Annotated in this window: 53 protein-coding genes, 1 pseudogene and 1 riboswitch (1 of these 55 only partly in view); of the genes and pseudogenes, 29 read left to right on the top strand and 25 right to left on the bottom strand. The window is 71.8% G+C overall.

The genetic code is table 11. The annotated features are described in order from the left end of the window. Positions 1-255, bottom strand: partial view of an ABC transporter ATP-binding protein gene (locus ACFWRO_RS22165; protein ID WP_384512787.1) — the 5' end (the start) only. The gene continues 1,581 nt to the left of window position 1, outside the view; 255 of the gene's 1,836 nt are visible here — the first part of the coding sequence; its start codon is at positions 253-255; its stop codon lies beyond the left edge, outside the window. A 94-nt stretch (positions 256-349) separates the two neighbouring features. Between ACFWRO_RS22165 and ACFWRO_RS22160 the strand changes: the two genes are divergently transcribed. The 3 genes from ACFWRO_RS22160 to ACFWRO_RS22150 all read left to right on the top strand — a co-directional run bounded on the left by ACFWRO_RS22160 (position 350) and on the right by ACFWRO_RS22150 (position 5,397). Then, positions 350-793 carry a MarR family winged helix-turn-helix transcriptional regulator gene (locus ACFWRO_RS22160; protein WP_384512786.1) on the top strand — a complete coding sequence of 148 codons (444 nt, stop codon included), beginning with the start codon at positions 350-352 and terminating at the stop codon, positions 791-793. Between the two features lie 37 nt (positions 794-830). After that, the gene (locus tag ACFWRO_RS22155) at positions 831-3,755 is read left to right on the top strand and encodes an FAD-binding and (Fe-S)-binding domain-containing protein (protein WP_384512785.1); all 2,925 of its coding nucleotides are present in this window, start codon (positions 831-833) and stop codon (positions 3,753-3,755) included. 214 nt (positions 3,756-3,969) lie between these two features. Further along, on the top strand, positions 3,970-5,397 hold the full coding sequence (locus ACFWRO_RS22150; RefSeq protein WP_384512784.1) for a Gfo/Idh/MocA family protein: 1,428 nt from the start codon (positions 3,970-3,972) through the stop codon (positions 5,395-5,397). A gap of 111 nt (positions 5,398-5,508) precedes the next feature. On the opposite strand, the gene ACFWRO_RS22145 is transcribed toward ACFWRO_RS22150, so the two are convergent. Continuing rightward, positions 5,509-6,675, bottom strand: coding sequence for a S1 family peptidase (locus ACFWRO_RS22145; protein ID WP_384512783.1), 1,167 nt, complete (start codon positions 6,673-6,675; stop codon positions 5,509-5,511). A 304-nt stretch (positions 6,676-6,979) separates the two neighbouring features. On the opposite strand from ACFWRO_RS22145, the gene ACFWRO_RS22140 reads away from it, so the two are divergent. Continuing rightward, entirely contained in the window at positions 6,980-8,809 is a 1,830-nt protein-coding gene (locus tag ACFWRO_RS22140) for an ABC transporter transmembrane domain-containing protein (RefSeq protein ID WP_384512782.1), read from the top strand. Beyond that, complete coding sequence (locus tag ACFWRO_RS22135; RefSeq protein ID WP_384512781.1) at positions 8,806-10,587, top strand: ABC transporter ATP-binding protein; 1,782 nt, start codon at positions 8,806-8,808, stop codon at positions 10,585-10,587. The genes ACFWRO_RS22140 and ACFWRO_RS22135 overlap by 4 nt, the downstream gene beginning before the upstream one ends. Before the next feature lie 74 nt (positions 10,588-10,661). On the opposite strand, the gene ACFWRO_RS22130 is transcribed toward ACFWRO_RS22135, so the two are convergent. Further along, positions 10,662-11,453: a metal-dependent hydrolase gene (locus tag ACFWRO_RS22130; protein WP_315890593.1), complete on the bottom strand. Its 792-nt coding sequence runs from the start codon at positions 11,451-11,453 to the stop codon at positions 10,662-10,664. 71 nt (positions 11,454-11,524) lie between these two features. Here ACFWRO_RS22130 and ACFWRO_RS22125 point away from each other — a divergent pair, with 71 nt between their 5' ends. Together ACFWRO_RS22125 and ACFWRO_RS22120 are read left to right on the top strand one after the other, a co-directional pair. Then, positions 11,525-14,098, top strand: coding sequence for a DEAD/DEAH box helicase (locus tag ACFWRO_RS22125; protein ID WP_384512780.1), 2,574 nt, complete (start codon positions 11,525-11,527; stop codon positions 14,096-14,098). A gap of 13 nt (positions 14,099-14,111) precedes the next feature. Continuing rightward, positions 14,112-14,975 carry an acyl-CoA thioesterase gene (locus ACFWRO_RS22120; RefSeq protein ID WP_384512779.1) on the top strand — a complete coding sequence of 288 codons (864 nt, stop codon included), beginning with the start codon at positions 14,112-14,114 and terminating at the stop codon, positions 14,973-14,975. A 42-nt stretch (positions 14,976-15,017) separates the two neighbouring features. On the opposite strand, the gene ACFWRO_RS22115 is transcribed toward ACFWRO_RS22120, so the two are convergent. Continuing rightward, complete coding sequence (locus ACFWRO_RS22115) at positions 15,018-15,479, bottom strand: hypothetical protein (RefSeq protein WP_384512778.1); 462 nt, start codon at positions 15,477-15,479, stop codon at positions 15,018-15,020. 12 nt (positions 15,480-15,491) lie between these two features. Further along, complete coding sequence (locus ACFWRO_RS22110) at positions 15,492-18,293, bottom strand: phosphotransferase (protein ID WP_384512777.1); 2,802 nt, start codon at positions 18,291-18,293, stop codon at positions 15,492-15,494. 311 nt (positions 18,294-18,604) lie between these two features. Here ACFWRO_RS22110 and ACFWRO_RS22105 point away from each other — a divergent pair, with 311 nt between their 5' ends. Then, complete coding sequence (locus ACFWRO_RS22105; RefSeq protein WP_384512776.1) at positions 18,605-19,090, top strand: glutathione peroxidase; 486 nt, start codon at positions 18,605-18,607, stop codon at positions 19,088-19,090. Continuing rightward, positions 19,090-19,899, top strand: coding sequence for a putative protein N(5)-glutamine methyltransferase (locus ACFWRO_RS22100; protein WP_384512775.1), 810 nt, complete (start codon positions 19,090-19,092; stop codon positions 19,897-19,899). Before ACFWRO_RS22105 ends, ACFWRO_RS22100 begins: the two co-directional genes overlap by 1 nt. Before the next feature lie 3 nt (positions 19,900-19,902). Here the strand turns inward: ACFWRO_RS22100 and ACFWRO_RS22095 are convergent, their stop codons facing one another. Beyond that, positions 19,903-21,282, bottom strand: coding sequence for a cytochrome P450 (locus tag ACFWRO_RS22095; protein WP_384512774.1), 1,380 nt, complete (start codon positions 21,280-21,282; stop codon positions 19,903-19,905). An 84-nt stretch (positions 21,283-21,366) separates the two neighbouring features. Between ACFWRO_RS22095 and ACFWRO_RS22090 the strand changes: the two genes are divergently transcribed. Beyond that, complete coding sequence (locus ACFWRO_RS22090) at positions 21,367-21,834, top strand: VOC family protein (protein WP_384512773.1); 468 nt, start codon at positions 21,367-21,369, stop codon at positions 21,832-21,834. Between the two features lie 74 nt (positions 21,835-21,908). On the opposite strand, the gene ACFWRO_RS22085 is transcribed toward ACFWRO_RS22090, so the two are convergent. Beyond that, entirely contained in the window at positions 21,909-22,268 is a 360-nt protein-coding gene (locus tag ACFWRO_RS22085; RefSeq protein WP_384512772.1) for a hypothetical protein, read from the bottom strand. A gap of 96 nt (positions 22,269-22,364) precedes the next feature. Then, on the bottom strand, positions 22,365-23,594 hold the full coding sequence (locus ACFWRO_RS22080) for an acyl-CoA dehydrogenase family protein (protein ID WP_384512771.1): 1,230 nt from the start codon (positions 23,592-23,594) through the stop codon (positions 22,365-22,367). Between the two features lie 163 nt (positions 23,595-23,757). Between ACFWRO_RS22080 and ACFWRO_RS22075 the strand changes: the two genes are divergently transcribed. Next, on the top strand, positions 23,758-24,405 hold the full coding sequence (locus ACFWRO_RS22075; RefSeq protein WP_384512770.1) for a TetR family transcriptional regulator: 648 nt from the start codon (positions 23,758-23,760) through the stop codon (positions 24,403-24,405). A gap of 35 nt (positions 24,406-24,440) precedes the next feature. Here the strand turns inward: ACFWRO_RS22075 and def are convergent, their stop codons facing one another. Next, positions 24,441-25,004: a peptide deformylase gene (gene def / locus ACFWRO_RS22070; RefSeq protein WP_384512769.1), complete on the bottom strand. Its 564-nt coding sequence runs from the start codon at positions 25,002-25,004 to the stop codon at positions 24,441-24,443. A 126-nt stretch (positions 25,005-25,130) separates the two neighbouring features. Here def and ACFWRO_RS22065 point away from each other — a divergent pair, with 126 nt between their 5' ends. The 5 genes from ACFWRO_RS22065 to ACFWRO_RS22045 all read left to right on the top strand — a co-directional run bounded on the left by ACFWRO_RS22065 (position 25,131) and on the right by ACFWRO_RS22045 (position 29,704). Continuing rightward, positions 25,131-26,378, top strand: coding sequence for a MurT ligase domain-containing protein (locus ACFWRO_RS22065; protein WP_362009896.1), 1,248 nt, complete (start codon positions 25,131-25,133; stop codon positions 26,376-26,378). Between the two features lie 19 nt (positions 26,379-26,397). Beyond that, on the top strand, positions 26,398-27,126 hold the full coding sequence (locus tag ACFWRO_RS22060; RefSeq protein ID WP_384512768.1) for a type 1 glutamine amidotransferase: 729 nt from the start codon (positions 26,398-26,400) through the stop codon (positions 27,124-27,126). A 176-nt stretch (positions 27,127-27,302) separates the two neighbouring features. Then, positions 27,303-28,328: a 6-phosphofructokinase gene (locus tag ACFWRO_RS22055; protein WP_384512767.1), complete on the top strand. Its 1,026-nt coding sequence runs from the start codon at positions 27,303-27,305 to the stop codon at positions 28,326-28,328. 115 nt (positions 28,329-28,443) lie between these two features. After that, positions 28,444-29,394: a cytochrome c oxidase assembly protein gene (locus tag ACFWRO_RS22050; protein ID WP_384512766.1), complete on the top strand. Its 951-nt coding sequence runs from the start codon at positions 28,444-28,446 to the stop codon at positions 29,392-29,394. 100 nt (positions 29,395-29,494) lie between these two features. After that, a complete protein-coding gene (locus ACFWRO_RS22045) occupies positions 29,495-29,704 on the top strand; it encodes a hypothetical protein (RefSeq protein WP_384512764.1) in 210 nt (69 codons plus the stop codon). Here the strand turns inward: ACFWRO_RS22045 and ACFWRO_RS22040 are convergent. Next, positions 29,701-30,732, bottom strand: a complete 1,032-nt coding sequence (locus ACFWRO_RS22040; protein ID WP_384512762.1) for a DUF3048 domain-containing protein — start codon at positions 30,730-30,732, stop codon at positions 29,701-29,703. The two genes, ACFWRO_RS22045 and ACFWRO_RS22040, sit on opposite strands and share 4 nt — an antisense overlap. Positions 30,733-30,818: 86 nt before the next feature. Here ACFWRO_RS22040 and ACFWRO_RS22035 point away from each other — a divergent pair, with 86 nt between their 5' ends. Next, positions 30,819-31,550, top strand: coding sequence for a lysophospholipid acyltransferase family protein (locus ACFWRO_RS22035; protein ID WP_384512760.1), 732 nt, complete (start codon positions 30,819-30,821; stop codon positions 31,548-31,550). Positions 31,551-31,614: 64 nt separating this feature from the next. Then, a complete protein-coding gene (locus tag ACFWRO_RS22030; protein ID WP_384512758.1) occupies positions 31,615-32,649 on the top strand; it encodes an NAD-dependent epimerase/dehydratase family protein in 1,035 nt (344 codons plus the stop codon). 66 nt (positions 32,650-32,715) lie between these two features. Here ACFWRO_RS22030 and ACFWRO_RS22025 read toward each other — a convergent pair whose 3' ends face one another. From ACFWRO_RS22025 to ACFWRO_RS21990, 8 genes and pseudogenes are all read right to left on the bottom strand, one after another. Then, positions 32,716-34,293 (bottom strand): alpha/beta hydrolase, encoded by a 1,578-nt coding sequence (locus tag ACFWRO_RS22025; protein ID WP_384512756.1) that lies wholly within the window; start codon positions 34,291-34,293, stop codon positions 32,716-32,718. Between the two features lie 132 nt (positions 34,294-34,425). Continuing rightward, on the bottom strand, positions 34,426-35,169 hold the full coding sequence (locus ACFWRO_RS22020; RefSeq protein WP_384512754.1) for an urease accessory protein UreD: 744 nt from the start codon (positions 35,167-35,169) through the stop codon (positions 34,426-34,428). Further along, a complete protein-coding gene (gene ureG, locus ACFWRO_RS22015) occupies positions 35,166-35,843 on the bottom strand; it encodes an urease accessory protein UreG (protein WP_384512752.1) in 678 nt (225 codons plus the stop codon). Before ureG ends, ACFWRO_RS22020 begins: the two co-directional genes overlap by 4 nt. Before the next feature lie 69 nt (positions 35,844-35,912). Continuing rightward, entirely contained in the window at positions 35,913-36,611 is a 699-nt protein-coding gene (locus tag ACFWRO_RS22010) for an urease accessory protein UreF (RefSeq protein ID WP_384512750.1), read from the bottom strand. Continuing rightward, positions 36,611-38,332, bottom strand: coding sequence for an urease subunit alpha (locus tag ACFWRO_RS22005; RefSeq protein ID WP_384512748.1), 1,722 nt, complete (start codon positions 38,330-38,332; stop codon positions 36,611-36,613). The genes ACFWRO_RS22010 and ACFWRO_RS22005 overlap by 1 nt, the downstream gene beginning before the upstream one ends. Positions 38,333-38,417: 85 nt before the next feature. Next, positions 38,418-38,726 (bottom strand): annotated as a pseudogene (locus ACFWRO_RS22000) (urease subunit beta); the annotation flags it as partial. Between the two features lie 16 nt (positions 38,727-38,742). Further along, positions 38,743-39,045, bottom strand: coding sequence for an urease subunit gamma (locus ACFWRO_RS21995; RefSeq protein ID WP_362009859.1), 303 nt, complete (start codon positions 39,043-39,045; stop codon positions 38,743-38,745). A gap of 137 nt (positions 39,046-39,182) precedes the next feature. Further along, complete coding sequence (locus ACFWRO_RS21990; RefSeq protein WP_384512746.1) at positions 39,183-39,803, bottom strand: TetR/AcrR family transcriptional regulator; 621 nt, start codon at positions 39,801-39,803, stop codon at positions 39,183-39,185. Positions 39,804-39,944: 141 nt separating this feature from the next. Between ACFWRO_RS21990 and ACFWRO_RS21985 the strand changes: the two genes are divergently transcribed. Then, positions 39,945-40,937 carry an ABC transporter permease gene (locus ACFWRO_RS21985; protein WP_384512744.1) on the top strand — a complete coding sequence of 331 codons (993 nt, stop codon included), beginning with the start codon at positions 39,945-39,947 and terminating at the stop codon, positions 40,935-40,937. Between the two features lie 101 nt (positions 40,938-41,038). Here ACFWRO_RS21985 and ACFWRO_RS21980 read toward each other — a convergent pair whose 3' ends face one another. Beyond that, complete coding sequence (locus ACFWRO_RS21980; RefSeq protein WP_384512742.1) at positions 41,039-41,314, bottom strand: type II toxin-antitoxin system prevent-host-death family antitoxin; 276 nt, start codon at positions 41,312-41,314, stop codon at positions 41,039-41,041. Between the two features lie 55 nt (positions 41,315-41,369). Between ACFWRO_RS21980 and ACFWRO_RS21975 the strand changes: the two genes are divergently transcribed. The 3 genes from ACFWRO_RS21975 (at position 41,370) to ACFWRO_RS21965 (ending at position 43,298) form a co-directional block, all read left to right on the top strand. Continuing rightward, positions 41,370-41,993: an ATP-dependent Clp protease proteolytic subunit gene (locus ACFWRO_RS21975; RefSeq protein ID WP_384512740.1), complete on the top strand. Its 624-nt coding sequence runs from the start codon at positions 41,370-41,372 to the stop codon at positions 41,991-41,993. A gap of 7 nt (positions 41,994-42,000) precedes the next feature. Then, entirely contained in the window at positions 42,001-42,306 is a 306-nt protein-coding gene (locus ACFWRO_RS21970) for a hypothetical protein (RefSeq protein WP_362009845.1), read from the top strand. Between the two features lie 314 nt (positions 42,307-42,620). After that, a riboswitch (cyclic di-AMP (ydaO/yuaA leader) is annotated at positions 42,621-42,818 on the top strand. Between the two features lie 3 nt (positions 42,819-42,821). Beyond that, positions 42,822-43,298 (top strand): C40 family peptidase, encoded by a 477-nt coding sequence (locus ACFWRO_RS21965; protein ID WP_384512737.1) that lies wholly within the window; start codon positions 42,822-42,824, stop codon positions 43,296-43,298. 64 nt (positions 43,299-43,362) lie between these two features. Here ACFWRO_RS21965 and ACFWRO_RS21960 read toward each other — a convergent pair whose 3' ends face one another. Then, positions 43,363-43,995, bottom strand: coding sequence for a LysE family translocator (locus ACFWRO_RS21960; RefSeq protein ID WP_384512735.1), 633 nt, complete (start codon positions 43,993-43,995; stop codon positions 43,363-43,365). 72 nt (positions 43,996-44,067) lie between these two features. On the opposite strand from ACFWRO_RS21960, the gene ACFWRO_RS21955 reads away from it, so the two are divergent. Further along, positions 44,068-44,973, top strand: coding sequence for a LysR family transcriptional regulator (locus tag ACFWRO_RS21955; protein ID WP_384512733.1), 906 nt, complete (start codon positions 44,068-44,070; stop codon positions 44,971-44,973). On the opposite strand, the gene ACFWRO_RS21950 is transcribed toward ACFWRO_RS21955, so the two are convergent. Together ACFWRO_RS21950 and ACFWRO_RS21945 are read right to left on the bottom strand one after the other, a co-directional pair. Continuing rightward, on the bottom strand, positions 44,970-45,428 hold the full coding sequence (locus ACFWRO_RS21950; protein WP_384512731.1) for an ATP-binding protein: 459 nt from the start codon (positions 45,426-45,428) through the stop codon (positions 44,970-44,972). The genes ACFWRO_RS21955 and ACFWRO_RS21950 overlap by 4 nt on opposite strands. A 159-nt stretch (positions 45,429-45,587) precedes the next feature. Then, positions 45,588-46,772, bottom strand: coding sequence for an 8-amino-7-oxononanoate synthase (locus ACFWRO_RS21945; RefSeq protein ID WP_384512729.1), 1,185 nt, complete (start codon positions 46,770-46,772; stop codon positions 45,588-45,590). A gap of 144 nt (positions 46,773-46,916) precedes the next feature. On the opposite strand from ACFWRO_RS21945, the gene bioB reads away from it, so the two are divergent. Genes bioB through ACFWRO_RS21920 form a run of 5 tightly spaced genes read left to right on the top strand, consistent with a single transcriptional unit; the run spans position 46,917 to position 51,316 of the window. Beyond that, positions 46,917-48,182, top strand: a complete 1,266-nt coding sequence (bioB, locus tag ACFWRO_RS21940; protein ID WP_384512727.1) for a biotin synthase BioB — start codon at positions 46,917-46,919, stop codon at positions 48,180-48,182. Then, positions 48,175-49,455, top strand: a complete 1,281-nt coding sequence (locus ACFWRO_RS21935; protein ID WP_384512725.1) for an adenosylmethionine--8-amino-7-oxononanoate transaminase — start codon at positions 48,175-48,177, stop codon at positions 49,453-49,455. Before bioB ends, ACFWRO_RS21935 begins: the two co-directional genes overlap by 8 nt. Before the next feature lie 58 nt (positions 49,456-49,513). After that, the gene (bioD, locus tag ACFWRO_RS21930; protein WP_384512723.1) at positions 49,514-50,212 is read left to right on the top strand and encodes a dethiobiotin synthase; all 699 of its coding nucleotides are present in this window, start codon (positions 49,514-49,516) and stop codon (positions 50,210-50,212) included. A 41-nt stretch (positions 50,213-50,253) separates the two neighbouring features. Continuing rightward, positions 50,254-50,598, top strand: a complete 345-nt coding sequence (locus ACFWRO_RS21925) for a VOC family protein (RefSeq protein ID WP_384512721.1) — start codon at positions 50,254-50,256, stop codon at positions 50,596-50,598. A 52-nt stretch (positions 50,599-50,650) separates the two neighbouring features. Next, positions 50,651-51,316: a class I SAM-dependent methyltransferase gene (locus ACFWRO_RS21920; RefSeq protein WP_384512719.1), complete on the top strand. Its 666-nt coding sequence runs from the start codon at positions 50,651-50,653 to the stop codon at positions 51,314-51,316. Positions 51,317-51,331: 15 nt separating this feature from the next. On the opposite strand, the gene ACFWRO_RS21915 is transcribed toward ACFWRO_RS21920, so the two are convergent. From ACFWRO_RS21915 to ACFWRO_RS21905, 3 genes are read right to left on the bottom strand one after another with little or no spacing between them, the layout of a single operon-like run. Then, the gene (locus ACFWRO_RS21915; RefSeq protein WP_384512717.1) at positions 51,332-51,703 is read right to left on the bottom strand and encodes a fic family toxin-antitoxin system, toxin component; all 372 of its coding nucleotides are present in this window, start codon (positions 51,701-51,703) and stop codon (positions 51,332-51,334) included. After that, a complete protein-coding gene (locus ACFWRO_RS21910; protein WP_362009811.1) occupies positions 51,700-51,927 on the bottom strand; it encodes an antitoxin in 228 nt (75 codons plus the stop codon). Before ACFWRO_RS21910 ends, ACFWRO_RS21915 begins: the two co-directional genes overlap by 4 nt. 53 nt (positions 51,928-51,980) lie before the next feature. Then, on the bottom strand, positions 51,981-52,391 hold the full coding sequence (locus ACFWRO_RS21905; RefSeq protein ID WP_384512715.1) for a Fur family transcriptional regulator: 411 nt from the start codon (positions 52,389-52,391) through the stop codon (positions 51,981-51,983). A 236-nt stretch (positions 52,392-52,627) separates the two neighbouring features. Between ACFWRO_RS21905 and katG the strand changes: the two genes are divergently transcribed. Continuing rightward, on the top strand, positions 52,628-54,850 hold the full coding sequence (katG, locus tag ACFWRO_RS21900) for a catalase/peroxidase HPI (protein ID WP_384512713.1): 2,223 nt from the start codon (positions 52,628-52,630) through the stop codon (positions 54,848-54,850). Positions 54,851-54,978: the final 128 nt, after the last annotated feature.

Here is a 54,978-nt window from a genome sequence, read left to right as displayed (position 1 = left end):
GGCGATCATGCCGAGGGCGAGCAGACTGAGCAGCCCGGTGCGGCCCTGCGGGATCGCGACGTCGAGGATCTCCTTGAGCAGGAACGGCGAGGCCACCGACACCAGGGACGAGGCGCCGACGAGCAGGCCGACGACCGCGAGCCTGCCGCGGTAGGGACGGAAGAGCCGCAGGATGCGCCGCGTCTGGGCGGGCTCCTTCGGCTGCGCGGGATCGCGTGGGGGAGGTGTCCATTCGGACTCTTCGTGGTGACGCATGGGCTCCTACGAGGGTGTGAGAGGTCAGAACGATCAGAGCATAGCTCACTGTTACCTATACTCACAATGAACCAGGTCCTGATATTGTTCCCCCATGAACAGCCCCGACGCCGACGGCCTCCTCGCCGAGCAGCTCCTCCGCCTCACCCGCCGGCTGCAGCGCAGCCAGAAGCGGCTGCTCGAGCCGGTCGGCATCACCCCCGCCCAGTCCCGGCTGCTGCGCACGGTCGCGCACTACGAGCAGCCGCCCCGGATGGCCGATCTCGCCGCGCGCCTGGAGGTGGTCCCCCGGGCCGTCACCAGCCTCGTGGACGGTCTGGAGGCCGCGGGGCGGGTCCGCCGCGTGGCCGATCCGACGAACCGACGGGTCATCAGGATCGAGCTGACGGACACCGGTCGGGAGACGCTGCGCGCGTTGCGCAGCGCGCGTCGCGCGGCCGCAGAGGACATCCTTGCTCCATTGACCGTCGACCAGCGCGAGGTGCTCGGAGGTCTGCTGTCCGCTCTGGTCGACCACGTGCCGGAGCGCCGCTGCTGACCGCTCGGGTGCCGGGAGCGCCGAGGGGATCCGTGACATGCCACTGCTGGAGCCGAACCCGCAGGCCCTGCGCCCCGGTACGGAGCGCAGGCCTGCCCCCGACCGGGTCCCCGACCTCCAGTCCCGGGGCACCCCGCGCCGACTGCGGGAGGAGCTGGAAGCGCTCCTCGGCCCCGAGAAGGTCCTCTCGAAGATCTCCGACCTCGTGCGGTACGCCTCCGACGCCAGCCCCTACCGCTTCGTGCCGCAGGTCGTGGTGGTCGCGGAGGACATCGACGACATCTCCGCCATCCTGTCGTACGCCCACGGCAAGGGTCGCGAGGTGGTCTTCCGGGCGGCCGGGACCAGTCTGAACGGGCAGGCGCAGGGCGAGGACATCCTCGTCGACGTGCGCCGGCACTGGGTCGGCGTCGAGGTCCTCGACGGCGGCGTCCGCGCCCGGATCCGCCCCGGCACCACCGTCGTCCGGGTCAACGCGGCCCTCGCCCGGCACGGCCGGGTCCTCGGCCCCGACCCGGCGAGCGCCGTCGCCTGCACGATCGGCGGGGTCGTCGCCAACAACGCCTCGGGCATGACGGCGGGGACGACCAGGAACTCGTACCGTACGGTCTCCTCCCTCACCGTCGTGCTGCCGAGCGGCACCGTCGTGGACACCGGCGACCCGGCCGCCGACGAGGAGCTCGCCCGCGCCGAGCCCCGCCTCTGCGCGGGACTGATGGAGCTGAGGGCCGAGATCGAGGCGGACGCGGAGCTGGTGGACCGGATCCGCGCCAAGTACGCCATCAAGAACACGAACGGCTACCGCCTGGACGCCTTCCTGGACGGCGCGACGCCGGTGGAGATCCTGCGCGGGCTCATGGTCGGCTCGGAGGGCACGTTCGGCTTCATCTCCGAGGTCGTCTTCGACACGCTCCCGCTGGACCGCCGGGTCTCCACGGCGCTGCTCTTCTTCCCCTCGCTGACCGCCGCTGCCGCCGCCGTGCCGCGCTTCAACGAGGCCGGGGCGATCGCGGTCGAGCTGATGGACGGCAACACCCTGCGGGCCTCGGTCAGCGTCGCCGGAGTGCCCGCCGACTGGGCGGAGCTGCCCAAGGAGACGACGGCGCTCCTGGTGGAGTTCCGCGCCCCGGACACCGCCGCGCAGGAGGCGTACGAGCGGGCGGCCACCGCCGTCCTCGCGGAGCTCGAACTGGTCGCGCCCGTCGCCTCGGTGGACAACGCGTTCACCCGCGACCCCGGCAGGATCGGCGGGTACTGGAAGGCCCGCAAGGCGTTCGTGACGGCGGTGGGCGGCTCGCGCCCCTCCGGTACGACGCTGATCACGGAGGACTTCGCCGTGCCGCCGGCCCGGCTCGCCGAGGCCTGCGCCGACCTCCTGGAGCTGCAGTCCCGGCACGGCTTCGACGCGGCCGTGGCCGGTCACGCGGCCCACGGCAACCTGCACTTCCTGCTGGCCTTCGACGCCGGCGATCCGGCGGACGTGGAGCGGTACGCCGCGTTCATGGACGAGTTCTGCAAACTGACGGTGGAGCGGTTCGACGGCTCGCTCAAGGCCGAGCACGCGACCGGCCGCAACATCGCCCCGTTCCTGGAGCTGGAGTGGGGGCCGAGGGCGACGGAGCTGATGTGGCGGATCAAGGAGGTCGTCGACCCCGGCGGGGTGCTCGCCCCTCGGATCGTCCTCGACCGCGACCCGCAGGCCCATCTCCGGGGCCTGAAGACGATCCCGAGGATCGAGGCGATCGCCGACCCGTGCATCGAGTGCGGCTTCTGCGAACCGACGTGTCCCAGCCATGATCTGACGACGACTCCGCGGCAGCGCATCGTGCTGCGCCGGGAGGTGATGCGCCAGGGCGACGGCTCCGCCGTGGAGGCGAGTCTCCTGGAGGCGTACGGCTACGACGCCGTGGACACCTGCGCGGGCGACTCCACCTGCAAGCTGGCCTGCCCGGTCGGGATCGACACCGGGGCGCTGATGAAGGAGTTCCGCCACCAGCGGCACTCGACGCGCGAGGAGCGGATCGCGGCGCTGGCGGCCAGGAACTTCCGGGCCGTGGAGGCCTCTGCGCGGCTCGCGGTCGCGGCGGCCGACCGGATCGGCGACCGGATCCTGGGAGCGGCGACCGGCCTGGCGCGCAAGGTGGTCCGGCCCGATCTCGTACCGGAGTGGCTGCCGGAGATCCCGGGCGCGGCCGGCCGCCGGCTCCCCCGGACGCACCGCCCGGCGGCCGTCGCCGTGTACTACCCGGCCTGTGTGAACCGGATCTTCGGTGGCCCGGAGGGGCGGCGTGGCCCGTCGCTGCCGGAGGCGGTGGTGGCGCTCTCCGGCCGGGCGGGCCGGCCCGTGTGGATCCCGGACGACGTGGCCGGTACGTGCTGCGCGACGATCTGGCACTCCAAGGGGTACGAGCGGGGCAACGAGGTGATGGCCAACCGGATCGTGGAGGCGGCCTGGGGCTGGACGGCGGGCGGGCGGCTGCCGCTGGTGGTCGACGCTTCCTCGTGCACGCTCGGCATCGCCCATGAGGTGGTGCCGTATCTCACGGACGACAACCGGGAGTTGCACGCGGCGCTGACCGTCGTCGACTCCCTGGTGTGGGCGGCGGACGAACTGCTGCCCCGGCTCGACGTGCGCCGCACGGTGGAGTCTGCGGTGGTCCACCCGACCTGCTCGATGCGGCACCTGGGGGACGAGGAGCAGCTGACGGCGCTGGCGCGGGCGTGCGCCGAGGAGGTCGTCGTACCGGCCGACGCGGGCTGCTGCGCCTTCGCGGGCGACCGGGGCATGCTGCATCCGGAGCTGACGGCCTCGGCGACCGCCCGTGAGGCGGCCGAGGTGACGGCGCGTCCGTTCGAGCTCCATCTGTCGGCGAACCGGATGTGCGAGATCGGTATGGACCGGGCGACGGGCCGGATCTACCAGTCGGCCCTGCTCGCGCTCGAGCGCGCGACGCGTCCCTGACGGTCCGTCACCCTTTTGGCGACGGATGACGAGGGCCCTTACCCCATGTGGGTGACGGGCCCTTGTCGTCCGCGTGGTCCGGCGACGCGGAATGAAAGAGTCCAACCACCCGTCGTATGAGTCCAATCCGCGCCCTTGCGCACCACCAGTCCCTGCGGCCAGGGTCCTGAGCGGGATTCATGAGCCAGCCGTGCACACAGCTACTGGAGGTTCCATGAACGACAACGCACCGCAGCCGCCGAGCCGCCGCTCCGTTCTGCGGACCACGGCCGGGGTCGCGGGAGCGGGCATCGGCCTCGGCGCCCTGGGCACCGGAAGCGCCGAGGCCGCCACGCCGGAGGCGGCCGCGGCCGCCGAGCAGCTCGCCGGACAGACCGCAGGGGCGCCCCGCCGCAGAGGCGCCACCATGGCGAACGTCCCCTTCACCAAGCGCTCCACGGTCCGGGTCGGGATCGTCGGCCTCGGCAACCGGGGCGGCAGCATGATCGACCTCTTCCTGATCCTCCCCGGGGTGCGGGTGGTCGCGGTCTGCGACCCGGTCCGCGACAAGACGGAGCGCGCCGCCGCCAAGGTCGTCGCCGCCGGACAGCCGTCCCCGGCCGTGTACACCAACGGCGAGGACGACTACGAGAACCTCTGCAAGCGCACGGACGTCGACTTCGTCTATGTGGCGACGCCGTGGGAGCTCCACTTCGAGATGGCGAAGACGGCGATGCTGAACGGCAAGCACGTCGGCGTCGAGTGTCCGGTCGCGATGACGCTCAAGGACCTGTGGGAGCTGGTCGACCTCTCCGAGCAGACCCGCCGCCACTGCATGCAGCTGGAGAACTGCTGCTACGGCCGCAACGAGATGCGTGTCCTGCGGATGGCGCACGCGGGCAAGTTCGGCAAGCTGCTGCACGGGGCGGGGGCGTACAACCACGACCTGCGCGAGCTGATGTTCTCGCCGACGTACTACGAGGGGCCGTGGCGCCGCCTCTGGCACACCCGGCTGCGCGGCGACCTCTACCCGAACCACGGCTTCGGTCCGGTCGCCAACTACATGGACGTCAACCGGGGCGACCGGGTGGTCAGCATCAGCAGCTTCGGCACCCCGGCGCTCGGGCTCGCCGAGTACCGGGCGAAGCACATGCCGGCGGGCGACCCGAGCTGGAAGGAGTCCTACATCGGCGCCGACCGGGCGATCAGCGTCGTCCAGACGGCGAAGGGGCGCGTGATCCGCCTGGAGCACGATGTCTCGACCCCTCACCCGTACAGCCGGATCAACAGCCTCGGCGGCACGCTGGGGGTGTTCGAGGACTATCCGGAACGGATCTATCTGGAGCCGGACCACCAGGGTCACCAGTGGGGCGACTTCGCGGCGTACGCGAAGGACTTCGACCACTGGCTCTGGAAGGAGCACGCCAATCCGCCGGGCGGTCACGGCGGGATGGACTACATCATGCTCTACCGGCTGACGCAGTGCATGCGGCTCGGTCTGGTCCCCGACTTCGACGTCTACGACGCGGCGACCTGGACGGCTCCGGTGCCGCTCAGCCATGACTCGATCAAGGCCAAGGGCGCGCCGCAGGCGATCCCCGACTTCACGCGCGGCGAGTGGGAGAAGGCCCGGTCCGGCGTGGACTCGGTGAAGCCCGCCTAGGACGACGATGGCCGCACCCGCTCGGGGAGCGGGTGCGGCCGTCTCTGTCGCGGGGAGGCGACAGATCAGGGGGTACGGCGGATCAAGAGGCCGGTCACGCCGTGTGCGCGGTCACGCCGTGTGCAGAGTCAGTCCGTAGCGGCCCAGGATCTCGTTGACCGGCTGGAACCAGGTGTTGCCGCCCGAGGAGCAGTTGCCCCAGCCGCCGGACGTCACGCCCTGGGCCTGGTCGCCGGTGATGAACGAGCCGCCCGAGTCGCCTCCCTCGGCGCAGACGTCGGTTCGGGTCATCTGGTGGACCGCGCCCACGTCGTAGTTGACGGTCTCGTTCTTGCCGAGGACCGTGCCGCAGTGCCACTTGGTCGTGGAGCCGGAGCGGCAGATGGAGGAGCCGACCGGGGCCTCCCAGGAGCCGCGCACCAGCCGGTCCGAGGTCTGCCCCCAGCCGATGACCACGGGCACGGTCCACCAGCCGTAGCCGGTGCTCACCCACGCCATGTCGTCGCCGGGGAACGAGGAGCCCTGGAACCAGCCCATGTCGGAGCCGTCCCAGCCGCGCACGAAGGTGCCGGGCGTGCCGCAGTGCCCGGCCGTGACGAAGCCGCCATACACCGAGAAGCCGATGGAGCAGCGGTACTGGTGGGTGTAGTACGGGTCTCCGCCGACGGTCCCGGCGGCGAAGGTGGCCGGTGTCGCGTTCACCTTCTCGACCCGTACGGGTCCTGCGGCGCGGGCGCGGTCGAGGAAGGCCTTGACGTCGGCCTTGGCCGCCCGGTCGGCGGCGACCTGGACGACCACCTGGTTGGTCCGTACGTCGACGTGCCAACTGCCCACGGCAGCCGGTGCCTTGAGGCGATCGATGCGTCGCTTGACGGCGTCGAGCCGGGCGGCGGAGTGGGTGACCACTCGGGCGTCGGCGCCGGTCTTCCGTACGGCCTCTGCCTTCTGGCGGTTCGTCACGGCGACGGTGAGCCTGCCGCTGTCGGCGTCGAACCAGGTGCCGGCGAAGTCGGCGCCCGCCGCCCGTTCGGCGGAGGGCTGGACGGCGAACGCCGCCTTCTCCTGGGCGAGTCGGGTGCGCGCCCCCTGCTCGGTGAGGCCGAGGTCGCGCTGCATGGCGGCGATCAGTCCGGGTGAGGCGTCGGGGTCGGGGGCCGCGGCGGCCGCGGTCGTGGGAGCGAGCGCGGCGCCGCCCCAGGTGGCGACGAGGAGGAAGGCGGAGAGGACGGTCCGTATGCCGGTTCTCCCGGCGCGGCTGGTTCCACTGGTTCGTCTCACGGTGGTGAACCCTTCTGCTGTTCCTGTGGCGTGGGGTGGGAACATCAGGTGCTCATGGCGGTGCCGAGAACTCTCCGCGTGGCGCTTTGAGAGCGCTCTCCGGAGGGAGAGAGTAGGGGCTCCGCCGATACCTGCACAGGGGTCCGTGCCGAAATCACGGGCGGCCGCGCGAGACCGGGAGGGTCTGGGCGACCTTGGCCTGTTCTGTACCTCGATGCGGAAAATCGGTTGCCGCGGGCCGTCGCCCGGCGCGAACCTTGCACGGTTTCAGCCATCCTCCGACACATCGGAATCCCGGGACGCCATGCAGATTCGCGATCTACCGTACGCCGACCCAGGGGTCCCCGATGTCCGCTCGGGCACCCGGTTCCTCCTCTGGCTCGGCCGCCATCAACTGGGCGGGCAGGTGAGGGCACTTCTGTGGGGTCTGCTCCTGCAGCTCTCCATCGTCGGCCTCTCCCTCGCCGTCGGCCTCGCCGTGCAGGCCGTCGTGGACCGCGACGGCGGACGGCTCGCGCTCGTGGGCGGGCTGCTCGCCCTGCTCGGCGCGGGCATCGCGGTCGGCGACATGATGCTGCACCGCACCGCCGTGACGAACTGGATCACCGCCGCCGCCCGCGTCCAGCAGCTCCTCTCGCGCAAGACCGCCGAACTCGGCTCGGTCCTCACCCGGCGGGTCGCGGCCGGTGAGGTCGTGGCCGTCTCCACCGGCGACGTCGAGAAGATCGGCTGGTTCGTCGAGGCGCTGTCCCGGTTCGCCGCCGCCGCGCTGACCGTGGTCCTGGTCTGCGTGGGCCTCGTGGTCTACCAGCCCGCCCTCGGCGTGGTCGTCGCGGTGGGCGTGCCGGTGCTCATGCTGGCCGTCCTGCCGCTCCTCCCCCGCGCCACGCGCAGGGCCGACATCCAGCGCGAGAAGGCGGGCCGGGCGACCGAGCTCGCCTCGGACACCGTGGCCGGACTGCGGGTGCTGCGCGGCATCGGCGGCGAGGAGCTGTTCCTCGGCCGCTACCGCGCCGCCTCCCAGGAGGTCCGGCGCGCGGCCGTCCGCAGCGCCCGGATGTGGGCCCTGATCGCGGCCGTCCAGGTCCTGCTCCCCGGTCTGCTCATGGTGGGCGTGCTCGCCTACGGAGCGCGCCTCGCGCTCGACGGGCGGATCGCGGTCGGTGAACTGGTCACGGTCTACGGAGCGGTGGCGCTGATGCTCCATCCGCTGCGGCACTTCGAGGAGATCGCCATGGCGTACTCCTTCTCCCGGCCCTCCGCCAAGCGAGCGGCCCGGGTCCTCGGGCTCGCGCGGACCAGCACGACCACGGCGCCCGCGGACGGGCACGGCGAGGCGACCGGCGACCTGTACGACCCGGTGACCGGGCTGCTCGCGCCCGCCGGCCTCTTCACGGCCGTCGTCTGCGGCGACCCGGACGCGGCCGGCCGGCTCGCGGACCGGCTCGGCGGCCACCCGACGGAGCCGGGCGAGGGCCACACCTCGGTCCTGCTCGGCGGGGTGCCCCTCGACGAACTGGACCTGGACACCGCCCGCACGGCCGTCCTGGTCCAGGACAAGGACCCGGTCCTGCTCTCGGGCACGCTCCACGAGCTGCTCGACGTGCCCGCCTCTGGCGCGGTCACGCCCGAGGACGCCCTGGCCGCGGCGCAGTGCGGGGACGTCCTCGACGCGCTCGCGCAGGCGTCCGTGGACACCGACGGCGACCCGATGAGGACGCGGATCACCGAGCGCGGCCGGTCCCTCTCCGGTGGCCAGCGCCAGCGCCTCGCGCTGGCCCGGTCCCTGGTGACGGACCCGGAGGTGCTGGTGCTCGACGAGCCGACCTCGGCGGTCGACTCGCACACCGAGGCGCGCGTCGCCGCCGGGGTGCGCGCGCTGCGCGAGGGCCGTACGACGGTGGTCCTGGCCTCCTCGCCGCTGCTGCTCGACCGGGCTGACCGGGTGGCCCTGGTCCACGACGACGAGGTGGTGGCCATCGGCACGCACCGCGAGCTGCTGCGGACCGAACCGCGCTACCGGGCCGTCGTCACCCGTGAGACGGACGACGAACAGGCCCTGGGGAAACAGGTGTTGGAGACGAGGCTCGAAGACGAGAAGCTCGAAGCCGAGCTGGAAGGAGAGACGGCATGATCGGCCTGGCGCCACCGGCGTACGACCCGGCGGCCCCCACGTCCGCGACAACCCTGCCCGTGGGGACGGCGGCGACCGTACGTGGCTACGTACGCGAGCTGCTGCGCCGCCACCGCACGGCGTTCGCCCTGCTCGTCGGCGTCAACATGGTCGCGGTGATCGCCTCGATGGTGGGCCCGTACCTCCTCGGCACGGTCGTCGAGCGGCTCTCGGAGGGCACGCGCGAGCTGCATCTGACGCGTACGGTCGCCCTGTTCGTGGCCGCTCTCCTCGTCCAGACCGTCTTCGTGCGCCTGGTACGGCTGCGCGGCGCGATGCTGGGCGAGGAGATGCTGGCCGACCTGCGCGAGGACTTCCTCGTCCGCTCTGTCGGGCTGCCGCCCGGCGTCCTGGAGCGGGCCGGGACCGGTGACCTGCTGTCCCGTATCACCACGGACATCGACCGGCTCGCCAACGCCATGCGGGAGGCCGTTCCCCAGCTGGCGATCGGTGTCGTCTGGGCCGGTCTGCTGGTCGGCGGTCTCCTCGTCACCGCGCCCCCGCTCGCCCTGGCCATCGTGATCGCGGCCCCGCTGCTCGTCGTCGGCTGCCGCTGGTACTTCCGGCGGGCGCCGTCGGCGTACCGCTCGGAGGCCGCCGGGTACGCGGCGGTCGCCTCGGTCCTCGCCGAGACGGTCGACGCGGGCCGCACGGTCGAGGCGCACCGCCTGGGCGGACGGCGCGTCGGCCTGTCGAACCGGCGGATCCGGGAGTGGACGGCGTGGGAGCGGTACACCCTCTTCCTGCGCTCGGTGCTGTTCCCGGTCGTCAACCTGACCCACACCCTCGTCCTGTCGGGCGTCCTGCTGCTCGGTGGGGTGTTCGTGCTCAAGGGCTGGATCGACGTAGGCCAGCTGACCACCGGCGCACTGCTCGCCCAGATGCTGGTCGAGCCGGTCGGGATCATCCTGCGCTGGTACGACGAGCTGCAGGTGGCCCAGGTGTCGCTGGCCCGACTCGTGGGCGTCCACGAGATCGAGCCGGACGCGGGCGACGGGGCCGTGCGCCCCGAGGGCCGGGACGTCCGCGCCGACGAGGTGCGCTTCGGCTACCGCGAGGGCGTCGACGTGCTGCACCGGGTGTCGATGGACCTCGCCCCGGGGACCCGGCTCGCGCTGGTCGGCCCGTCCGGCGCCGGCAAGTCGACGCTCGGCCGGCTGCTCGCGGGCATCTACGCCCCGCGCACCGGTTCGGTGACGCTCGGCGCGGCCGAGCTGGCGCGCATGCCGGCCGAGCGGATCCGCGAGCACGTGGCCCTGGTCAACCAGGAGCACCACGTCTTCGTCGGCTCGCTCCGCGACAACCTGCTGCTCGCGCGGACGGGCGCGGAGGACGCCGAGCTGTGGGCGGCGCTCGGCGCGGTCGACGCGGACGGCTGGGCGCGGGCCCTGGAGGAGGGCCTGGAGACCGAGGTCGGCTCGGGCGGGCTCGCGCTCACCCCGGCGCAGGCCCAGCAGATCGCCCTGGCCCGGCTCGTCCTCGCCGACCCGCACACGCTGGTCCTGGACGAGGCGACCTCGCTCCTCGACCCGAGGGCGGCGCGTCATCTGGAGCGCTCGCTGGCCCGGGTCCTGGACGGCCGTACGGTCGTCGCGATCGCCCACCGGCTGCACACGGCGCACGACGCGGACGTGATCGCGGTGGTCGAGGAGGGCCGGATCAGCGAGCTGGGCAGCCACGACGAGCTGGTCGCGGCGGACGGCGCGTACGCCGCGCTGTGGAGGTCGTGGCACGGGTGACATGCGCGTGGGCCCGCCCCCGGATCTCTCTCCAGGGGCGGGCCCACGCGTCGTACCGCGCTGTCAAAGGCTCGCTACAGATACCCGAGCGCCGAGGCCCCGCCCACACCGCCGAGCAGCATGAACGCCGGCATCAGGACCTTCAGCTCGACCCAGCTGCCCGCGCGGAACCGCATCCCCTTCGGCGGGCCGATCGGGTACCAGCGCTTGCGCCCCACCGGGATCGGCCACAGGATCGGGCAGCCGGAGACGGTCAGGGCGTCGCCGATGTCGTGCACGAGGGCGCCGAGGACGATCGGCAGGCCCAGCCAGAGGTACTCCTGCCCGGGGGCGGTGAAGAGCCAGTCGGCGCCGTTGCCCGGCTGGTCCAGGACGCCCGCGAGGATCCAGGCGCTGGTGGCACCGAGCAGCCAGACCAGGATGTCGCTGGACATCCGGGCGGCCCGCCACAGCAGCCCTTCCACGGCGAGCACGAGGTGGACGAAGAGGATCGCGAGGACGGCCCAGCGGCCGCCGGTGATGGCCAGGACCGAGGCTCCGGCGCCGATGAGGACCGCCCAGAGCCAGGTGTGAGTGAGCGTGCGGTGCCCGCCGGAGCGGCGGGGGTCGGCGCTGGAGCGGGTCGCCTTGTAGACGGCGTACGAGAGCTTGTCGACGATCTCGCACAGGCCCTTGGAGACCGGTCCGAAGGCGCGCGAGATCGTCGCGGACTTGTGGTCGAGGTCGGGGGCGAGGGCCGCGCCCGCGCAGATGAGCGCTCCGACGACGACAACCGGCCACGGCATGGGGTGGCCGGCGGCGGCAGCGGCCGCTCCGACGCCCAGCCAGGCCGCCGCTCCGGACAGCGAGTGCGCCGGTCCCATCATGGTTGTCCCCGCCCCATTCCTCCGGTGCCGGCGCTCAGTTGACGACCGGTCGACGGGTCAGCGTATCGTCCGTGATCTTCGGGCCGGTGGCCGGTTCCCTCATCCGGGCGGAATCCAGGCAAGATGGGGGCGTGACCCTTATCGATCAGCTGCCGCCGAACGCCGACCCCGACGCCCTCTTCGAGGCTTTCTCCTCCTGGGCGGAGGGCCGGGGCATCACGCTCTACCCGGCTCAGGAGGAGGCGCTGATCGAGGTGGTCTCCGGGGCGAACGTGATCTTGTCCACGCCCACAGGATCGGGAAAGTCGCTGGTCGCGGCGGGTGCACACTTCGCGGCCCTGGCCAATGACCAGGTCACTTTCTACACCGCGCCGATCAAGGCGCTGGTGTCGGAGAAGTTCTTCGACCTCTGCAAGCTCTTCGGCACCGAGAACGTGGGCATGCTGACCGGCGACGCGTCCGTGAACGCCGACGCGCCCATCATCTGCTGCACGGCCGAGGTGCTGGCCTCGATCGCGCTGCGCGACGGCAAGTACGCCGACATCGGCCAGGTCGTCATGGACGAGTTCCACTTCTACGCGGAGCCGGACCGTGGCTGGGCCTGGCAGATCCCGATCCTGGAACTCCCGCAGGCGCAGTTCGTGCTCATGTCGGCGACGCTCGGCGACGTGGCGATGTTCGAGAAGGACCTGACCCGGCGCACGGGCAAGCCGACCTCGGTGGTCCGCTCCGCGACGCGGCCGGTGCCACTCTCGTACGAGTACGAGCTCACGCCCATCACGGACACCCTGACCGAGCTCCTGGAGACCAAGCAGGCCCCGGTCTACATCGTCCACTTCACCCAGGCGCAGGCCGTCGAGCGGGCACAGTCGCTGATGAGCATCAACATGTGCTCGCGCGAGGAGAAGGACAAGATCGCCGAGCTGATCGGCAACTTCCGCTTCACCACCAAGTTCGGCCAGAACCTCTCGCGTTACGTCCGGCACGGCATCGGCGTGCACCACGCGGGCATGCTGCCGAAGTACCGGCGCCTGGTGGAGAAGCTGGCGCAGGCGGGGCTGCTGAAGGTGATCTGCGGGACGGACACGCTCGGCGTGGGCGTCAACGTGCCCATCCGTACGGTGCTGTTCACCGCCCTCACCAAGTACGACGGCACCCGGGTGCGGACGCTGCGCGCGCGGGAGTTCCACCAGATCGCGGGCCGGGCCGGCCGGGCGGGCTTCGACACGGCCGGTCTCGTGGTCGCGCAGGCGCCCGAGCACGTCATCGAGAACGAGAAGGCGCTCGCCAAGGCGGGCGACGACCCGAAGAAGCGCCGCAAGGTGGTGCGCAAGAAAGCCCCGGAGGGCTTCGTCGCCTGGAGCGACACCACCTTCGAGAGGCTGATCGGCGCCGACCCGGAGCCGCTGACCTCCCGCTTCAAGGTCACCAACATCATGCTGCTCTCGGTGATCGCCCGGCCGGGCAACGCCTTCGAGGCGATGCGCAAGCTCCTGGAGGACAACCACGAGCCGCGCAAGGCGCAGCTGCGGCACATCCGCCGGGCCATCGCGATCTACCGCTCGCTGCTCGACGGCGGTGTGGTGGAGCAGTTGGAGACCCCGGACGCGGAGGGCCGCACGATCCGGCTCACGGTCGACCTCCAGCAGGACTTCGCGCTGAACCAGCCGCTGTCGACGTTCGCGCTCGCCGCGTTCGACCTGCTCGACCCCGAATCCCCCTCGTACGCCCTGGACATGGTCTCGGTCGTCGAGTCGACGCTGGACGACCCGCGCCAGATCCTGGCCGCCATGCAGAACAAGGCGCGCGGCGAGGCCGTCGGCCGGATGAAGGCGGACGGGGTCGAGTACGAGGAGCGGATGGAGCGGCTCCAGGAGATCTCGTACCCGAAGCCGCTGGACGAGCTGCTCTGGCACGCGTACGACGTGTACCGGAAGTCGCACCCGTGGGTGGGCGACCACCCGGTGTCGCCGAAGTCCGTCATCCGTGACATGTACGAACGGGCGCTGTCCTTCACGGAGTTCACCTCCTGGTACGAGCTGGCCCGGACCGAGGGCATCGTGCTGCGCTATCTGGCGAGCGCGTACAAGGCGCTGGACCACACGATCCCGGACGACCTCAAGACCGAGGACCTCCAGGACCTGATCGAGTGGCTGGGCGAGATGGTGCGCCAGGTCGACTCCTCGCTGCTCGACGAGTGGGAGCAGCTGGCGAACCCGGAGGTCCAGACGGCCGAGGAGGCGCAGGAGAAGGCCGACCAGGTCAAGCCGGTCACGGCGAACGCGCGCGCCTTCCGGGTCCTGGTGCGCAACGCGATGTTCCGCCGGGTGGAGCTGGCGGCCCTGGACAACGTGGACGCGCTCGGCGATCTCGACGCCGAGTCCGGCTGGGACGCGGACGCGTGGGGCGAGGCGATGGACTCGTACTGGGACGAGTACGACGACCTGGGCACCGGCCCTGACGCGCGCGGCCCGAAGCTGCTGAACATCAAGGAGGACGCGTCGCACGGGCTGTGGCGCGTCCGGCAGACCTTCGCCGACCCGAACGGCGACCATGGCTGGGGCATCAGCGCGGAGGTGGATCTCGCGGCCTCCGACGAGGAGGGCCGTGCGGTCGTCCGCGTGACGTCCGTGGGCGAGCTGTAGAAGGAGCAGACAGGTGACCAATCCCGCCGAGAGACTCGTCGACCTGCTCGATCTGGAGCGGATCGAGGACAACATCTTCCGTGGCCAGAGCCCGCAGGAGTCGCTGCAGCGGGTCTTCGGCGGCCAGGTCGCCGGACAGGCCCTGGTGGCGGCCGGGCGCACCACGGAGGGCGACCGGCCGGTGCACTCGCTGCACTCGTACTTCCTGCGGCCGGGCCGTCCTGGCGTGCCGATCGTCTATCAGGTGGAGCGGGTGCGGGACGGGCGTTCCTTCACGACCCGCCGGGTCACGGCGGTCCAGCAGGGCCGGACGATCTTCAACCTGACCGCCTCCTTCCACCTGCCGGAGGAGGCGGGCTTCGAGCACCAGCTGCCGCCCCGGCACATGACAGACCCGGAGACGCTGCCGAGGCTCGCCGACGAGATCCGTGACCACCTGGGCGTGCTGCCGGAGTCGCTGGAGCGGATGGCCCGGCGCCAGCCCTTCGACATCCGCTACGTGGACCGGCTGCGCTGGACGAAGGACGAGGTCACCGGCGCGGATCCGCGCAGCGCGGTGTGGATGCGCGCGGTGGGCCCGCTCGGCGACGACCCGCTGGTCCACACCTGCGCGCTGACGTACGCCTCCGACATGACGCTCCTGGACGCGGTCCGGATCCCGGTCGAGCCGCTGTGGGGCCCGCGCGGCTTCGACATGGCGTCCCTGGACCACGCGATGTGGTTCCACCGCCCGTTCCGCGCGGACGAGTGGTTCCTCTACGACCAGGAGTCCCCGATCGCGACGGGCGGCCGGGGCCTGGCCCGCGGCCGCATCTACGACCGCGAGGGCCGGCTGCTTGTGTCGGTGGTCCAGGAGGGGCTGTTCCGGAAGCTGTAGCGGCTTCCGGAACAGCACATTCCGAGAGGGCGGTGAGCGGGGTCAGACGTTGGTCTGCCCCCGCCGCATCGGCAGCATCCGCTCCTGCGCGCCGTTGCCGTCGGTCCAGCGCAGGTGAACGGCGAACCGGCGGCTGCCGCGGTGCGCGTCGGACATCGGCAGCCAGGGCACTGGATAGCGTGCGCCCTTGTCCAGCCGGACGAGCGGGAACTCGTCCGCCGGGCTGTCAGCCAGCTCCACCACTCCCCCGTCCACGTCCTTGACCTGCACGTGCACCGCGCGGGCGGGCGCGGGGCCCTGGTTCCATATCACCAGGTGGTAACCGGCCTGCCGAACCGTGCCGTCGGCCAGTTTGATCTTGGCGAAGTCGGACGTCCGGTGGAAGTAGGCGGTCACCTCGGCGCCGAGCGTCTCGCGCTTGCGGGCGCGATGCTGCACGTACGCCGTGATGCCCGACAGGACGAGCGCGCAGAGCGCGATCACGGTGCCGATCCATGCGTTCACAGGTCAATTCCCTTACTCTACGGCCGCGTTCCACCGGTGCCACAGGGCGGAGGTGATCACTGTACTGAGCGTCAGGGCGAACTTGCGCTGCGCGGTCGAGAGCGTGGTGTAGCGCACCATCGGCAACAGCGCGCCGGCGAGGGCGAGATGGTACTCGGCCACCTTGATGGGCCAGTGCCCCTGACCGCAGCCGGCCGCGATCTCCCGGATGCGGCGGGTGACCGCGAGCACGAGCTGTTCCTGCGGGGTGAGTTGGCCCGGGTCGGCAACGTCCGGGAGGAGGCCTGCCCGGCCCCCCGGCTCCTCGTCCGGCTCCTGGTCCGGTCCGACGAGCACTCCGGCGATCCAGGACGCCACTCGCACGGCGGCCTGGTCGTCCCAGTCGAAGACCTGGCACAGCAGACTCGCCTCAAGACGGGCGAAGTCCTTGCACACATGGCCTTCGTGCGCGCTCTCGAAGTCGATGAGCACGGGCTTGGGCCGGTCGCTGCTGAGCGTGCAGAGCACGTTGTCGAGGTGCAGGTCGCCGTGGGCCATCGCCAAGGTGGTGTCGAAGTCGAGCAGTTCGACCTCGAAGGAGTTGATGATCTCGTCGAAGTCGCCCTTCCCCGTCTCGGAGAGTTCGGCGGCGAACCAGAGCGGGTTGACCGTCCCGACGCCGGGGAGCAGCTCCATCGCCGCCGTCAGGCCGGGCGCGGACCCGCTCCAACCGGTCGCGCTCTTCTCGAGACCGAGCTCCATGCCGAGCTTCTCCCGTACCCGCTGGTCCGTGAGCGCCTGGAGTTCGGTCTTCGCCCAACTGCCCGGCGACTGCTTCTTCGGGGTGGGCGCCGGTCGGAAGACGGGGTACTCGGCTCGAAGGTCGATGCGGTCGCGATGGCTGTGCGCCAGCCAGGGCTTCATGTTGGTCAGGAGGAGCCGGTTCACGGTCTCGACCGCCGCTTCGGTGGACGCGGTCCGGATCCATTCGGTCAGGGTGCGCGGAGCCTCTCCCTCCTCGAACGCGTAGGCCGTCTCGATGGCGCGCAGCGGTTCGCCGTTGTCGCCGAGGTACATCTCCATGGCGCTCGCGTCGCAGTCGCTGGGCCGGTTGTTGGGGTGGAGCCGCTTCGCGTACTTCTTGAAGTTGCCCTCCTCGCGCTCCACCTTGTCGCGCCGGTCGATCTTCAGTACGGAGCGCGGGCCGTAGCGTGTGGTGAGCAGGTACGTCGGCATCCGACGCCCCTTGAACAGCTTGCCGTGCACGGTCACGACCTCACCGGGCATGAGACCTTGCGCCACCGCGGCCCGCAGGACGGGGGTCGGGATGCGCACGGCTCCGGCGACACTGCTGACGAGGGAGGAGCCGCGGGAGTTCGCCCCTGTGTCGTTCGCCCACGGGTTGCTCGCGACACGGACCTTGCCCGCCGCCGACATGAGTGAACTGACCCCCTCCTTCCAGGCGTTGCGCTGTTCGCGCGACTCGGGGTCCTTCGCCTCCCGGCGCGTGGGGTCGAAGACGAGGTCGATGACCCAGTGCGCGCAGGCCTCGTCCCAGCCCGCGACGCAGGCGAGTGTGAAGCAGGCGCCGTCGCGGTCCCCTTCGGTCTGCCACGCGCGCAGCAGCAGCTCCGGCCACATCGACCGGGCCACCTGCTCGGCCCCGATCACCCGCTGGTCACGGCTGCTCTCCTGCGGGAGAGCGGGATTGGGCCCGGAGAGCATGAGGTACGTACCCACGGCAGAGAGGGTGTGGAAGCGGAGGACCTCGTAGCGGCCGAGGAAGACCGGCGGCACCTCGTACGCGACCCGCACGAAGATCTCTGCGCAGTCGAGGATGAGGTCGCGCGAGGGATCCATGAACTTCAGACTGCTGTCCAGATAGGCCCGCAGATACCCCAGCAGGTCACGCAGGACGTGGGGCCGGTTCGTGGGGAGGCCCTTGTCGACCTGCCACATCCAGTGGTTCGTGACGGCCGAGATCAGCCAGCGCAGCCGGGCCTCCTCCAGCTCGGTCGTCCTGGTGGCGAAGCCCCGCATACCGTGCGCGAGGTTCTGGAGGTCCTTCGGGTCGGACGGCAGGCCCTGCGGGAAGCAGGCGAGGACCTTCGTCACGTCCGCCTGGAGGTGCTCGCCCAGTTCACGGCCGAAGGCCCCGTGATCCCCGCTCACTTCCTTGAAGTACATGAGCAGCGCCTCCGTGCGCTCCTTGGCGGAGGCGCGTCCGGCGGCCCAGTCCACGGACAGGTCCTCCACCAGACCGCCGGCACTGGTGGCCTCGATTCGCAGGTAGGCGGACGGCACGCGCTCGCGCTCCTCCGCGTCGCCCACCTCGCCCGCCTCGTTCGGCTCGGGCTCTTCCGCCTCCTCGGGCATCTCCGTCAGGTCGAGGACGCTGCTCGGCTGGAACCCCGGAGTCCTGGGTGGCAGGCCGCCGGTGCCCGCCTCGCCCAGGATCTCGGAGAGGTCCCAGATCGGTGAGTCGAGCAGCGGGGGCAGCTCCCGGAGGAGGGGTTCACCGACGGCGTGCAGCCGGGTGACGCAGGTCTCGCGGTCCGGGGCGGTCTTCGGGTCGTGGCCCGGGGCGTCGGGATCCCCCAGCAGCGCCAGCTGCCCCACCTGGAAGGTGAGTGCCGCGTGTTTTCCCCTGCCCTCGCGTTCCAGCTCCAGGCCCAGCCTCGTCAGCCCCGCGCCGAGTTTCTGCCGGACGTCGTCGACCGGGCGCTTCTTGTGGTGGAGGGAGTACGCGACGGCCAGGAGCCGCGCGCCCAGCATCGCGTCGGTGGTGCACACCTCCCAGCCCGGATAGGTCGCTCCGGGTGGGAAGGGGAACATCGACCGTGCCCATGCGATGTGCGGAGAAACGTCCAACTCGCCCTGCCTCCATGCCTGGTGGTGTCCGGGACTCGGGAAGCGGCAGGCTAGGGGAGGCTTGTCGTGAAGTAGTCGGATTTTCGCCACCCGACCACGCGGTGCCCACCTGCGGCTCCGCCGCCGGAGGCCCCCGGTGGTCGTGGTCGGCGCCGAACACGGGTTTGGCGCAAACTGGCGCGAGAGCCGTCGCACGGCGGCGGCGATCGACCGGGATTGCCAGCCGTTCCCCGGCCGTGCTGTGATCGGACTTTCCTGCCCACGAGGAGCCCTTCATGAGCCTGTACGACATCCCCCTGCGCACCCTGTCCGGTGACCCGACCTCCCTCGCCGACTATCGCGACCAGGCCGTCCTGGTCGTCAACGTGGCCTCGAAGTGTGGTCTGACGCCGCAGTACGGGGGCCTTGAGCGGCTGCAGAAGCTGTACGGGGAGCGCGGCTTCACGGTGCTCGGTGTGCCGTGCAACCAGTTCCTGGGCCAGGAGCCGGGCTCCGCGGAGGAGATCCAGACCTTCTGCTCCACGTCGTACGGCGTGACGTTCCCCCTCCTGGAGAAGACGGACGTGAACGGCGCGGACCGCCACCCGCTCTACGCGGAGCTGACCGAGGTCGCGGACGCGGAGGGCGAGGCCGGGGACGTGCAGTGGAACTTCGAGAAGTTCCTGGTCGGCCGCGACGGGCAGGTCACGCGCTTCCGTCCGCGCACCGAGCCGGAGGCCCCTGAGGTCGTCGCCGCCATCGAGGCGCTGCTGTCCGCTTGATGGGGAAACCAGCCAGTTCCTTGGCTCTCGAACCGGCCGGCCCGCTGTGGGCCGGTACCGTCTCCCGCCTCCGCGCCGCGGGCTGTGTGTTCGCGGAGGACGAGGCGGAGCTGCTCTTCGCCACAGCCCAGGACGCCGGCGAACTCAACGCGATGATCGAGCGGCGGGCCGGCGGGCTGCCCATCGAGCACGTCGTGGGCTGGGCGGCCTTCGCCGGGCTGCGCGTCGCCGTCGACGCGGGGGTGTTCGTACCCCGGCGGCGCACGGAGTTCCTCGTCGAACAGGCCGTCGGCCTGGCCGGGCCCGGGGCGCTCTGCGTCGACCTGTGCTGCGGGTCCGGCGCGGCCGGGGCGGTGCTGCTCTCGGCCGTGCCGGGCGCCGAGGTGTACGCCTCGGACATCGAGCCCGCCGCCGTGCGCTGCGCCCGGCGCAACATCGAGCCGCGCGGCGGCCGGGTCTTCGAGGGCGACCTGTTCGCCCCGCTGCCGGCCGGGCTGCGCGGCCGGGTCGAGGTCCTGGTCGCCAACGTGCCGTACGTACCGACCGAGGACATCGGCCTGCTGCCGCCCGAGGCGCGCGAGCACGAGCCGCTGGTCGCGCTCGACGGCGGCTCGGACGGGCTCGACGTGCTGCGCAGGGTGGCGGCCGAGGCCGCCGGCTGGCTGGCGCCCGGCGGGCGCCTGCTGGTCGAGACGTCCGAGCAGCAGGCGGCCCGCGCGGTCGAGGCGGTCGCCGGGCACGGCTTGGCGCCCCGGGTGACCACCTCGGAGGAGCTGTACGCGACGGTGGTCGTCGCGACCCGTCCGTAGGCGCTACGTGGCGCGGAGGTGGAGGCGGCAGCGGGCCGGGCCCGCGGCGCGGAGGGTGACGGCGGAGTCGACCGGTACGTCGGTGTCGATCGCCTCCAGGTCGTAGCTCCGCAGGATCATCGCCAGCGCGATGACCGACTCCAGCATCGAGAAGTGCTGGCCGATGCAGGCGCGCGGGCCGCCGCCGAACGGGAACCAGGCGTAGCGGGGGCGGGCCGCCTCGGCCTCGGGCGTGAAGCGGTCGGGGTCGAAGCGCTCCGGCTCCTCCCAGTACGCGGGGTGCCGGTGGGTGACCCACGGGGCGACGATCACGTCGGCGCCGGCCGGGATGGTGTGCCCGTCGATCTCGGTGGCGGCGACCGCGCGGCGGCCGATGACCGGTCCGGCCGGGAAGAGCCGCATGGCCTCCTTGAGGACCTGGGTGAGGAAGGGCAGGGCGTCGAGGTCGGCGGCGCCCGGGGTGCGGCCGGCCAGGACGCGGTCGACCTCCTCGTGGGCGCGCTTGAGCTGGTCGGGATGGCGGGCCAGCAGGTGGAGGGCGAAACCGAGCGAGGTGGCGGTGGTCTCGTGGCCCGCGAGCAGGAACACGAGGACCTGCTCGCGTAGTTCCTGGGCGTCGAAGCTGCCGTCCTCGGCACTCTCGGCCTCGGCGAGGAGGGTCAGCAGGTCCTGCGCCTCCTCGTCCCCGGCGGCCGCCCCGCCGGCCTCGCGCCGCTCGGCGATGATCCGGTCGCAGACGGCGTACAGCTCCGCGTGCGCGGCGGCGGCGCGCCGGTTGCCGGGGGTGGGCCAGTCACGGGGGACGTTGAGGGGCGAGAAGCCGCGGCGCAGGACGTAGTCGCCCATGACCGGGAAGGCCCGCTCGACGATGGCGACGGCGGCCTCGACGTCCGTACCGAAGAGGATGCGGGCGACGGCGCGGAGCGCGAGCCGGGCCATCTCGTCGAGGACGTCGACGGTGGAGTCGGGCGCGGTGCGCCACTCCTCGGTGAGGGTCGCGGCCTCGACGGCGATCGCCTCGGCGTAGCTGTCGACGCGGCGGCGGGTGAAGAGCGGCTGGACGAGCCGGCGCTGGCGCAGGTAGTCCTCGTCCTGGCTGGTCAGCAGGCCGTTGCCGAAGGACTCGCGCAGCTCCTGGTAGAAGGCGTTGTCCTTGCGGAAGTTGGCGGACTGGGTGGCGAGGACCTGCTGGGCGCCCTCGGCGGAGAAGATGCCGTAGATGACCGCGCGCACCCCCGGCGGTCCGGCCGTGATCCGGACGACGTCTCCGTGGGCGCGCTGGGCGTTCAGGAAGGTGCCGAGCGAGTCGTTCTTGAGGTCGAGCATCGAGCCGAGCAGCGGAAGCCCCGCCGGTCCCGGGATGGCTGTACTGGTCGTAGCCATGGGTACGTTCCCCCTTGATCGTCACCGGCGGCGATTGTCCCGCAGCGCGGGCCGACTGTCAGTGGGGTCCGGGAGACTCGTCCCATGGAACCGATCGAGATGACCCTGCAGATCACCGTCGACTGCGCGGAGCCCCAGCGGCTCGTCCGCTTCTGGGCGGAGGCCCTGCGTTACGTACCGCAGCCGCCGCCCGAGGGGTACGCGAGCTGGCGCGCGTACTGGGAGGCGCTCGGGGTGCCCGAGGAGGAGCTGACCGAGGGCGCCGGTGACCTGCCCGAGTCGATCGTGGACCCGAAGGGGGTCGGGCCGAGGGTCTGGTTCCAGAAGGTTCCGGAGCCGAAGGCGGTCAAGAACCGGGTGCATCTGGATCTGAAGGTCGGCGGCGGACGTGACGTACCGCTGGCGCTGCGGCGCGAGCGCGTGGACGGGGAGGTCGCCCGCCTGACGGCCCTGGGCGCGACGATCCTGTACGCGATGGACGAGCCGCACGGCATGGACTACTACGCGGTGGTGCTCCAGGACCCGGAGGGCAACGAGTTCTGCGTCGCGTGACCCGTCGTCCCGGCCCCGCGTGCGACGACGGGCCGTCGGAGAGCCGACGGCCCGTCATCGGGTACGGCGGCCGGTCAGGAGTAGACGCTCGTCCAGTCACCGCTCTGCGAGGTGGGCACCCACGCGTTGGTCTCGCCGTAGTACGTGGCGAAGGAGCAGCCGGCGGACTTGTAGAACGTGACGGTGACCTCGCCCTTCCACCACCAGCCGCCGACCCAGGTGTCCCGGCCCGGGGTGGAGAAGCAGCCCGACGCCACGCCGCCGTTCTGGTTGAACCCCTGGATGCGGATGGAGTACACGGAGCCGCTGGTGTCGTGGAAGTGGATCTGCTGGCCGTTCGACGCGGCGGACGCCTGACCGGCGGTCCCGAGCACTCCGGCGAAGGCCAGGGCGGCGGCCCCGACGGTGGTGGCGGCCTTCTTGAGCATGTTCATGATTCCCCCCAGGGATGTACGGCGGTTGCTGCTACGGCCAAGATCATAACGGCCGCACCCACCCGGAGGGAACGCACGTTCGAGGGCCGCCCTCGCTCAGCGGATCGGCATCCCGGAGAGGGTGCGGGCGATCACCAGGCGCTGGATCTCGCTGGTGCCCTCGAAGATGGTGTAGATCGCCGCGTCGCGGTGCATGCGCTCCACCGGGTACTCGCGGGTGTAGCCGTTGCCGCCGAGGATCTGGATGGCCTGGCCGGTGACCTTCTTGGCGACCTCGCTCGCGTACAGCTTGGACATCGAGCCCTCGGCCGAGGTGAACGGCTTGCCGGTGGTCGCCATCCAGGAGGCGCGCCAGACCAGGAGCCGGGCGGCGTCGATCTGGGTGCGCATGTCGGCGAGCTGGAAGGCGACGCCCTGGTTGTCGATGATCGGGCGGCCGAACTGCTCGCGGGTCTTGGCGTAGTCGAGGGCGACCTCGTACGCGGCGCGGGCCGTGCCGACGGCCATCGCGCCGACGGCGGGACGGGAGGCCTCGAAGGTGGCCATGGCCGCGTTCTTCACGCGCTCGCCCCCGCCCGCCTTCGCCTTCTCGCGGGCCCGGGCGAGGCGCTCGTCCAGCTTCTCCTTGCCGCCCAGGAGGCAGTGCCCGGGGACGCGGACGTCCTCCAGGACGACCTCGGCGGTGTGCGAGGCGCGGATGCCGTGCTTCTGGAACTTCTGGCCCTGGGAGAGGCCGGGGGTGCTGGGCGGCACGATGAAGGAGGCGTGGCCCTTGGAGCCGAGCTCGGGGTCCACGGCCGCGACGACGACGTGGACGTTGGCGATGCCGCCGTTGGTCGCCCAGGTCTTGGTGCCGTTGAGGACCCACTCGTCCTTGGCCTCGTCGTAGACGGCCCGGGTGCGCATCGCGGCCACGTCGGAGCCGGCGTCGGGCTCGGAGGAGCAGAAGGCGGCGACCTTGACGTCGTCGACGTCGCCGTACATCTGCGGGATCCAGGTGCCGATCTGCTCCTCGGTGCCGTTGGCGAGGACGCCGACGGCGGCGAGGCCGGTGCCGACGATGGAGAGCGCGATCCCCGCGTCGCCCCAGAAGAGCTCCTCCATCGCCATCGGGATGCCGAGGCCGGTCGGGTCGAAGAACTGCTGGGCATAGAAATCGAGAGAGTAGATGCCGATCTTGGCGGCTTCCTGGATGATCGGCCAGGGAGTCTCCTCACGCTCGTCCCACTCGGCGGCGGCGGGGCGCATCACGTCCTCGGCGAATCCGTGCAGCCAATCACGGACCTGCTTCTGGTCGTCGTTGAGTTCGAGCGTGAACTCGGCCATGTTCCCTCCCAGCAGTGCATTACTTGCGGTAACAGCAGTCTGTTACTCGCGGGTAGGCGCTGTCAACCTGCGCCGGAGCGCTCCGGGCGGCGCGACACCGGGTGCCGCTCGGGTGTTACGTTGCGACAGCCTCAGGGAATTCGCACGGGCGGGGAGACGCGCTATGGAGACCACACACCGGACCACCGAACAGCAGAAGCCGGCCGATCAGCGGCGCCGTGAACTGCTGGAGGCGGCGGACCGGGTGGTGCTCCGGGACGGCCCCAAGGCCTCGATGAACGCGATCGCGGCGGAGGCGGGCATCACCAAGCCCATCCTCTACCGGCACTTCGGCGACAAGGGCGGGCTCTACCGGGCGCTCGCGACCCGGCACACCGACGCGCTGCTCGCCGCGCTGCGGGCGGCGCTGGACGCGCCGGCCGACCGGCGCAGGCGGGTCGAGTCCACGCTCGACACCTACCTCGCCTCGATCGAGGCGCTGCCGCAGGTCTACCGCTTCCTGATGCACCCGGCCGAGGAGACGCACCAGGCCGAGCAGGGCTTCGACGTGGGCCGCCACTCGGCGCCGGTGCTGCGGCGGATGGGCGAGGAGCTCGGCCAGGTCATCGCCGAGCGCATCGACCTCGGCCCGGTCGGCGACGCCCAGGCCCGGATCTGGGGTCATGGCATCGTCGGCATGATGCACGCGGCCGGCGACTGGTGGCTCGGCGAACGCCCCTGCTCCCGCGCGGAGTTGGTCCAGGCCCTGGCGGACCTCCTGTGGGGCCGCCTCGCCGAGGCCGGCGACAAGGAAGGGGCGCCGGGGTTCTAGGCGCCGCGAGCCCGGCACGATCGACGAGACACCCCCTAGGCCCTGTCCAGGACCTCCGCCCTGTGCCCCCACGGCTCCTTACGGATCGCCCGGCGCAGCCGGGAGCCGCGCCACCCCGTGACGCGGTCCGCGTACACCCCGCCCTCCAGGTGGTCCGTCTCGTGCTGGAGGCAGCGGGCGAAGAAGCCCGTGCCCTCGACGCGCGCCGGGGTGCCGTCCAGGAGCACGCCCTCGACGACCGCGCGGTCGAAGCGCGGCGTCGGCGCCTCCAGGCCCGGCAGGGACAGGCAGCCCTCCGCGCCCCGGATCACGTCGCCGTCCGCCTCCACGAGGCGCGGGTTGACCAGGTGCCCGAGGTGGCGCACCTCCTCGTCGTCCGGGCAGTCGTACACGAAGACCCGCAGGCCCACGCCCACCTGGTTGGCCGCGAGGCCGACGCCGTTCGCCTCGTACATCGTGGCGAACATGTCCTCGACAAGCCGCTCCAGCTCAGGACCGAAGTCGACGACGGGTTCACAGGGGGTGTGCAGCACCGGTTCGCCGAGCAGGGTCATCGCTCGGACGTGGCCGGAACTGCCGGGGATCGGCCGGTTTCGCATGGGCGTAAGGGTACGGTCCGCTGTGACCTCGTCGTTTCGGCGCGGGGTCCTGCGGTGCCGCAGTTCGGGTCGCTGGCCGGATCTCGATAGGCTGAGCCCGGACCGACGCAAGGAGGAACAAGGAAGATGTCAGGACACCCCGGTAATCCAGAGCCGTTGTCGCCGCGCGCCAAGCTGGCCGTGACGGCGGGCAAGGCCGCGGCGGCGGTGTCGCGGGCAGCCGGACGCGGCAGCGGATCCGTGATCGGCGGCCGGGTGGCGCTCAAGCTCGACCCCGATCTGCTGGCGCGGCTCGCGCAGCATCTGGACGTCGTCCTGGTCTCGGCGACCAACGGCAAGACGACCACGACCCGGCTGATCGCCGAGGCGCTGCGGGCCAGCGGGCCCGTCGTCTCCAACGCGCTCGGCGCGAACATGCCCGCAGGCATCACCTCGGCCCTGGCCGGCGGCTCGGACGCCAAGTACGGCGTGATCGAGGTCGACGAGAAGTACCTCGCCGGAGTCGCCCGGGACACCACGCCCAAGGCGATCGCGCTGCTCAACCTCTCCCGCGACCAGCTGGACCGCGCCGCCGAGACCCGGATGCTCGCCGAGAAGTGGCGCGAGGGTCTGAGCGGTACGAAGGCCGTGGTCATCGCCAACGCCGACGACCCGCTGATCGTCTGGGCCGCCTCCTCCTCCCCCAACGTCGTATGGGTCGCCGCGGGCCAGGAGTGGAAGGACGACGCCTGGTCGTGCCCCTCCTGCGGCGGCGTGATGCAGCGTCCGGGCGACGACTGGTTCTGCGGCGAGTGCGGTTTCCGCCGCCCGGCGCCGAGCTGGGCGCTCAACGGCGACCACGTGCTCGACCCGCACGGTTCGGCCTGGCCGATCCACCTCCAGCTGCCCGGCCGCGCCAACAAGGCCAACGCCGCCACCTCGGCCGCCGTCGCCGCCGTCTTCGGCGTCCCGCCGCAGGTCGCCCTGGAGCGCATGTACCAGGTGCAGGCCGTGGCCGGCCGCTACGACGTGGTGAGCTTCCAGAACCGGGAGCTGCGGCTGCTGCTCGCCAAGAACCCGGCCGGCTGGCTCGAAACGTTTTCCCTCATCGACCAGCCGCCGACGCCGGTGATCCTCTCCGTCAACGCGCGCGGCGCCGACGGCACGGACACCTCCTGGCTGTGGGACGTCGACTACGGGCGGCTCGCCGGCCACCCGATCATGGTCCTCGGCGACCGCAAGCTCGACCTGGCGGTCCGCCTGGAGGTCGCCGGCGTGGACTTCCGCGTCTGCGAGTCCCTCGACGAGGCGGTCCAGCTGGCCCCGCCCGGTCAGATCGAGCTGATCGCCAACTACACCGCCTTCCAGGACGTCCGCCGCCGCGTCGGCAACTGACCCGTAGAGGACTTGCAGCATGAGTGACAGCAGCCTGCGCCTGGTCTGGGTCTACCCGGACCTGCTCAGCACCTACGGCGACCAGGGCAACGCCCTCGTCGTCGAGCGCCGCGCCCGCCAGCGCCGTCTGGACGTCCAGCGCGTCGACGTCCGCAGCGACCAGCCGGTACCGACCTCCGGCGACATCTACCTGATCGGCGGCGGCGAGGACCGGCCGCAGCGGCTCGCGGCCGAGCGGCTGCGCCGCGACGGCGGCCTGGAGCGCGCCGCGTCCAACGGCGCGATCATCTTCTCGGTCTGCGCCGGCTACCAGATCCTCGGCCACGAGTTCATCAACGACCTCGGCGAGCGCGAGGCCGGCCTCGGGCTGATCGACGTGATCTCCACCCGGGGCGAGGGCGAGCGGTGCGTCGGCGACGTCCTCGCGGACATCGACCCGCGCCTCGGCCTGCCGCAGCTCACCGGGTTCGAGAACCACCAGGGCATCACCCATCTCGGCCCGACGGCCCGCCCGTTCGCCCGGACCATCCTGGGCCGGGGCAACGGCACCGGCGACGGCACCGAGGGCGCGTACAACGACACCGTCTTCGGTACGTACATGCACGGCCCGGTCATGGCCCGCAACCCGCAGATCGCGGACCTGCTCCTGAAGCTGGCCCTCGATGTGAACGCGCTGCCGCCGACCGACGACCGGTGGTACGAGGCGCTGCGCGCCGAGCGGATCGCGGCGGCGACGCAGCCCGCCTGACCGTCCGGCGGACTGCACGTCTGAGCACCCCCACGCCCATGGGATTCGTAAGCAAATACGGTGTCCAATCTGCGGACATCGGGTTCGGCCCCGCCTCCCAGCACCGATAGGGTGGCGGGGATCCAACCGGACGACGTGGTCCGGGAGTCGGCCCACGTTGCAAAGGTATTCGGGCTATGCGCATTGGTGTGCTCACCTCCGGGGGCGACTGCCCCGGTCTGAACGCCGTCATCCGTTCCGTCGTGCACCGTGCCGTCGTCGACCACGGGGACGAGGTCATCGGCTTCCACGACGGCTGGAAGGGCCTCCTGGAGTGCGACTACCGCAAGCTCGACCTTGACGCGGTCGCCGGCATCCTCGCCCGCGGCGGCACCATCCTCGGCTCCTCCCGGGTCCAGCCCGCGCACCTGGTGGACGGCGTCGAGCGCGCCCGCGGCCACGTCGCCGACCTGGGTCTGGACGCGATCATCCCGATCGGCGGCGAGGGCACGCTGAAGGCGGCCAACCTGCTCTCGCAGGCCGGGCTGCCGATCGTCGGCGTCCCGAAGACCATCGACAACGACATCTCCTCGACGGACGTCACCTTCGGCTTCGACACCGCCGTCGGCGTGGCGACCGAGGCCCTGGACCGGCTGAAGACCACCGCCGAGTCCCACCAGCGCGTGCTCATCGTCGAGGTCATGGGCCGGCACACCGGCTGGATCGCCCTGCACTCCGGCATGGCCGCCGGCGCGCACGCGATCGTCGTGCCCGAGCGCCCCTTCGACATCGACGAGCTGACCGCCCGGGTCGGCGCGCGCTTCGAGGCCGGCAAGCGGTTCGCGATCGTGGTCGTCGCCGAGGGCGCCAAGCCGCGCGAGGGCTCGATGAACTTCGAGGTCGGCGCCAAGGACCAGTACGGGCACGAGCGCTTCACGGGCATCGCCAACCAGCTCTCCGTGGAGCTGGAGCGCCGGCTCGGCAAGGAGGCCCGGCCGGTCATCCTCGGTCACGTCCAGCGCGGCGGCACGCCGACCGCGTACGACCGGGTGCTCGCCACCCGCTTCGGCTGGCACGCGGTGGAGGCGGCGCACCGCGGCGAGTTCGGCATGCTGACCTCGCTGCGCGGCACGGAGATCGAGATGGTCCCGCTGGCCCAGGCGGTGGAGACCCTGAAGACCGTTCCGGCCGAGCGCTACGCCGAGGCCGAAACCGTCCTCTGACCGCCCGTACGCCTTCGTACCGACACCACGAGCCGCCCCCGGTCGCAGCCGCGAACGGGGGCGGTTCTAGTCTGGTGCGGACAACAAGCGCGAATCGGGCTCCAGGAGTACACAGATGGATCACAGCGGGCACGGCATGACGATGGATCTGCCGCCGTTCACGCTGGGACGGGGGCTCGAGTTCTCGCCCGACCCGTTCTTCCTCATCGCCTGCGTCCTCGGGCTCGCGCTGTACGGCTGGGGTGTCGCGCGGCTGCGTAGGCGCGGTGACGGCTGGCCGGTGAGCCGGACGGTCTTCTTCACCCTGGGCGTCCTGAGCATCGCGCTGATGATGTGCACCAAGCTCAACGACTACGGCATGGTCATGTTCAGCGTGCACATGGTGCAGCACATGGTCATCTCGATGCTCTCGCCGATCCTGCTGCTGCTCGGCGCGCCGGTGACGCTCGCGCTGCGCGCGCTGCCGGTCGCGCCCCGGGGCGACAAGGGCCCGCGCGAGCTGCTCCTGATGCTGCTGCACAGCCGCTACATGCGGATCATCACGCACCCCGCGTTCACGATCCCGCTCTTCATCGCGAGCCTGTACGGCTTCTACTTCACCCCGATCTTCGACACCCTGATGGGTTCGAAGATCGGCCACATCACGATGATGGTGCACTTCCTCGCCGTCGGCCTGGTCTTCTTCTGGCCGATCATGGGCGTCGACCCGGGGCCGCACCGCCCGGGCTATGTGATGCGGATGCTGGAGCTCTTCGCGGGCATGCCGTTCCACGCCTTCTTCGGCATCGCCCTGATGATGGGGAGCGAGCCGATGATCAAGGCGTACGCGAACCCGCCGGCCTCGCTCGGGATCGACGCGCTCGCCGACCAGAACGCGGCGGGCGGCATCGCGTGGGCGTTCAGCGAGATCCCGTCGGTCCTGGTGCTGATCGCGCTGGTCTACCAGTGGTACCACTCCGAGCAGCGGCAGGCCGTCCGCAAGGACCGGGCCGCCGACCGGGACGGGGACAAGGAGCTGGAGGCGTACAACGCCTATCTGGCCTCGCTCCAGAGCCGCGCACGGTAGCCGGAGAGCAGACGGACAGGAGATCGTCGCACGGGAGTAGCATTCGCCCGCCCCAGGGGTCACGATGAGCGTGAAGGACCTGTCGGGAGGAGGCGGGCAGATGTCCGGTCCCACGAAGGCGATGAGCGTGATCACCGTCGCGGCCCTGGTGCTGACGACGGCGTACACGGTGGCACTCGGCAGCAGCGGCTGGCTCTGGTTCGGTGTGGTGGTGCTCCTTGTGGTCACCATCGGCATGGCGGCCGCCGACAGCTCCGTACCGGCGGGCGCACGCCCCCGGGGCCCCGGCAGGCCCGGCCCGCAGCCCTAAGGACGTGGGGCGAGGACGACCCAGGTGGGGCCGGGGGCGAAGTTCAGGGGGGCGCCGTCCGGGGTGGTGAAGGCCGTGCCGTTCGTCGCGGTGGGGCGGCTCCAGCGGGCCTCGTGGGCGCGGCCGTCGCGCAGGACGAGGGCGCTGCCGCTGCCGACCGTCTCGGTGTACGGGGAGACGCTGCCGAGCACGTCGTGGAAGCGGGACGACCGTATGGTCACGTACTGCACCACGACCGTCGACGCCGTGACCGGGCCTTCGTCGGTGGTACGGGCGGGCGTGCCGTCCATCGCGACCCGCCAGGCCTTGTCCGCGGGGGACCAGGTGAAGGTGTAGCGCGAGGCGGGGAAGCGCACGGTCCGTTCGTTGACCGTTTCACCGCCCGCGGGGGCCGGGCCGAAGCGGAAGCCGATGTCCTTGGCGTTCTCCGCGTCGGTGGCGGCGGCCAGGGCGCGGCCGGGCAGGACGTACAGGTTGTGGGGCGCGGCCCTGCCCCGGTCGCGGAGGTAGGCGCCCGGGGCGTCCTCGGGCGGCAGGGCGTCCAGCGGGGCGGCCTTGAGCAGGGGTTTCAGGGCGGTCTGGGAGCCGGAGTAGGCGAGCGCGGGGTGGCCGAACTGGCGGAGCAGCTCGATGTCGGACTCGCGGGCGCTGCGTACGGGGCCGATCCGTTCGGGCAGGTCGGCGGAGTAGACGGCGAGCAGCCGGGTCTGGCCGCCCTCGACCTGCTCGACGTAGACCAGCTCGGCCGCGCCGAGGCCGGTGTGCGGGCGGGCCGGGGGCACGTTGTCGATCTTGACGGCGAGGACCGGCGCGGCGCGGGCCGGGAGTCCCGTGAAGGGCGAGAGGCCCTGCGGGGCGGGGCTCGTCGGCGTGGGGGTCGGGGCCGTCGGCGTGGGCGTCGGGGTCGGCTCGGGGGTGCCGGAGTCGGCGCAACCGTACAACCCGGCGGTCATCACCGCGCACAGCAGCACGGTGACGGCTGCGCCGGGCCGTAGGTGTCGCGGTGCGCGACGGCTTTCGGCGGCCATCAGGACCCACTCTCCGTCTCCAGTGTGGACCAGGGTCGCGCGAGTGGTTACAAATAACCATCGCTCGAACGAGACGGGGGCCGTCGGTGTTCTATCACGTCCTGAAATACGTCCTGCTCGGACCGTGGCTGAGGCTGGTGTTCCGGCCGCGCATCGAGGGCCTGGAGCACATTCCGGCGGACGGCGCGGCGATCGTCGCCGGCAACCATCTGTCGTTCTCCGACCACTTTCTGATGCCGGTCGTCCTCAAGCGGCGGATCACGTTTCTCGCCAAACAGGAGTACTTCACGGGCCCGGGCCTCAAGGGCCGGCTGACCGCCGCGTTCTTCCGCAGCGCCGGGCAGATCCCGGTCGACCGCTCCGGCAAGGAGGCCGGGCAGGCGGCGATCCGCGAGGGGCTCGGGGTGCTGGCCAAGGGCGAGCTGCTCGGCATCTATCCCGAGGGCACGCGCTCGCACGACGGCCGGCTCTACAAGGGCAAGGTCGGCGTGGCCGTCATGGCGATCACGGCCGGGGTGCCGGTGATCCCCTGCGCGATGGTGGGGACCTTCGAGATCCAGCCTCCCGGCAAGGTGGTGCCCCGGGTCAAGCGGGTCACCGTCCGCTTCGGCGCGCCGCTGGACTTCTCCCGTTTCGCCGGCATGGAGGGCGAGAAGGCCGCGGTCCGCGCGGTGACGGACGAGATCATGTACGAGATCCTCGCGCTGTCCGGGCAGGAGTACGTCGACGACTACGCGGCCAAGGTGAAGGCCGCCGAGGAGGAGGCGAAGGCCCGGACCGGCGGGTCGCGCGGAAGGTTCCCGCGCCGGGGACGCTGACGGCGGATCCGCGCACGGCGAAAGGTGCTGGGCCGGTGATCACTGTCCCCGTACCGTCTCGTCCATGGGACAAGGACACGCTTTCGTGCTCGGAGCGACAGGACAGGTGGGACGGGCGGCCGTGCGGGCGCTCGTCTCGGACGGCTGGGAGGTGACGGCGGCCTCGCGGCGCGGCGGCCGGGGCGAGGAGTGGCCCCAGGAGGTCCGGTCGGTGGCCGTCGACCGTGACGAGGAGGGCGCGCTCGCCGCCGCGCTCGGTGACGGCTGTGACGTGCTGGTCGACATCGTCGCCTACCACGCGGGCCACGCACGGCAGTTGACGGCGCTCGCCGACCGGATCGGCTCGGCGGTGGTGGTCTCCAGCGGCGCGGTGTACGAGGACGACCGGGGCCGTAACTTCGACACGCAGGACGAGCCGGACGGCTTCCCCGCCTACCCGGTGCCGATCCCGGAGTCGTGGCACACGGTCGCGGCGGGCGAGGGGTCGTACGGGACGCGGAAGGTGGCCCTGGAGCAGGAGTTGCTCGCGGCGGGCGCGGCGCTCCCGACGACGGTGCTGCGGGCGGGCGCGATCCACGGGCCGTACAGCCCGGGCCCGCGCGAGCTGTGGTTCGTCAAGCGGGCGCTCGACGGGCGGCCGGTGCGGATCCTCTCGTACGAGGGCTCGTCCCGGTTCCACCCGGTGCACGTGGACAACCTCGGTGAGCTGGTGCGGCTTTCGGCGGCGACGCCGGGCACCCGGGTCTTCAACGGCGGTGATCCTCAGGCCCTGACGGTCGCGGAGATCGGCGCGGCGATCGACGCCGTCATGGGCGTGGAGAGCGAGACGGTGCTCATGGAAGGGGCGCCGGAGGACACTGTGGGGCTCAGTCCCTGGACGGCGCCCCACCCGGTCGTCTTCGACATGGGCGCGGCGGAGCGGGAGCTGGGGTACCGGCCGGTGGTGTCGTACGCCGAGTCGCTGCCGGCGACGGTCGCGTATCTGTCCCGGCGGGTGGCGGAGCAGGAGTGGCGGGAGGCGTTCCCCGGTCTGGTGAAGTACGGGGTGGACTTCTTCGACTACGCGGCGGAGGACGTCTGGCTCGCCGCGCGGCGCTGAGCTCGGCACGCGGATGAGTGAGGGGCGGCCCGCCGGGCGGGCCGCCCCTCCCCCGTCATCCTGTGACTACGGCTGGGGCGTGGCGTGCGGGGCGCACGTCACGTCACGGCTGTCGAGCTTGCCGGTGAGGAGGTAGGCCTCCACCCGGGTGTTCAGGCACGGGTTGGCGACGTTGGTGATGCCGTGCGAGCCGGCGTCCCGCTCGGTGATGAGACGCGAGCCCTTGAAGCGCTTGTGCAGCTCGACCGCGCCCTCGTACGGCGTGGCCGCGTCGCGCTCGGACTGGGTGATGAGCACGGGCGGCAGGCCCTTGCCGGTGCGGACCTCGGTCGGCTGTTGGCGCGGGGTCGACCAGGTCGCGCAGGGCAGGTTCATCCAGGCGTTGGACCAGGTCATGAACGGGTACCGCTCGTGGAGCCGGCTGTTGTCCCGGTCCCACTTGCGCCAGCTGGTCGGCCAGGGGGCATCGGCGCACTCGACGGCGGTGTAGACGGCGTTGCCGTTCTCCGAGGCCGCGTTGCCGGCCGTGTCGGTCGGGTCGGAGGCGGCCGCGTCGATCAGCGGCTGCGGGTCACCGGCGGCGTACGCGCTGAAGGCCTCGGCGACCGGGGCCCACATCGAGTCGTAGTAGGGCGCGTTCTGGAAGAAGCCGATGAGCTCGGCCGGGCCGACCTTGCCGCCGAGGGGGTTCTTCTTGGCGGCGGCGCGAAGGATGTCCCACTGGCCGCGGACCTCGGCGTAGGTGTCGCCGAGGTGGTACGTGGCGTCGTGCTGGGCGACCCAGGTCATCCAGTCCTTGAGCCGGCCCTCGAAGGCGATGTCCTGGTCGAGGTTGGCCTCGTACCAGATCTTCTCCTTCGACGGGTTGACCACGCTGTCGAGCACCATGCGGCGGACGTGCGTCGGGAAGAGCGTGCCGTAGACGGCGCCGAGGTAGGTGCCGTAGGAGACGCCGACGAAGTTGAGCTTCTTCTCGCCGAGCGCGGCCCGGACGACGTCCAGGTCGCGGGCGGTGTTGCGGGTGTTGATGTACGGCAGGATGTCGCCGCTCTTCTCCGCGCAGCCCGCGGCGTACTCGGCGGCGAGCTTGCGCTGGGCGCGCTTGTCGGCCTCGCTGTCGGGGACCGGGTCGAGCTTGGGGCCCTTCACGAACTCGGCCGGGTCGACACAGGAGATGGGGGCCGAGTGGCCGACGCCGCGCGGGTCGAAGCCCACGAAGTCGTACGCCTTGGCGGCGCCCGCCCAGATGGCGTTGTTGGTGGTGACCCGGCGCGGGAAGCGCAGGCCGGAACCGCCCGGGCCGCCCGGGTTGTAGAGCAGGGCGCCCTGGCGCTCGGCGGGGGTGCCGGTGGAGCCGATGCGGTCGACGGCGATCTTGATCTGCTTGCCGTTCGGCCGGGCGTAGTCGACCGGGACGGTGACCCAGCCGCACTGGATGGGCTTCTCCAGGCCCCAGTCGGCCGGGCAGTCCTGCCAGTCGATGCCCCGGCCGGCGGCACGCTGGGCGGCGACGGCCGTGCCGTACGCCTCCGCGTCGGGCCGGTGGCGCTGGTCGGCGCTCGCGGCCGGAGCTGCCAGCGCGCCCGCCATGAGCGTGCCCGCTATCAGAGCGCCTGCCGAGCCGAGCGCTGCCGTGCGTCTCACGTGATTCTCCCCCTGTGGGTGTGTCGGTCTGTCCGGGGGATCCTTTCGTCCGGCCGGTGTACGGGAAAGGGCGTACACGCGTTTCTTTGCCGAACCAATAACCGGATACCGCTGTACCGCTGAGCGGTGAACTCAAGCGGGCGCGAGGATCCCGAGCGCCTCGTCGAGGACACGGCGCAGCCGCAGCGCGTCGGGGGCGACGACGGTGACCAGCGCCCCGGGCCCGGCGAGCGGGGCGAGCACGGCGTTCTCGGCGAGCAACCGGGACTCGACCGGCTTCTCGTCGAACCCCGGGTCCACGACGAGGAGTTGACCGACCGAGCGGTGTCCGGCGAGGACCGCTCCGCCGTCCCAGCCGGCCGGGGCGCCGGGGCCGTACGCGACCTCCTGGTCGAGCAGCGGGCGTCCGGCGCGGTGGACGGTGAGGCGCGAGAGGAGCGTGCCCGGCTCCTCGCCGTGGCGGCCGAGGATCTGCTCCTCCCGGAGCACGAGCCGCGCGGTGGGGGCGAGTTCGACGGTGGTGCGCATCACGAGGTCGGAGCCGTGGGCGCAGACGAGCTGTTCGGGCAGCCACCGCAGCACCGCGTCCGCGCCGACCGTGAGCCGCACGTCGTACGTGGCCGGTTCGGCCGAGCGGCCGGGCAGGGCCACGGTCGCGGCGGACGAGTCGACCAGGAGCCGCGCCCCGTCCCGTACCTCCGACTCGATCGCGAGGCGGTCGCCGCCGAGCGGGGCGCTCATCGCGCCGACGACGGTGACCCGCGTGTACGGGCCGGTGGTCCGGGTCCTGCGGAGCGCGAGGGGGCCGTCGCCGATGAGGACCGGCAGGGTGCCGTCGGCCTCGGCGACGATCCGGGCGGTGGCGCTCAGGCTCATGCGGACCAGGCGCCGAGCTGCTCGCGGACCCAGTCGGCGATGGGGGTGACGCCCTGGGCGCCGGTCAGCGAGGTGAAGGCGACGGGGAGGTCGCCGCGCTGCTCCTTGGCGTCACGGGCCATCCGCTCCAGGTCGGAGCCGACGTACGCGGCGAGGTCGGTCTTGTTGACGACGAGCAGGTCGGCGGTGGTCACGCCGGGACCGCCCTTGCGAGGGATGTCGTCGCCGCCGGCCACGTCGATGACGAAGATCTGGGCGTCGACCAGGCCCTTGGAGAAGGTGGCCGTCAGGTTGTCGCCGCCGGACTCGACCAGGATGAGGTCGAGCGGACCAACCGCGTCCTCCAGCTCCTCGACGGCTTCGAGGTTGGCGGAGATGTCGTCGCGGATCGCGGTGTGCGGGCAGGCGCCGGTCTCCACGGCCTGGATGCGCTCAGGCGGCAGGACGGCGTTACGGAGGAGGAAGTCGGCGTCCTCACGGGTGTAGATGTCGTTGGTGACGACCGCGATCGACAGCTGGTCGCGCAGGACGCGGCAGAGCGCGGCGACGGTCGCGGTCTTCCCGGAGCCGACGGGTCCGCCGAGCCCGATGCGCAGGGCGCGCCGGGTTCCGTCGGGGCGGTGGGCGTCGGCGGAGACGGCGCCGAGGTGGTCGTGGGAGTGGTCGAGGTGCATGGGTGCCTCCGGCGGTTCGTGGGTGGTGGCGTCGGTGTCGCCCGACGGTGTCGGGGCTCTGCTTCGGGGTCAGGACGCGAAGAGGCGGACGGGCCAGGCCGCGTGCTGTTCGGCGGTGATGTCGAGGAGGGGTGAGGAGGCGGCAGGGAGGGCGTCGATGCCCTGGTGGGCCGCCGCCGTGGCGCGCTCGGCGACCCGGTCCATCTCCGGGGCGAGGCGGGCGAGGACGGCGGTGGCCTTGAAGGGGTCCAGGCTCAGCAGCCGTACAGCCGCGGTGGCCGGGCCGCTGACCGACTCGTACACGACACAGTGCGCGGCGTCCTGCGGGCCGAGGCCCGCCGCGCGGGCCGCGACGCCGAGGACGATCGGCTGGTGCGCGCCGCGCGGGAACGCGGCCGCCAGCGCGTCGAGTTCGGGGCACGGCCAGGTGGCGCGGGCGGCGCGCATCATCTGCCGGCCGAGCCTGCGGGCCACCGCCCGCAGGGCGGGCGAGGGCGTACGGGCGTCGGCGGCGGCGTCGAGCGCGTCGGGGTCGTGGCCGTGGGCGGCCGCCGCCGCGAGGCCCGCGGCGGTGAGCCCTGCCGTGTGGAGCCGGCCCCGGCAGAACGCGGCGAGGCTCACCGCGTCCGTGATCCGGCCGGCCTTGACTGCTGCCTCGGCCCCACCGGAGTGGGCGTGCCCGCCGGCGGGGAAACGCCCGTCGGCGAGCACGAGGAGCGCGGCGCGGCTGCCGAACCCTCCGGCGACCGATGTGGTCGGCGCTGTCATCAGAAGAGGAAGTAGCGCTGGGCGAGGGGCAGTTCCTCGGCGGGGGCCGGGTCGACCGCTTCGCCGTCGATGGTGACGGTGAAGGTGTCGGCGTCGACCTCGACCCGGGGCAGGGCGTCGTTCTCCCGCATGTCCGCCTTGGTGACCCGCCGGGTGTTCTTGATGGCGACGAACTTCCGGTCCAGGCCAAGCCGTTCGGGGAGATCGTCCTCGATGGCCGTCTGGGTGACGAAGTTCAGGGAGTTGCCCGCCGGCGCCTTGCCGAGCGCCCCGAACATCGGCCGGGGCAGGATCGGCTGCGGAGTGGGGATGGAGGCGTTGGCGTCGCCCATCTGCGCGTAGGCGATCTGACCGCCCTTCAGCACGACCAGCGGCTTCACGCCGAAGAAGGCGGGCTCCCACAGCACCAGGTCGGCGAGCTTGCCGGTCTCGACCGAACCGATCTCGTGGTCGAGGCCCTGGGCCACCGCCGGGTTGATCGTGTATTTGGCGACATAGCGACGCGCCCGGTGGTTGTCGGCGCGGCCGTCCCCCGGCAGCGCGCCCCGGCGCTTCTTCATCACGTGCGCGGTCTGCCAGGTCCGCATGATGACCTCGCCGATCCGCCCCATGGCCTGCGAGTCGGAGGAGATGATCGAGATGGCGCCGAGGTCGTGCAGCACGTCCTCGGCCGCGATGGTCGACGGCCGGATGCGGGACTCGGCGAAGGCGAGGTCCTCCGGGACGGCCGGGTTGAGGTGGTGACAGACCATCAGCATGTCGAGGTGTTCGTCGATCGTGTTGACGGTGTGCGGCCGGGTCGGGTTGGTGGAGCTGGGCAGCACGTACGGCTCGGAGACCACGGTGATGATGTCCGGAGCGTGCCCGCCGCCCGCGCCCTCGGTGTGGTACGCGTGGATGGTGCGCCCCGCGATGGCCGCGAGGGTGTCGCCGACGAAGCCCGCCTCGTTCAGGGTGTCGGTGTGGATGGCGAGTTGGGCGCCGGTCTCGTCGCAGACGGTCAGGCACGCGTCGATGACGGCCGGGGTCGCGCCCCAGTCCTCGTGGATCTTGAACCCGAGGGCTCCGCCCCGCAGTTGGGAGTACATGGCCTCGCGGGACATCGTGTTGCCCTTGCCGAGCAGGCCGATGTTGACCGGGGAGTTCTCCAGCGCCGCGAACATCCCTGCGAGGTGCCAGGGCCCCGGGGTGACGGTGGTCGCCTTGGTGCCCTCGGCGGGTCCCGTGCCGCCGCCGACGAGCGTGGTGATGCCGGAGGCGAGGGCCTCGTCGATGATGGTCGGCGCGATGAAGTGGATATGGGTGTCGACCCCGCCGGCCGTGACGATCCGGCCGTTGCCCACGATCACCTCGGTCTCCGGGCCGATGACCAGGTCCGGGTGGATCCCGTCCATGGTGTCGGGGTTGCCGGCCTTGCCGATGCCGGTGATCCGGCCGTCACGGATGCCGATGTCGGCCTTGATCACGCCCCAGTGGTCGATGATCACGGCGCCGGTGATCACGGTGTCGGGCGCGCCCTCGGCCCGGGTCGTGCGGGCCTGGCCCATCGACTCGCGGATGACCTTGCCGCCGCCGAAGACGGCTTCGTCGCCGGCACGCCCTGGACCGCCGGAGCGGTCCTCCTCGATCTCGACGAGGAGGTCGGTGTCGGCGAGCCGGATGCGGTCGCCGGTGGTGGGGCCGAACAGGTCGGCGTAGACGGCGCGGTGCAGCTCAGGCACGGTCGCCTCCGTTCGCGTGGTTCGCGTCGGCCGCAGCGCTCGCGTCGGCCGAAACGTTCGGGGCACTGGCGGCGTTCGCGGGGCTCGCGTCGAGGGGGCCCGCCGTCTCGCCGCGCAATCCGGGGACGATCCGGCGGCCCGCGAGCGGGACGAGTTCGATCTCGACCGGGATGCCGGGCTCGAAGCGCACGGCCGTACCGGCGGCGATGTGCAGGCGCAGGCCGCGCGCGGCGGCGCGGTCGAAGTCGAGACCGGGGTTGGCCTCGGCGAAGTGGTAGTGGGAGCCGACCTGGACGGGCCGGTCGGCGGCGTTGAGGACGGTGAGTCGGGTGACCGGCCGGCCCTCGTTGAGGACGACGGGACCTTCACCGAAAAGGATTTCTCCGGGAATCATCGGCGGCGTTCCCCCGTCACACGATCGGGTCATGGACGGTGACGAGCTTGGTGCCGTCCGGGAAGGTGGCCTCGACCTGGACGTCGTGGATCATCTCCGGGATCCCGGTCATCACGTCGTCCCGGGTGAGCACCTTGCGGCCGGAGGCCATGAGCTCGGCGACGGTCCGGCCGTCGCGGGCGCCCTCCAGGATGTGGGTGGTGATCAGGGCGACGGCCTCGGGGTGGTTGAGCTTCACGCCGCGGGCCCTGCGCTTCTCGGCCACGTCGGCGGCCACATGGATGAGCAGGCGTTCCTGCTCGTGCGGCGACAGTTGCACGCTTCCACCTCACAGTCGTCCACCGGGCATGTGCCCGGACAGCAGCGGACCTTACCGATCGTCAACACTCTGTTGAACTGCGGAAATGGTCCGCCCGGCCAGACATTGCACGTTAGGGCGGAAGTTTTTCCTACGCGTTAACTCGCGCTTTGCGACCGCATGGACATGAGCCCGCGCAGCCCGTCCTGGAGCACCTCGACATCGACGTCGCCGAAGAGCGCCTGCTGGGCGATGTACCCCTGAGCGGTGGCGATGAGGGTGCGGGCGACCCGGTCGGCGGGGACGTCCGCCGTCATCAGACCGGTCTCGCGGTAGACCTCGACGAGTTCGGCCCAGACCTCGCGCATGCCGTTGAAACCGTCGGAGAGGGTCCGGAAAAGCCGCTCGTCGCGCAGGGTCTCGGACCACACCTGGAGGATGAGCCGCGCGAAGGCCTGGCGGTCCGCGCCGGGGATCCGCTCCTCCAGGAAGAGCCTGAGGACCGCGCCGAGGAGGATGTCGGGCGTGGGCGGCGGCGTGGTCTTCGCGGCCTCCGCGAACGCGCCTCGGATGCCGGCGAACGCCTCGGCCGCGATGGCCGCGATCAGCTCCTCCTTGCCGCTGAAGTAGCGGTAGACGGCGCCGGCCGAGAGGCCCACCTCGGTCAGGACGTCCTGCATGGACGTGGCGTGGAAGCCGTTGCGGGCGAAGCAGCGCGCGGCGCCGTCGAGGATCTGACGGCGGCGGGCGTCGAGGTGTTCCTGCGAGACACGGGCCATGCCCAAAACCTAAAACGAACATTCATTCTTGACAAGCGACCCCGCCGGGGAGACAGTGAGGACAACGTAAAACGAATGATCCTTCTCTTTGAAATCTCGCTCGCCCTTCTCTCTGATCCCTCTCGTCGAATCGAGCCCCTCATGTCCGCCACCGCCACCCGCAAGACCCTCGCGGTGCTGGTACTGATCCCGGTCGTCGTGGCCCTCGCCCTCTGGGCCTTCGCCTGGCCCGCCGCCCGGATCGCCCCGCGCGACCTGCCCATAGGCGTCGCGGGTCCGGCCACCGCCACCGCCCCGCTGGAGCAGCGCCTCGCCGAGCGCGACGGCGCCTTCGAGGTCCACCGTTACGACTCCGAGGCCGCCGCCCGCGAGGCGATCGAGGACCGGGTCGTATACGGCGCGGTGGTCGTGACACCGCAGGGTCCCGAACTCCTGACCGCCTCCGCAGCGAGCCCGGTCGTCGCCGGGCTGCTGCGCGAGGCCGTCACCGCCCAGGTCCCGCCCGGCACCCAGCTCACGGTGACCGATGTCGTTCCGGCGCCCGCCGGCGACCCGCGCGGCAGCGCCTTCGGGGCGGGCCTCTTCCCGCTGATCCTGGCGGGCGCGGCCTCCGGCATCGTGGTGACCGTCCTCGGCCTGCGCGGCGCGCGGGCGGCCGGCACCCTGCTCGGCGCCGCCGCGCTCGCGGGGATCGTCGGCGCGGCGCTCGCCCACAGCTGGCTCGGCGTGTTCGCGGGCGACTGGTGGGCCGAGGCCGGGGTCCTCGGCCTCACCGTGCTCGCGATCGGCTCGGCGATCGCGGGGCTCGCCGCCCTCATCGGCAAGCCGGGCATCGGCATCGGGGCGCTCCTGATGATCCTGTTGGGCAACCCGTTCTCCGGCGTGGCGAGCGCGCCGGAGCTCCTGCCGGCTCCGGTGGGCGCGCTCGGCCAGTGGCTGCCCCCGGGCGCGGGCGGCTCCGCGCTGCGCTCGGTCGCGTTCTTCGACGGCGCTGGCGCGGGCCCGGCGCTGCTCGTCCTCGGCGCGTGGACGGCCGCGGGGCTGACCGCGCTGTTCGTGGGTGGAGCCCGGAACCGGGCGGCGGCGCCCGCGACGGCGGCCACCCCGGCGCCCGAACCGGCACCGGTGGGCTGACGCCCTACTCGTACGGCCGCGTGCCCCCGCTGTAGCGGACGGGGGTACGCGGCTTTTTCATGCGCGGGGGGGGGCCAGCGGCGCTCAGGCTCCCGCCCCGCTCACGCGCCCGGAGTGCGGTGGCGGGCCGCGATGCCGAAGCGGCCCTGTTCACCCGGAGCGGACGGGAGCGGGCGGATCTCGGAGACCGCGCTGCTCGCCAGATCCTCGGCGGCCTCGTGCTCCGCCTCGAGTTCGGCCAGGTCAGCGGCCGACACCAGCGCCACGAGCGGCTTTCCGTGCCGGGTCACGACGACCCGTTCGTTGCCGTACACCACGCGGTTGATCAGGTCGGCGAGCTCTGCACGTGCTTGCGTCACCGGAATCTCGTAGGCCATGCTCCTCATCTTACGGGTTGTACGTCCTGTACATTTTCTACAAGGAGGCGCCGCCATGCACGCTCGCTATGTCCTGCCCGAGTTCACCGAGCGCACGAGCTACGGGAGCCGGACCCTCGACCCGTACTCCAAGCTGCTCGAGGAACGGATCGTCTTCCTCGGCACGCCCATCGACGAGATCTCGGCCAACGACGTCATCGCGCAGCTCCTGCACCTGGAGTACGCCGATCCGGACCGGGACATCGCGCTGTACATCAACTCCCCCGGCGGCTCGATGAGCGCCATGTCCGCGATCTACGACACGATGCAGGTCGTCACCTGCGACGTGGAGACCACCTGCCTCGGGCAGGCCGTCTCGACCGCCGCCGTACTGCTCGCGGCCGGCGCGCCCGGCAAGCGGCTCGCGCTGCCCGGCGCCCGGGTGGTGCTCCAGCAGCCCTCGATGGACGAGCCGTTGCAGGGGCAGCCGAGCGATCTCGACATCCAGGCACGGGAGTTGCTCCGGCTGCGCGCGATGATGGCCGGGATGCTGGTCACCCACACCGGCCAGAGCCTCGAGCGGATCGACGCCGACATCGACCGGACGACCGTCCTCGACGCGCCGGGCGCGACCGCGTACGGCGTGGTGGACCACGTCGTTCAGAACCGCGGGGCGTCGGGCGGCGCCGGGGGAAGGTGAGCGCGCGATGGTTCCCGAGCTGCCGCCGCTGCCCGCCCTGACGCGCGCCGAGGGCGAGTTCATCGACGCCTATCTCGAAGTCGTCGACCTCCTGGGCCGCATCAATCCATCCAGGGCCTCGCATACGTATGGGGCGTTGCGCGCGGCTCAGGCCCTGGTGGGGCGGGCCAACGCCCTCCGGGACGCGCTGACGGCGATGCATACGCGCGGCGAGAGCGAGGTGCACGCGGAGACATTGGCGCGTGCGCTGAGGGTGTTGGACGGGGAGCGTAGATCCGGTCGCGTCACCGTCCCGGAGACACCGGCGAGTTGACATTCCCCCGTGTCGTGTCGAGGTCCACTCGGAGCAGCGCGGCCACGGAATCGCTCCCCCGTTCGGCGTAGTAGATGAATCGACATATGCGCGGGGTGAGTTGCGCAACAGGTGTACGCATCTGGCGGAATCGGGCGTTCCACCCCTGGTCCGGGACTCGTCGGCCAAACCTCCGACGATCACGAAACATGCCTGTCCACCCGAATGGATCAGTCGTGAGGAGCCTCACATAACGCCGTTTCGACTCGGTTTTCGCCCTGGTTCTGGGTCAAGATCCCTCACGACGACAAGCCCCCGCCACCGCGGCGGGGCGGTCCGGGCGGACGCCGAGTCCTGCCGCTGTCCCGGATGTCTGGTCGACAGGAGTGGATCGGCAGGAGTGGAGGACCCGAGCAGTACGGGACGGCCGGCCAGTGGGGCCGTTCCTCGGGGTGAAGCCGCAGCCGCGGCCGGGCAACTTCGCCAGCCCGAACCCGACAGGTCATCCTTCACAGGCGGCTGACGAAGGGTTGCGCATGACTGCGCAGATTCATGTCCCGTCCCTGCTGTCCCGGGCCGGAGCCGTCTCGGCTCTCACCCTCGCCGCTCTCGGCGGCACGATGCTGGCACCAGGTGCCGCACCGGAGGCCCAGGCCGCGACGTCGTACGCCGGCAAGGCGCTGAACATCGCGTCCTCGAAGAAGGGATCGCCTTACAAGTACGGAGCGTCAGGACCGACCCGGTTCGACTGCTCGGGGCTCACGCTCTACTCGTACAAGAAGGCGGGCAAGTCGCTGCCCCGTACCGCGCAGCAGCAGTACAACAAGACCCGGCACATCTCCGCGTCCAGCAGGCAGAAGGGGGACCTGGTCTTCTTCCATTCGAGTGGAAGGGTCTACCACGTGGGGATCTACGCGGGTAGCGGAAAGATCTGGCACTCGCCCAAGAAGGGGTCCTGGGTGAAGCTCGACAAGATCTGGACGTCCAAGGTCTATTACGGCCGGGTGCGCTGACGGCCGGTCGGCTCTGACGTGTGACGAGGGGTGCGGTGGCGCCGCCGCATCCCTCACCCCGGGGTCATTGCCCCGGGGAGACCAGCAGCGTCACCCCGAGGGCGGCGAGCATGCCGCCCGTCACGCCCTGCACGGTGCGGGCCGTCCGGGGCCGCCGCAGCCGGTGGCCGAGCCGGTCCACGCCGAGGGCCACCAGCGGGAACCAGAGCAGGGCCAGCAGCACCACGATCGACGCGAGCAGCAGGGTGCGCGGCAGCACCGCCGCGCCGGCCGGCACGAACTGCGGCAGCAGACTCAGGAAGAGCACGGGCGCCTTGGGGTTGAGGACGTTCGTCAGGAAGCCCTGCCGGAAGGCCCGCCCGACCGCCCGCTCCCCCGCCGTGTCGACCTCCGGGCCCGACGACGACGCCGCGGCCCGCAGCGCACCGCGCAGCGCCTGCACGCCGAGGTAGAGGACGTACGCGCCGCCGGCGATCTGCAGCGCGCGATAGAGCACGGGTACGGCGATCAGGACGGCGGCGAGCCCGGCCACAGCGAGGGCGGTGTGCACCAGGAGCCCGCCCGCCACGCCCACCGCGCAGGCGACCCCGGCCCGGCGCGAGGCGAGAGCACTGCGCACGACGACGGTGAAGTCCGCGCCCGGCATGGCCACCATGCCCGCCGCGACCCCGATGAAGGCGATCAGCTGTCCGTCCATGCCCCCAGCGTGCCCGCCGAGAGCCTTTAGTGTGTAGACAGGATCTGATGGGTCTGCCAAAAGGAATGCTTAATGCAGGATCTCGTGCGGCTCGCGGCGCTCGTGGCCGTCGCCGAGGACGGTTCGATCACCCGGGCCGCCGCCCGGCTCGGCTACACCCCGCCCGCGCTCTCCCAGCAGCTCGCCAAGCTGGAGCGGGAGGCGGGGGCCGCGCTGCTCGTGCGGCACCACCGGGGCGCGCGGCTGACCCCGGCGGGCGAACTGCTCGTCACCCGGGCGCGCCGGGTCCTGGACGAGATGGACCGGGCCCGCCATGAGCTGGCCCGCCTGAGCGGCCTGTCGGGCGGGCGGCTCCGGGTCGGCACCTTCACCACCGTGGGCATCCATCGGCTGCCACCGGTCCTCAGCGCGTTCCGCCGGGCCCACCCGGACGTGGAGCTGACGGTCGCGGAGTACGAACCGCCGGGTGGGATCCACGCCGTGGCGGCGGGCGAGGTGGATCTCGCGCTGACCCACACGTACGAGCCGGCCGAACCGGCCGCGCTGCCGCCGGGGGTCGAGCTGGAGCCACTGCTGGTCGAGGAGCTGGTACTTGTCACGGCACCGGGCCATGTCCTGGCGGGGGGTTCGGGCCGGCTGCCGATCGCGGAGCTCGCGGGCCAGCCGCTGATCAGCAGCGCGCCGGACCACCCGCCGCGGCGGGGCGTGGAGGGCGCGCTGGCCCGGGCGGGCGCGACGCCGTCGGTGGTGTGCCGTACGCCCGGCTACGCCCTGGTGTGCGCGCTGGTCAGCGCGGGGCTCGGGGTGGCGGTGGTGCCGGAGATGGTCGCGTCGACGGCTGCTTCGCCGCTGGGGGTACGGGCCCTGGAGCCGACCTCGTTCCGCCGGACGATCTCGGTCGCCCACCGGGGCGAGGAGTCGGGCCCGGCGGCGGCCTCCCTGCGGGCGCTGCTGCGCGGCGGCTTCGCCCGAGCCTAGTTCGGCGAGGCCGAGGCGGTGGGCGAGGCGGTAGGCGAGACCGTCCAGGGGAGGTTGATCCAGACCGTCTTGCCGCCCTCGTCGGTCGGGGTGACCGAGAGGCGGCCGCCCGCCTCGGCCGTGAGGATGCGGATGATGACCATCCCGCGTCCGTTGTCCTGCTGCACCGCCGCCGGGAGCCGCTTCGGCCAGCGGGGGTGGCTGTCGGTGACGCCGATGTGGAGCTGCTCCTCGCGCTCCAGACGGACGTCGACGGTGAAGGTGGGCGACTGGCCGAAGGTGTGCTGGACGGCGTTGGTGGCCAGCTCCGAGACGATCAGCCGGACCGTGTCGGCGGTGTCGCTGCCGCCCGCGAGCCCCCAGCCACCGAGGACGTCGGCGACATATCTCCGGGCGGCGGACACCGAGGCGGGATCGCTCGGCAGAGTGACGGTTGCTTCCTGGTGGTCTGCCATGGCGACGCTGTCCCTTTCCCACCGGGCCCGGCCCGGTTTGCACTGCGCGTCAGACTGCCACCGATCGCGCCGCCCCGCGCGGCGATCCACCAAGATATGTGCATATTTGTCGCTCGAAGCGGTGAACTCTGCGACGAGAAACCGTATTTGGGGGCCCGGTCAGGGGGCTGTCGGTGCGGTCGGGGCGGTCGGTGCGGTCCGCACGATCGTGGCGACGGCCTCCTCGATCTGCGCGTCCGTCAGGTCCGCACGGGCCGTGAGCCGCAGCCGCGAGATGCCGTCCGGGACGGACGGCGGCCGGAAGCAGCCGACCGCGAGCCCCTGCTCACGGCAGTCGGCGGCCCACCGCAGCGCCGCCTCCGGCGAGGGCGCGCGGACGGAGACCACGGCCGCGTCCGGGCGTACGGCGGTCAGGCCGGCCGCGGTGAGCATCCGGTGCAGCGTGGTGGCGACGGTCCTGGCGCGCGCGGCGAGGCCGGGGTCGTCCTGGATCAGCCGCAGGCTCGTCAGGGCGGCGCCGACCGCGGCCGGGGCGAGTCCGGTGTCGAAGATGAACGTCCGGGCCGCGTTGACCAGGTGCTCGACGACCCGGGCCGGGCCGAGGACCGCTCCGCCCTGGCTGCCCAGCGACTTGGAGAGGGTGAGCGTGGCGACCACGTCGGGGTCGCCCGCGAGCCCGGCGGCGTGCAGGGCGCCCCGGCCGCCGTCGCCGAGCACGCCCAGGCCGTGGGCGTCGTCCACGACGAGCCCGGCGCCGTGGGCCCGGCAGGCCTCGGCCAGCTCGGGCAGCGGGGCCCGGTCGCCGTCCACCGAGAAGACGGAGTCGGAGACCACGAGCGCCCGGCGGTCCGGGTGCGCCTGGAGGGTCTTGCCTACCGCCTCGGGCTCGGCGTGCGGGACCACGGCCGTCTCGGCGCGCGAGAGTCGGCAGCCGTCCACGATCGAGGCGTGGTTGCTCGCGTCGGAGACGATCAGCGCGTCGCGGCCGCTCAGCGCGGTGAGGGCGGCGAGGTTGGCGGTGTAGCCGGAGGAGAAGACGAGGGCCGCCTCGAAGCCGCAGAACGCGGCGAGTTCGCGTTCGAGAGCGGTGTGCAACCGGGTCGTACCGGTGACCAGACGCGAGCCGGTGGACCCCGCGCCCCAGCGGCGGGCCGCTGCGGCGGCGGCCTCGGTCACCTCCGGGCGGCGGGTCAGTCCGAGGTAGTCGTTGCTCGCCAGATCGAGCGGCTCCGACTCGGCGGACCGGGGCCGCAGCGTGCGGACGAGCCCCGCCTCCGCGCGGCGCCGCGCCTCCGTGTCGGTCCAGTCGAACGGAGTCCGGCGGGTGTCCTCGTCCCGGTGCATGGGGCAGATCCTTTTGTAGGCAGCGCACAGACCCTAACCGTCCGGGCCCGGGGACAGGGTGTGGTCATCCACACACGTCAAACCGGCGCGTTTGTTCAGATCCTCCTTGGCCACGAGGTGTGCCGTAGGCGAGGATCAGCCCTTATGGACCTGCTGAACACGCTGGTGGACAAGGGGCTGCGGCGCGAGCTGCCGAGCCGTGAAGAAGCGCTCGCCGTGCTGGCGACCTCCGACGACGAACTGCTCGATGTGGTGGCCGCGGCCGGCAAGGTGCGCCGCCAGTGGTTCGGGCGGCGCGTGAAGCTGAACTACCTCGTCAATCTGAAGTCCGGGCTCTGCCCCGAGGACTGCTCGTACTGTTCGCAGCGGCTCGGCGCGACGACCGGGATCCTCAAGTACAGCTGGCTGAAGCCCGACGAGGCCTCGCAGGCGGCGGCCGCCGGTGTCGCGGGCGGGGCCAAGCGGGTCTGCCTGGTGGCGAGCGGCCGCGGGCCGACGGACCGGGACGTGGACCGCGTCGGCAAGACTATCGAGGCGATCAAGGAGCAGAACGAGGGCGTCGAGGTCTGCGCCTGTCTGGGGCTGCTCTCGGACGGCCAGGCGGAGCGGCTGCGCGAGGCCGGCGCCGACGCCTACAACCACAACCTGAACACGTCCGAGGGGACGTACGGGGAGATCACCACCACCCACACGTACCAGGACCGGGTGGACACCGTGCAGAAGGCGCACGCCGCCGGTCTGTCGGCCTGCTCGGGGCTGATCGCGGGCATGGGCGAGAGCGACGAGGACCTGGTCGACGTCGTCTACGCGCTGCGCGAGCTGGACTCCGACTCGGTGCCGGTCAACTTCCTGATCCCGTTCGAGGGCACTCCGCTGGCGAAGGAGTGGAACCTCACCCCGCAGCGCTGCCTGCGGATCCTGGCGATGGTCCGGTTCGTCTGCCCGGACGTCGAGGTCCGGATCGCGGGCGGGCGCGAGGTGCACCTGCGCTCGATGCAGCCGCTCGCGCTGCACATCGCGAACTCGATCTTCCTCGGTGACTACCTGACGAGCGAGGGCCAGGCCGGCCAGACGGACCTGGACATGATCGCGGACGCGGGCTTCGAGGTGGAGGGCGCGGGCACGACCACGCTGCCCGCCCACCGCGCGGACGCGCTCGCGGCGGCCGGCGCGGAGGCGGGCGCGGCGGCCGGTGCGACGGCGAGTGGGTGCGGCTCGGCGGCGTCAGCCGGCTGCGGTTCGCACGCGGAGGCGGGCGGTGGCTGCGGACCGTGCGGCGGCCACGCGGCGCCGGAGTCCGAGGCGGCCCCGGAGGACTCACCGGCCGCCGAGTCCGTGCCGGGGGCCCGCACCGACCTCGTGGCCGTACGCCGCCGTGGGGCCGGGACGGAGTTCGCCCCGAATGCGTAACGACGAACTGCTCGCCCTGGACCGGGCGCACGTCTGGCATCCGTACGCCCCCATGCCGGGCCGTACGGACCCGCTGGTCGTCGCGTCCGCGTCCGGGGTACGGCTCCGGCTTGCCGAACCCGTCCACGGACAGGCCGAGTTGATCGACGGCATGTCCTCGTGGTGGTCCGCGATCCACGGCTACAACCACCCCGTGCTCAACGAGGCGGCGCGCGGCCAGCTGGACCGGATGAGCCACGTCATGTTCGGCGGGCTCACCCACGAGCCGGCCGTGCGGCTCGCCACCCGCCTGGTGGAGATCACCCCCGCACCGCTCCAGCACGTCTTCCTCAGCGACTCGGGCTCGGTCTCCGTCGAGGTCGCGGCCAAGATGTGTCTGCAGTACTGGCGCTCGGTGGGCCGGCCCGGCAAGCAGCGGATGCTGACCTGGCGCGGCGGCTACCACGGCGACACCTGGCAGCCGATGTCGCTGTGCGACCCCGAGGGCGGGATGCACCAGCTGTGGTCGGGCGTGCTCCAGCAGCAGGTCTTCGTGGACGCGCCGCCGATCACGTACGAGGAGTCGTACGCCGAGATGCTGCGGGAGCAGATCGCGCTCCACGCGGACGAGGTCGCCGCGGTGATCGTGGAGCCGGTGGTGCAGAACGCGGGCGGGATGCGGTTCCACCCGCCGGAGTACCTGCGCGTGCTGCGCGAGGCGTGCGACGAGCACGGGGTGCTGCTGATCTTCGACGAGATCGCGACCGGCTTCGGCCGTACGGGCACGCTCTTCGGCGCCGACCACGCGGGGATCTCGCCCGATGTGATGTGCGTGGGCAAGGCGCTGACCGGCGGCTACCTGTCGATGGCGGCGACGCTCTGCACGACGCGGATCGCCGAGGGGATCTCGCTCGGCGAGGTTCCGGTCCTCGCGCACGGTCCGACGTTCATGGGCAACCCGCTGGCCTCCGCCGTGGCGCTCGCCTCGCTCGATCTGCTCCTGTCCCAGGACTGGGAACTGGAGGTCAAGCGGATCGAAACGGGCCTGCGCGAGGGGCTCGGCGAGGCCGCCTCGCTGCCCGGGGTCCGTGACGTACGGGTCCTCGGCGCCATCGGTGTCGTCCAGCTCGACCACGACGTCGACATGGCCGCGGCGACCGAGGCTGCGGTCCGCGCGGGTGTCTGGCTGCGCCCGTTCCGCGACCTGATCTACACGATGCCGCCGTTCGTGACGGGCGACGAGGACCTCGCGCGGATCTGCGCGGCGGTCCGCGCGGCCGCCGCGGCGGGCTGAGAACGTCGACACCGCCGCCCTGCCGTCGCAAGCCATGCCAGAGAGGACAGCACACACCATGAGCGTCATCGTCGTCAGCGGTACGGGTACGGAGATCGGGAAGACGATCGTCACCGCCGCCCTGGCCGCCGTGGCCACGCTCCAGGGGCGGTCCGTCGCCGTGCTCAAGCCCGCGCAGACCGGGCTCGCGCCGGGCGAGCGCGGGGACGCGGACGAGGTCGTCCGGCTCTCCGGCGCCGCCGCCTCGCTCGAACTGGCCCGGTTCCCCGAGCCGTTGGCGCCCGCGACCGCCGCCCGGCGGGCCGGGATGACACCGGTCGGCCCGCGCGAGGTCGCCGAGGCGGCCGCGAAGCTGGCCACCGAGCACGACCTGGTCCTCGTGGAGGGTGCGGGCGGGCTCCTCGTCCGCTTCGACCACGACGGCGGCACGCTCGCCGACGCGGCCCGGCTCCTCGGGGCGCCGGTCCTGGTCGTGACGCCCGCCGGTCTCGGCACGCTCAACTCGACGGCGCTGACCGCCGAGGCGCTCGCGGCGCGCGGCATCGAGCAGCTCGGCGTCGTGGTCGGCAGCTGGCCGGCCGCGCCGGACCTCGCCTCGCGCTGCAACCTGGCCGACCTGCCGGAGGCGGCCGGAGCGCCGCTCCTCGGGGCCGTACCGGAGGGCGCGGGCGGTCTCGACCCGGCCGAGTTCCGGACGCGGGCGGCCGAGTGGCTCGCCCCGGCGCTCGGCGGGGTCTGGGCGGCCGAGACGCTCTGATCTCGGTAGGCGAGTCGCTCCGATCTCCGTAGGCTGGTGTCATGCGCGCACAGGTAGCGGAGATCGTCTTCGACTGCGGAGACCCGGCACGTCTGGTGCGGTTCTGGGCCGAGCTCCTCGGCGGCACCCCGGTCGACCGCAGCCCCGACTGGTCGTACGTCGATCCGCCCGGTTTTGTGCGGATCGCCTTCCAGCAGGTGCCCGAGGGCAAGGTCGCGAAGAACCGGCTCCATCTGGATCTGCACGCACCTGATGTGAGCGCGGCGGCGGACGAGGCGATCACCCTCGGGGCCGCCCGCTCCGGCGGGCTCGTCACCGACGACGAGGGGGACTTCCAGGTGATGCTCGACCCCGAGGGCAACGAGTTCTGTTTCGTGTCGGGCTGAACGGGTCGGAACGGGGCAGAATCACCCCGTCCGCGTGTCGGAGGAGGCCCCGATGTCATCACGTACCGCCCGGGTCCCCCGGGACGCCGTCCACCATCCCCTCTTCGCCCGCTTCTACGCCCGGTTCAGCGTCTCCGCCGACACCAAGGGCGGCGTCGGCCGACTGCGTGCCGAGCTGCTGACCGGTCTGTCCGGCCGGGTCATCGAGATCGGCGCCGGGAACGGGCTGAACTTCGCGTACTACCCCGCGGCGGTGTCCGAGGTCGTGGCGATCGAACCGGAGCGCCATCTGCGCCAGTTGGCCGCCGAGGCCGCCCGTGGCGCGGACGTGCCGGTGGATGTGGTGCCGGGCGCGGCGGAGGCGCTGCCGGTGAAGAGCGAGGCCTTCGACGCGGCGGTCGTCTCGCTGGTGCTGTGCACCGTACGGGACGTGCCGCGTGCGCTCGCCGAGACGCACCGGGTGCTGCGGCCGGGCAGCGAACTCCGCTTCTTCGAGCACGGGGTGGCCCCGTCGCCGGGGATGGCCAGGACCCAGCGGGCCCTTGACCGCACGGTGTGGCCGCTGCTTTTCGGCGGCTGCCACTCGGGGCGTGATCCGGTGGCTGCGATCGAGGCGGCGGGCTTCGAGGACGTCACGTACCGCAGCTTCGTCGTCCCGGAGAACGGGCCGCGGCTCCCCAGCTCGTACTGTGTGCTCGGCACGGCGCGCCGAAGCTGATGGGGTGGTGTCCCCTCAGCGGCTCCACTGGCGCAGTTCGTCGGCGATGACCCGGACGTCCGCCTCGCCCTTCTTCACCAGCCGGGCCAGGTCCCTGACCTGTTCCGGTGAGGTGACGACCTTCAGGCCGCTGGCGACGAGGTAGCCGTAAGCGACGGCCGAGGCGAACATGGCGTTGGAGTGCTCCAGGGCCGGGACGTGCAGCAGGAGTTGGAGCAGGGCGGCGGCGCGGGCGTGCGGGTCTCCGTAGACGGGCACCCCGAAGATCTCCGCGTCGTGCCGGCCGACGGCGGCGACGAGCGCGCCCCAGTCGCTGACCTGGGGGTCGCCGGGTGTCTGGTGTTCGGCCACCATGAGCAGCCAGGAGAGGTCGACCGTGAGGCTCATGCGGTGCGGTCGCGCTCCGTCCCGAACTCCTCGGTGAACACCGATTCGTACTGCTTCATGAAGTCGGCCGCCGCCTCGACGAAGGCGCGCCCGGACTCACCGGCGTCCTGCTGGACGAGTTCCTCGATGTACCGGTTGACGCTCACGCCGCGCTGCTGCGCCCGCCGGCGGGCGGTGTCGGCGGTCGTCTCGTCCACGCGGACGTTCAGCTGGGTCTTCGCCACACGACCACGCTAGCGCCGAGGCGCTAGCACCGGCAAGTGGACCCCGGCGACTGTTACGCGCAGGACGGGCAGAGCCCCCGGTACGTGACCTCGGCGGCCGAGACCGTGAAGCCGAAGCGCTCCCCCGCCGGGAGGTCGGCCAGCGGGTCGCCGTGCGGGTGGACGTCCCGGATGGTGCCGCAGCGGGAGCAGACGAGGTGCTGGTGCGGGTGGTGGGCGTTCGGGTCGTAGCGCTTGGCCCGGCCGTCGGTGGAGACCTCGACGACCTCGCCGAGGGTGACCAGCTCGCCGAGCGTGTTGTAGACCGTCGCCCGGGAGATCTCCGGCAGCCGCTCGGCCGCGCGGACGTGGACCTCGTCGGCCGTCAGGTGCACATGGTCGCCGTCGAGGACCTCGGCCACGACACGCCGCTGGGAGGTCATCCGCCAGCCACGTCCACGCAGTCGCTCCAGCAGGTCGCTCATTTCGGTTCACCCATTCAGCTCGGCTTTCGGCGGGACACGCGACGTTCACCCAGGGACGGCAGACTTTCCGATCGGGTAGAGGGTTGGCGTGCTTCTTGACTTGGACTCTGTCCATCGTAGGATCGCTTCCGGCAATAGCCAAGGGACAACATGGCTCCGGTCGGGCGGCACAACCACCCTCCCGGGCCGCCCGCCCCGGCTGAGCAACGTGATCCGCCCCGTCCGGAAGGATTCCCATGTCCGAGAACCACGACGCCATCGTCACCGACGCGAAAGCCGAGGGCGCGGGTGGCTGCCCGGTCGCGCACACCGCGCGCGCCGCTCACCCGACCCAGGGTGGCGGCAACCGTCAGTGGTGGCCGGATCGGCTCAATCTGAAGATCCTCGCCAAGAACCCCGCCGTGGCGAACCCGCTCGGCGAGGAGTTCGACTACGCCGAGGCGTTCAACGCGCTCGACCTCCCGGCCGTGAAGCGGGACATCGCCGAGGTGCTCACCACCTCCCAGGACTGGTGGCCGGCCGACTTCGGCAACTACGGCCCGCTCATGATCCGGATGGCCTGGCACAGCGCCGGTACGTACCGCATCAGCGACGGCCGGGGTGGCGCCGGGGCCGGCCAGCAGCGCTTCGCGCCGCTGAACAGCTGGCCGGACAACGGCAACCTGGACAAGGCCCGCCGCCTGCTGTGGCCGGTCAAGCAGAAGTACGGCCAGTCCATCTCCTGGGCCGACCTCATGATCCTCACCGGCAACGTGGCCCTGGAGACGATGGGCTTCAAGACCTTCGGCTTCGCCGGTGGCCGCGCCGACGTGTGGGAGCCGGACGAGGACGTCTACTGGGGCCCCGAGACCACCTGGCTCGGCGACGAGCGCTACACCGGTGACCGCGAGCTGGAGAACCCGCTCGGCGCGGTCCAGATGGGTCTCATCTACGTGAACCCCGAGGGCCCCAACGGCAACCCGGACCCGATCGCCGCGGCCCGCGACATCCGCGAGACCTTCCGCCGCATGGCGATGAACGACGAGGAGACCGTCGCCCTCATCGCCGGTGGCCACACCTTCGGCAAGACCCACGGCGCCGGCCCTGCGGACAACGTCGGCGCCGACCCCGAGGCCGCGCCGCTGGACGCGCAGGGCCTCGGCTGGGCCAGCACGTACAACACGGGCAAGGGCGCCGACGCGATCACCAGTGGCCTCGAGGTCACCTGGACCACGACGCCGGCCCAGTGGAGCCACGACTTCTTCAAGCACCTCTTCGAGTACGAGTACGAGCTCACCCAGAGCCCGGCCGGCGCGAACCAGTGGGTGGCGAAGAACGCCGAGGCGATCATCCCCGACGCGTACGACGCGTCGAAGAAGCACCTCCCGACGATGCTCACCACCGACCTGTCGCTCCGCTTCGACCCGGTCTACGAGCAGATCTCGCGGCGCTTCTACGAGAACCCCGAGCAGTTCGCGGACGCCTTCTCCCGCGCCTGGTACAAGCTCACGCACCGTGACATGGGCCCGGTCGTGCGCTACCTCGGCCCGGAGGTCCCCTCGGAGGAGCTCCTCTGGCAGGACCCGCTGCCGGCGCGCCAGGGCGAGCAGCTCGACGCCGCCGACATCGCCTCCCTCAAGGAGCGCATCCTCGGCTCGGACCTCACGGTCACGCAGCTGGTCTCCGCCGCCTGGGCCGCCGCCTCCTCCTTCCGGGGCAGCGACAAGCGCGGTGGCGCCAACGGCGGCCGCATCCGTCTGGAGCCGCAGCGCAACTGGGAGGTCAACAACCCGGACGAGCTGGCCCAGGTCCTCCGTACGCTCGAAGGCATCAAGGAGTCCTTCGACGCCGCCGGCGCCAAGAAGGTCTCGCTGGCCGACCTCGTCGTGCTCGCGGGCTCCGCGGCCGTCGAGCAGGCGGCCAAGGACGGCGGCTTCCCCGTCGAGGTGCCCTTCACGCCGGGCCGTGTCGACGCCGCGCAGGAGCAGACGGACGTCGAGTCGTTCGCCGCGCTCGAGCCGGCCGCCGACGGCTTCCGCAACTACACCGGCAAGGGCAACCGCCTGCCGGCCGAGTACCTGCTGCTCGACAAGGCGAACCTGCTGACCCTCAGCGCGCCCGAGCTGACGGTCCTCGTCGGTGGTCTGCGCGTCCTGGGCGCCAACCACGGCGGGTCCAAGCACGGCGTTCTCACGAACAAGCCGGGCACGCTGTCCAACGACTTCTTCGTGAACCTGCTCGACCTGGGCACCACGTGGAAGTCGACGTCCTCGGCGCAGGACGAGTTCGAGGGCCGCGACGCCGCCACGGGCGCGGTCAAGTGGACCGGCACCCGTGCCGACCTGGTCTTCGGCTCGAACTCCGAGCTGCGCGCGCTCGCCGAGGTCTACGCGAGCGACGACGCGAAGCAGAAGTTCGTGAAGGACTTCGTCGCCGCGTGGGTCAAGGTCATGGAGCTGGACCGCTTCGACCTCGTCTGATCCATCTCTTCACCGTGACGTCCAGGCCCGCCCACGGGGGCGGGCCGGGGAGGGCGTCGTTCCGCGTGCATCGGCGTTCCGCATGCCGAAACCCGGTCGAAGCGCCGCGGAACCCGGTGGGGGGATTA

This window comes from Streptomyces sp. NPDC058579 (assembly GCF_042718575.1).
GTDB lineage: Bacteria > Actinomycetota > Actinomycetes > Streptomycetales > Streptomycetaceae > Streptomyces.
Note: the sequence above shows the minus strand (reverse complement) of the source record. Positions and strands in the feature narration are given on the sequence as shown.

Coding starts and splice junctions, on each gene's coding strand:
- ACFWRO_RS22150 (WP_384512784.1), top strand. CDS start 3,970: ATGAACGACAACGCACCGCAGCCGCCGAGCCGCCGCTCCGTTCTGCGG.
- ACFWRO_RS22105 (WP_384512776.1), top strand. CDS start 18,605: ATGAGCCTGTACGACATCCCCCTGCGCACCCTGTCCGGTGACCCGACC.
- ACFWRO_RS22155 (WP_384512785.1), top strand. CDS start 831: ATGCCACTGCTGGAGCCGAACCCGCAGGCCCTGCGCCCCGGTACGGAG.
- ACFWRO_RS21945 (WP_384512729.1), bottom strand. CDS start 46,772: ATGCACCGGGACGAGGACACCCGCCGGACTCCGTTCGACTGGACCGAC.
- katG (WP_384512713.1), top strand. CDS start 52,628: ATGTCCGAGAACCACGACGCCATCGTCACCGACGCGAAAGCCGAGGGC.
- ACFWRO_RS22085 (WP_384512772.1), bottom strand. CDS start 22,268: ATGAACATGCTCAAGAAGGCCGCCACCACCGTCGGGGCCGCCGCCCTG.
- ACFWRO_RS21975 (WP_384512740.1), top strand. CDS start 41,370: ATGCACGCTCGCTATGTCCTGCCCGAGTTCACCGAGCGCACGAGCTAC.
- ACFWRO_RS21920 (WP_384512719.1), top strand. CDS start 50,651: ATGTCATCACGTACCGCCCGGGTCCCCCGGGACGCCGTCCACCATCCC.
- ACFWRO_RS21990 (WP_384512746.1), bottom strand. CDS start 39,803: ATGGCCCGTGTCTCGCAGGAACACCTCGACGCCCGCCGCCGTCAGATC.
- ACFWRO_RS21905 (WP_384512715.1), bottom strand. CDS start 52,391: ATGAGCGACCTGCTGGAGCGACTGCGTGGACGTGGCTGGCGGATGACC.
- ACFWRO_RS21965 (WP_384512737.1), top strand. CDS start 42,822: ATGACTGCGCAGATTCATGTCCCGTCCCTGCTGTCCCGGGCCGGAGCC.
- def (WP_384512769.1), bottom strand. CDS start 25,004: ATGCGAAACCGGCCGATCCCCGGCAGTTCCGGCCACGTCCGAGCGATG.
- ACFWRO_RS22140 (WP_384512782.1), top strand. CDS start 6,980: ATGCAGATTCGCGATCTACCGTACGCCGACCCAGGGGTCCCCGATGTC.
- ACFWRO_RS21980 (WP_384512742.1), bottom strand. CDS start 41,314: ATGGCCTACGAGATTCCGGTGACGCAAGCACGTGCAGAGCTCGCCGAC.
- bioD (WP_384512723.1), top strand. CDS start 49,514: ATGAGCGTCATCGTCGTCAGCGGTACGGGTACGGAGATCGGGAAGACG.
- ACFWRO_RS21985 (WP_384512744.1), top strand. CDS start 39,945: ATGTCCGCCACCGCCACCCGCAAGACCCTCGCGGTGCTGGTACTGATC.
- ACFWRO_RS22020 (WP_384512754.1), bottom strand. CDS start 35,169: ATGAGCCTGAGCGCCACCGCCCGGATCGTCGCCGAGGCCGACGGCACC.
- ACFWRO_RS21955 (WP_384512733.1), top strand. CDS start 44,068: ATGCAGGATCTCGTGCGGCTCGCGGCGCTCGTGGCCGTCGCCGAGGAC.
- ACFWRO_RS21915 (WP_384512717.1), bottom strand. CDS start 51,703: ATGAGCCTCACGGTCGACCTCTCCTGGCTGCTCATGGTGGCCGAACAC.
- ACFWRO_RS21960 (WP_384512735.1), bottom strand. CDS start 43,995: ATGGACGGACAGCTGATCGCCTTCATCGGGGTCGCGGCGGGCATGGTG.
- ACFWRO_RS22160 (WP_384512786.1), top strand. CDS start 350: ATGAACAGCCCCGACGCCGACGGCCTCCTCGCCGAGCAGCTCCTCCGC.
- ACFWRO_RS22100 (WP_384512775.1), top strand. CDS start 19,090: ATGGGGAAACCAGCCAGTTCCTTGGCTCTCGAACCGGCCGGCCCGCTG.
- ACFWRO_RS22080 (WP_384512771.1), bottom strand. CDS start 23,594: ATGGCCGAGTTCACGCTCGAACTCAACGACGACCAGAAGCAGGTCCGT.
- ACFWRO_RS22095 (WP_384512774.1), bottom strand. CDS start 21,282: ATGGCTACGACCAGTACAGCCATCCCGGGACCGGCGGGGCTTCCGCTG.
- ACFWRO_RS22090 (WP_384512773.1), top strand. CDS start 21,367: ATGGAACCGATCGAGATGACCCTGCAGATCACCGTCGACTGCGCGGAG.
- ACFWRO_RS22110 (WP_384512777.1), bottom strand. CDS start 18,293: ATGTTCCCCTTCCCACCCGGAGCGACCTATCCGGGCTGGGAGGTGTGC.
- ACFWRO_RS22010 (WP_384512750.1), bottom strand. CDS start 36,611: ATGACAGCGCCGACCACATCGGTCGCCGGAGGGTTCGGCAGCCGCGCC.
- ACFWRO_RS22135 (WP_384512781.1), top strand. CDS start 8,806: ATGATCGGCCTGGCGCCACCGGCGTACGACCCGGCGGCCCCCACGTCC.
- ACFWRO_RS22075 (WP_384512770.1), top strand. CDS start 23,758: ATGGAGACCACACACCGGACCACCGAACAGCAGAAGCCGGCCGATCAG.
- ACFWRO_RS22050 (WP_384512766.1), top strand. CDS start 28,444: ATGGATCACAGCGGGCACGGCATGACGATGGATCTGCCGCCGTTCACG.
- ACFWRO_RS22060 (WP_384512768.1), top strand. CDS start 26,398: ATGAGTGACAGCAGCCTGCGCCTGGTCTGGGTCTACCCGGACCTGCTC.
- ACFWRO_RS22065 (WP_362009896.1), top strand. CDS start 25,131: ATGTCAGGACACCCCGGTAATCCAGAGCCGTTGTCGCCGCGCGCCAAG.
- ACFWRO_RS22040 (WP_384512762.1), bottom strand. CDS start 30,732: ATGGCCGCCGAAAGCCGTCGCGCACCGCGACACCTACGGCCCGGCGCA.
- ACFWRO_RS21925 (WP_384512721.1), top strand. CDS start 50,254: ATGCGCGCACAGGTAGCGGAGATCGTCTTCGACTGCGGAGACCCGGCA.
- ACFWRO_RS22055 (WP_384512767.1), top strand. CDS start 27,303: ATGCGCATTGGTGTGCTCACCTCCGGGGGCGACTGCCCCGGTCTGAAC.
- ACFWRO_RS22130 (WP_315890593.1), bottom strand. CDS start 11,453: ATGATGGGACCGGCGCACTCGCTGTCCGGAGCGGCGGCCTGGCTGGGC.
- ACFWRO_RS21935 (WP_384512725.1), top strand. CDS start 48,175: ATGCGTAACGACGAACTGCTCGCCCTGGACCGGGCGCACGTCTGGCAT.
- ureG (WP_384512752.1), bottom strand. CDS start 35,843: ATGCACCTCGACCACTCCCACGACCACCTCGGCGCCGTCTCCGCCGAC.
- ACFWRO_RS22045 (WP_384512764.1), top strand. CDS start 29,495: ATGTCCGGTCCCACGAAGGCGATGAGCGTGATCACCGTCGCGGCCCTG.
- bioB (WP_384512727.1), top strand. CDS start 46,917: ATGGACCTGCTGAACACGCTGGTGGACAAGGGGCTGCGGCGCGAGCTG.
- ACFWRO_RS21950 (WP_384512731.1), bottom strand. CDS start 45,428: ATGGCAGACCACCAGGAAGCAACCGTCACTCTGCCGAGCGATCCCGCC.
- ACFWRO_RS22030 (WP_384512758.1), top strand. CDS start 31,615: ATGGGACAAGGACACGCTTTCGTGCTCGGAGCGACAGGACAGGTGGGA.
- ACFWRO_RS21970 (WP_362009845.1), top strand. CDS start 42,001: ATGGTTCCCGAGCTGCCGCCGCTGCCCGCCCTGACGCGCGCCGAGGGC.